The organism is Capnocytophaga sp. oral taxon 332 str. F0381, assembly GCF_000318275.2.
In the GTDB taxonomy this organism is placed as follows: domain Bacteria; phylum Bacteroidota; class Bacteroidia; order Flavobacteriales; family Flavobacteriaceae; genus Capnocytophaga; species Capnocytophaga bilenii.
On the sequence record NZ_KB291294.1, the window covers coordinates 1 to 56,665 of the forward strand.

Below are 56,665 nucleotides of genomic sequence, written 5' to 3' on the forward strand. Positions count from 1 at the left end.
TGTAGGGGCGATTGGCAAATCGCCCTCACGAAACCAAACTTTTCCGACAGGCTCTTAAAATTCAAAATTCAAAATTACTCTCGTTGTCTTACTGCTTCATACAAAAATACAGCACAAGCTACCGAAACATTTAGCGACCCAATTTCGCCTGCCATAGGTAATTTCACTCGGCTATCTACTACTTTTAGTACCCCTCCCGAAATGCCTACATCTTCGGCACCCATTACTATTGCCAAAGGAGTGGTAAAATCTTCGCTATAAAGCAGATTATTAGTCTTTTCTGTAGCAGCTACTACCCTGATGCCGCTACCTTGCAAGTAATACACAGCATCAATCAAGTTGTCTACTTTGCATATAGGCACTCTGAAAACGGCTCCTGCCGAGGTTTTTACCGCATCGGCTGTAACGCTTACACTCCCGCGCTTCGGAATTATAATCCCCGATACCCCTGTACATTCAGCGGTACGTACTATAGCTCCAAAATTTCGCACGTCTTGCAAGTGGTCTAATATCAAGAAAAGAGGCACTTTGCCACTCTCGGTTACTCCAATTACCAATTCTTCAAAATCCTGATATTCTACAGGCGACAAGGTAGCAATTACCCCTTGGTGGTTTTTCTTACTCATTCGGTTCAGCTTTTCTATAGGCACGTATTGTGTAGCTATTTGTGCCCCTTGCAGTGTCGTCAATAGTTCTTTATAAAGTGTCCCTTGCAGTCCTTTCTGCAAAAATACCCTATCAATGGTTTTGCCTGCATTCACGGCTTCTATTACCGCTCGTATGCCATATATTTGCTGTTCTTGTATTTCTTGCATTTCAGTTATTTATTAGTTTTAAAACGTGCCTTCATTTCATTTAGCTTCATCAAAGCCTCAATAGGGGTTAGGGTATTGAGGTCTAAGCCCAACAAATCTGTTTTTAGTTCTTCTAATAGAGGGTCGTTGAGGTCAAAAAAACTAAGCTGCATCTCTTTATTGCTACTTTTCAAAGAAGTTTGCGGTGCTATATTGTGGTTTTCTTCTAGCTTCTGAAGCATTTTGTTAGCTTTCTGTATTACATATTGGGGCATACCTGCCATTTTAGCTACGTGTATCCCAAAACTATGTGCCGAACCTCCAGCAACCAATTTACGCAAAAAAAGCACGCTGTCAGTGGTTTCTTTTACCGATACGTTGTAGTTCTTGATGCGTTCAAAGCTCTCTGTCATTTCATTAAGCTCGTGGTAGTGGGTTGCAAACAGCGTTTTAGCGCGCGAAGGGTGCTGATGCAAGTACTCTGCTATAGCCCACGCTATCGAGATACCGTCATAAGTACTTGTCCCCCTACCAATCTCGTCCAAAAGCACCAAGCTGCGTTCCGATATATTGTTTAGTATCAGTGCCGCTTCGTTCATCTCTACCATAAAAGTAGATTCTCCCAGCGATATATTATCACTTGCCCCCACACGAGTAAAAATCTTATCAATAATCCCTATGTGTGCTGAGGTAGCAGGCACAAAACTACCTATTTGTGCTAATAATACGATGAGTGCTGTTTGCCGCAATATTGCCGATTTACCCGACATATTAGGACCCGTAATCATTATAATTTGTTGCTGCTCACGGTCTAAATACACATCGTTAGCAATATAAGGGGTATCTATAGGTAATTGTTTCTCAATTACAGGGTGTCGCCCTTCCTTGATGTCTATTACATAGTCATCACTCATTTCAGGCTGCTGATAATTGTTTTGTAAAGCAAGTGTTGCAAAGCCCGCAAGGCAATCTATTTGCCCTACCAAGATAGCGTTCTGCTGCACAGGGGCTATATATTCAGCTATATAGTTCAGAAGCTCAGCATAAAGGGCTTGTTCCAATTGCCCTATTTTCTCTTCAGCCCCCAGTATTTTTGCCTCATATTCTTTCAGCTCATTGGTGATATAACGCTCAGCATTCACCAAAGTCTGTTTGCGCACCCAGTCGGCAGGTACTTTGTCTTTATGCGTATTGCGCACTTCAAGATAATAACCAAAAACATTGTTATTGTCTATTTTTAGCGAAGGAATACCCGTGCGTTGGGTTTCTCTTAGCAGTAAATCGTCCAAATACGACTTTCCCGAATGCGATAATCCTCGCAATTCGTCCAATTCTGCCGAATAGCCCGCAGCAATAGCATTACCTTTAGCAATATTCACCGGAGCCTCTTCATTGAGGGTTTCGCGTATGCGTGCACACAGCTGCTGGCAGTCGTGCAATTTGTCGCCCAATAAGCTTAGCGATTCGTTGCCTGAAGTCAAGCATAGTTGTTTTATTTGCGGAATATGTTCCAATGAGCTACACAATTGCACCACCTCTCGCGGATTAATCTTTTGTGTAGCGACTTTTGATATCAGCCGCTCAATATCACCTATGCGCGCTATATGCTCTTTTATGCTTTCTAATTCGGGTAGTTGTTTCAAGAAGTAAGCTACTACCTCGTGTCGTTGTCGTATTTTTTCTATCTTTTTTAGCGGAAGTGCCAGCCATCGCTTCAGGGTACGGCTGCCCATTGGCGAAAGCGTCTTATCAATCACATCCAGCAAACTCACCGATTGTGCCGAACTACCCGTATAAAGCTCTAAATTCCTAATCGTAAATTTATCAAGCCACACATAAGCCTCTTCGGCAATTCGCTGTATACGTGTTATGTGCTGTAACTGGTGATGTTGTGTTTCCGATAGATAGTACAATATAGCCCCCGCGCTAAGCAAAGCATCGGTAAGCTCTTCTACACCAAAGCCCTTCAGAGAGTTTGTTTGAAAATGCTTGGTGAGCAGTTGCTGGGCATAATCTTCTTTAAAAACCCAGTCTTCTAAATAAAAACAATGAAAATCACCGCCAAAAGCTGCTGCAAATTCTTTCTTTTGATGTTTAGCGATAAGCAATTCGCTAGGGTGAAAGTTTTGTAGTAATTTATCTATATAGCTCTTGTCGCCTTGCGATACCAAAAACTCTCCTGTCGATACATCCAAAAAAGCAACCCCATTCACTTGCTTGCCTATCCATACCGAAGCCAAAAAATTATTGCTTTTAGATTGTAGTATGTCATCGTTTAGGGCAACACCAGGGGTAACTAATTCAGTAACACCCCGTTTTACGATTCCTTTCACCGTTTTGGGGTCTTCCAATTGGTCGCATATGGCTACTCTATACCCCGCTTTTACAAGGCGTGGCAAATACGTATTGATAGAGTGATACGGAAAGCCTGCCAACTCCGAGCGCTCCGTGCCGTTATTTCGGTTAGTAAGCACTATATCAAGCACCGCAGCTGCTTTTACCGCATCTTCTCCAAAAGTTTCGTAGAAATCACCAACTCTGAAAAGCAATAACGCATCAGGATATTTGCTCTTTATCTGGTTGTATTGCTTCATTAGCGGGGTTTCTTTTGCCATAATTATTCACTTATAATTGTTATTTCTCCCTTCAATCGCTTGCTTTGCGCTTTTAGTGTTGTTTTGCCTTTCTCCTCACCCGATTGTACTATTACTACCAATTTTCCATTGAAAAGATGCATCTTAGGCAAGTGGAATACATCGGTACAAGTAGGGTCGCCATTAGCTGCTGCGCGATAGCTTCCCACACCTTTTACGCTGAAGGTTACCAAATCATTCACATTGGGGCACAAATTGCCATCCTTGTCCACTGCCTCTACAGTTATGTAAGCAAGGTCTTTTCCATTGGGCGAAAAAGCCGTTTCTTTATGAGTTATAAGGCGTAAAGCGTAAGGCTTGCCTGCGGTGCGTATTTCTTTTTCCGCCACCGCTTTGCCATTGTTGTCATAAGCTACTACTTTCACTACCCCCGCTTCGTATTTAGTGTCCATCCACATCAGTCTGTAACGCTTTTGGCGTTCCAAATCTTCAGGGTTGCCATCTTTTTCCTCCTCTTCTAGTTTGATGCTGAGATCTTTATAGCGTTTCCCTTGGCTTTTCCCATTGATAAAAAGCTCTGCCGAAGGATAATTAGTATAAACGAATATAGGGGTTGTTTCTCCTTCGCGCCCTTCCCAGTTCCAATGCGGAAGAATATGAAGCGTTTCAGCCTCTTTGTTCCAATGCGAGCGGTATAGGTAGAAGCGGTCTTTCGGAAGGCCTGCTAAATCTACAGCACCAAAATAAGAACTATGCGAAGGCCATTCCACATAGTAGGGCGTAGGTTCTCCTAAATAGTCAAACCCTGTCCAAATAAATTCACCTATCATATAAGGCAAATCTTCTTGGTGTATCCAGTCGTCTTCTGGTAAATTCGACCATCCACAGTGCTCTACATCGTATGATGATGATTGCATATCAGCATACTTTGCCATCGATTTTCGTACCACAGGAAATTTGTATACCCCACGCGAACTCACCGTTGAAGCCGTTTCGCTACCCAAAAACAAACGCTGTGGCAACTTTTTATAGGCTTCTCGGTATTTAAACGGACGGTAGTTGAACCCCGCCAACTGCATTGTCGCTGCCATATTGTTGCGCAAAATGTCTTGCGGTCTGTCCATACCATTACTCACGGGGCGTGTGGGGTCAAGTTTTTGTACGATACTTTGTAAGTAGTAGGCTACTTGCGAACCGCTTTCAGCACTTTGTTCTTCTACCTCGTTGCCTATAAACCACATCAGTACGCTTGGGTTGTTGCGATAGTGTTTTACAAGGTTAGTGAGGTCTTTTTCAGCCCATTCTTTGAAGTATAGGTGATAGCCGTTTTCTACCTTCGCAATTGCCCATTCGTCAAAACTTTCCACTGCCAATAGCATTCCCAATTCATCTGCAGCACGCACATATTCAGGAGCAGGCATATTGTGCGATGTGCGAATTGCATTAGCACCCATATCCTGCATTGTTCGTATTTGGCGGCGAATAGCGCTCTCATTCACAGCTGCCCCAAGAGCCCCTAAATCGTGATGCATACATACCCCTTGTATTTTTATTTTTCGCCCGTTGAGGTACAATCCATCGTTGGGCTTAAGTTCTATAGTGCGAACCCCAAAAGTGGTACTTACCTCATCTTTTAGCTGTCCATTTTCATACAATTTGGTAACAGCTTTGTAAAGATTAGGCTTGCCAATATCCCACAAAAGAGGTTTGTCAATATATAGTTCTGTAGTAATTTTGTCAGTAGTATAGGCTGTCGCTTGGTTGCTGCTGTGGGCTACTTTTTCGCCCCATTGGTTAAAGATAGTAGTTTCTGCCGCAATAGCTTCTTTTTTAGCAGCTACAAACTCTGTGTTTACCACTACTTTCGCAAAGTTGTTAGTTACCTCAGGAGTAGTAATTTGTATGCCCCAAATCGGGATATGAGTCTTGTTTTTAGTGATGATATGCACATTGCGATACAAACCTGCCCCAGGGTACCAACGCGACATTTGCGTAAGGTTGTTAAGGCGTACCGCAAGTGTATTGTTTTTAGCTTTTACATAAGGGGTAATATTCAAGAAAAAAGTGTTGTATCCATTGTGCCATTCGCCCGCTTTTTGCCCGTTTATGTACACTTCGGGGTTGCTCATTGCCCCATCGAATTGCACGAAAACCTCTTTTTCGTTAGTAAGAGTCGAAACATCAAAAGTTGTGCGGTACCAGCCCACGCCCACAAAAGGAAGCCCACCCGTACGTCCTGTGTGTTCAATAGCCGCTTTTTGTCCATCTTGTTTAATAGCAGTGCGCTGAATGTCGTTTTCCATATCAAACGGACCATAGATAGCCCAATCGTGCGGCACTGTAACACTTTGCCAATGACCATCGTTATAAGTAGATTCCGAAAACTCAGGATTATCCTCTCTGCTAAATTTCCATCCTTTTTCAAGGGTCTGTTCCTGAGTCCAGCTGTTTATAGTAGCTAAGCTTATCAGTAGTAAAAGGTTGATTTTATTCATTTCTAAATGTTTAATTTACAATAGTTTTAGGTAAGCCTACCTTTTCTAATTTTTCATTTACACGCGCTAATTTTTTAGTAAAAATAGGTGCATTTAGATATTTGTCTAGAGAGGTATCTACCTCTAAGACTGTATAATGAGATGTTTTTCTCAAAGGTTTTTTCACCATAGGGTGATTGTTTATTTGTTTTTCTTTTGTGCTCATGGTCTTTATTTTCTTTTTATCGCAAAGCCTTCATAATTAACTTTAGGGCGAAATTCCTCCCATTCTCCATTCAAAAGGCATAACAAGTGAAAATCTCTTATAACAATATCAAAATATTTTACAATTTTCATTTGGTATAACCTTGTTCTGGAAGGGGTACTCCCTTCAGCGTATATCCACACATTAGGGAAAAGTTCTGTGAAATCATAAATAACAGAAACAACAGTATTTAATACCTTTTCTGTATCTCCATTATTAGAAACTACTTGATCATCTAATTCTCCGGTGATAGGATTTTCATCTACAAGTCCTAAGTTATAAAAATTGTTTATATTAGTTTCTTGAAAAGAGATGATTTTGATAATCTTCCCTTTGCTTCCTTCACTAATAAAATTATAGATAAGAGCTGTTTCACCAATTTTCACTTCATATTTTGGTAGATTACTCATAATAAAAAAGGTTGTTTAATTTTCTTCAAATTCCCTCTGCAAAGGTACAAAAATAATTCTAATCACAAACTTTTGTCCCACAATTGCCCCACTCAACTCAAAACCGATGTATTTTTAAGGAGCTGTTGTATAGTTTCTTTCAAAAAAGGATAGATACTATTGGCTAAATTATGTACTTCAGTGGTATAAAGTATAGGCTGTCCTTTATTGTCTTTGGCATAGTGCTTCAAGCTATTATCTATGGCTGTTTCTATATGTATAGGATCTTTGCGTGCATCAAAACCTCCTTTTACTTTACCGTTTAAAAACGCTTTAAAAGTTGGGTAAGCCTTTACTTCTTTCTCTTCCGGTTTTTCATCTATAAAGTGGTAATACAACCAAACTTCAAAAGAGGGGGTTGCTTTGGCTTACTTCCCAACTATTTTTATCTGTTTTTTTCTGTGTGCAAAAATCTTTTAGCTGAGTTATTTTGTTGTTCTCATTCCAGCGGTCGGTATCAATTACAAACCATACTTCATCGCGATAGTCGGCACTTAAAGAATTTTTTTGAAAAAAGATTCCTGCTTGTTCTTTGAGCTTCAATGGGTCTGATTTACCATCTTCATTCCCAATGGGGATAATGTCAATATTAGACGAAATGCCAGTGAAGTAATTAAAATAGCTTACTTCTCTATCGCCTTCGCAAAAGATGTACACTTTTTTAGCTTCGCGAGTAGGGGCTTTCCGCTCATATTTATTATTTCTATTTAGGTATGGTTTCATCGGTATGCCAATTAAGTTCTTTTAAGTTTGATAAAAAAGGAATACCTCCATAACGCCCATTGAGGTAGTCATTTTCAACAGTAGCGGTATTGCTGATATTGAAATCGCTGAGTGAATACATTTGGGTTGCTCCTCCCATATCTTTTTGGGTAAACCAAATTTCGTCAGGGCGCAATATCTCTTGGTCTAACAAACACGATTCGTGAGTGGTAAAAATAAGTTGCCCCTTAGCGGTAGGGTCTGATGATATTTTTTTAATAAGCTCTTTTATCATCATCGGGTGAATGCTGCGCTCTATTTCATCTACTATATACACTTGTTCATTATTGATGACATCACTGATAAGAGGCGCATATTCTAATAGGCGCTTAGTGCCGTCTGATTCCAATCTGAAAGGAAACTGCCCTTTGTAACCATTTCTGCCTAGGTGTTCTGTAAATAAGCGTTTAGTGTAAAGATGGTTGTCTTCACCCAAAACAATACCTACTTCTTCTCTTGTATAATTATCATAAAAAGCAGCTCCTTCATTACCTTCTCTTTTTATTTTATCAATAAGTTCTTTTTTGTTTTCTTCGCTCAGATTAGGAAAAGTTTTTTCTATTCTATCGGTTTTTATATGAAATTTTTCAATACCAGTACTTAAATTAGGTATGAATGTATTGATAAAATCACGTATTTCACTATTTATGTTGAAGAGATGTATCATTCCGTTCACTTTGAAGGAAGAAGAAAGAACTATAAGAGTTTCAGAAAACCAGCTAAACACATTATCTATATCAGCATATTCGTTGGGGTACTTCTGTGCGAGGAACGTAAGTAATAATTCTTCTTTGCTTAATAATTTTTCACTGAGCAATTCCAAAAACATACGTTCTTTTTCGTCCTTTACATTACCTCCTATAAAAGGTATTTGTTGCGTTTCACCTGCTAAACTACGTTCAAATACTACACGATCTTCACCTTCTTTAAACGTTTCTATCAGTGCCTCATTGAGTATTTGATTGTGTTCAAAAGTAAGGGTATAATAGTACATTTTACTATTGGTTAGCAATTCTATTCCCAATGAAATAGGCTCAGTTAATGCTGTCTTACTAAGTTTGAACTTATAATCATTAGCGTTGTCTATAATTTTTCCTCTTTTTATCGTTTCTTTTAGCAAACCGATAGCTTTTACAAAGTTAGATTTTCCAGAGGCATTAGCTCCATAAATAGCAGTCATACGCAGAAAATCTACCCCATTAGCGTGTTTTTTGTGGTGAGGCAATAGTTCTGAATCGTTAGTCAGAAGGTTAAACTCTGTCTCTTCTTCAAACGAATATAAGTTCTTTATTTGAAATCGTATAAGCATATTCTTTACTTTTTATTCTTTGCTACACCCTTCAGTTTCTTAAAAAAAGCCTCTTCTCTTTCAGCTATGTTGTACAATTGCGCAGAGAGTGTGCTGTACACATCCGCTTGAGTGCTTCGGTTTTTATACAATCTTGCAATATTTACTGCAAAATCGCGCCACGCATCACCTATATTTGTAATTTCTTCAGAAAGAGCTATTAAGGCATCGTTTTTCAAAAGTTTACCCGCTTCTTGCAAAAAAGCTCCGTAAATAAACCTAAAGCCTCCCCCGCCAGTGCCTATCTCTTCTTGCATACGTATTAGCTGTGCAAGGTAGTAGTTTGTAGTTTTAGCGCCCAGCTTTCTATGCCATTTTAGTATATCTTTGCTCAGTTTCTTAATGCCCGCAACGCCCACTATAGGCATAGGGGCAAGCATAGTTTTGCAGGTCTGCCCAATACCTTTCCATATTGCTTTTTCTAGCGAAAGCTCTTTAGGCAGCTCAGTAGGGTAGTACAGATGTCCTTTCGGGGCAAGTACCCCACTAGCAAAGCGCACTTTGGTAAGCTCTTGTGCGGTAAGCCTATGCACCGATGGCATCACAGGGTCGCTTACCAAATAGCTGTCGCCTTCTTTGCCATATACCACTATATTATGAGCGTTGAAGTGAAAACGATACTCATCAGGAAAATAAGGCAGGTTGAATACCCCTACTTGCAAACCTGTCGGAATACCTTTCTCAAGATTCGCATCAAGTACTTGTGCCGCCTTTTCGGGCGAAGAAAATTTTTGTCGTTTTACTTTAAACCCCAAGCGTTTAGCTACTTTACTAAAAATATGACCTGGCATAGTGCGGTAGCTAATAGCAGGAGCTTGGTTTACCTTTAGCCACGGAAAGTAAAAAAACAACAAACCAGAGCCTATGCCAAACACCATTGGCTCACTTAGCTCTATTCCGTTGAAACGCAATAAATTGCAAGCCACACCATTTTCACAGTGTGCCGATTGCTTATGTTCAAATTCTATAATCATTTCTAATCTTTTAGCAGCCAATTCTCTTCTATTTCCCAGTTGGCTCGCAGTTCCATTTCTTTGCCCAAAAACCATACGCGTTCAGGCTGTAGATGTTTTAGGAAATTGCCCGTATCCCACTTGCCATTGTCATTGCGGTCTTCTATAAGCCGAAGTTGGTATTTGGCAGGGGTAATGTATTGTAGTATGTACAGGTCTTGAGGCTTTTCAAAGCGGTAGGTTTCTTTCACCTCCTTGCCTTTGCTGTCCGTCAGCTGTAGTATTATAGGGAACTGCAATGCTACCCCCTCGCCTTTGATAGCCAATTTTAGTACCGATAGTTCTTCTAAGGGTTTTGTGCTGATAGCCACCTTCAGGCTGTCGTTGCTATGCCCAAAGAAATCAACCATAGCTTTGGGCAGTAGTTGAATGTTGAATCGTTCGCCGTTTTTCTTGTCAAATTTTAAGTAATATATGAGCTTGTCGGCACTCAGCTCTCCTTTAAAATCTATTTTCTTAGCCAATGAATCTTTCCCCTGAGTGATTTTTATTTTAGAAGCATCTACCTTTGCCAAAGGAATATTGCTTTTAAAACCAAAGTCCTTGTTCATAGGCAAGTCTGCTGAAAAAAGTTTCTCTATTCGCAAGCTGTCCGGTTTTATATCTTTGCTTTCGCGTAGTCGCACCCTGAAAGTATCCACCTTTTGCTGATGTGCTACAGCAATTACCAACGAATCTTTCTGCTTCGGAGAATACCAAATGTTCAGCGTATCTTTTTTGGGGTCTTTAGCAACTACATATTTAAAGTCATCGCCTACGCCTATAGGTTTCACCGTAAGGCTATGGGTAGCCCCTTCGTAACCCAAACTAATGCGGTTAGTAGCAGCCTGCCAAGGTCGGCTCGCTTTGTAAGGCAATACTTCTTTGAACAATCGCAACTTAGGATAAACCCCCTGCGACTGCCCTTTTAGGTCGTGCACGCTAATAGGCGCTTCCAGAAAACCAATCTTGTCGCTTTTAGGGTTGAATAAGTAATTGTTATCCTTGTCTTTTAGCGCAATAAGTTTGTATTTGCCCTCTTTTAGATATTCAAAAGCAAATGAATTAAGGCTGTCTAATGTATTGGTTACGTATAGCGGCTTTTGCTTGTATACTATCGAGTCGTTGTATTGTTCGTTGTAGGGGTACAGCATTACCGTTACAAAGTTATCGGTTGTAGGCTCAAAAGCGTCTGCTACATCACCCTCATACCACAGCGTATCAATCGTTTGCCCTGTCGAAAATACATATTTAAAATCTCTATAAGGGTTATTCTCGTTGTAATCTTGTATGCTATTGCCAAAGTTTAGCACATAGGTAGTATTCGCTTGCAAGGTATCTGTAATTCTTATTTCCAACCATTTAGAAGCCGAATTAGGCAATATCGTAGGGAAATTATTCATCGGCGGAGAGATGATAAGTTGCTTGCGAAGGTCTTTCGTAACCACAAATTCATCAAAGCGTAGCCGTATTTTCTTCCCTACAAAGTTTGTAGTTCCCGATGGCGGTGTAGCCAATAGTAACTCTGGCGGTGTTTCGTCTTTCGGACCTCCCGTAGGGGTGCCTCGCCGTGCGCACTGCCATAAGCCCAACGCTATAAGTACTATTGTCGTAAAATATAAGTATTTCCTCATTAGTTATTTGCGTTAGTAGTTAGTTTTAATCGTTCCAGCTCCCTCTTCACCTCACTATGTGTTACCGTTTTATCTTTGAAATAAGCCGTAAGCACTTTCTTCTCTTCCTCATTTGCTTGTAGCTGATTCAGTATATTGTTCAGATGCATCTTCATATGCCCTTTCTGAATGCCTAAACCTATCAGCGAACTCACTGCCGAATAGTTCTGTGCCAGCCCTACACTTGCTACTATCCCCATCAGTTGCCGTGCCGTAGGTTTTTCCAAAATTTCTAACGCTGTTTTCACCAAAGGGTGCAAGTTGGTAAGCCCACCTACCGTCCCCAGTGCCAACGGCAACTCCAAAGCAAAATGAAATACACCCTCTTCTATCCAAGCCTCCGACAAACTCCTATAGCTACCCGTACGAGCCGCATAAGCGTGAGCACCAGCCTCTATTGCTCTAAAGTCATTACCCGTAGCCAATACCACAGCATCCACGCCGTTCATTATTCCCTTGTTGTGAGTCGTAGCACGATACACATCAGCATTGGCAATAGCAAGCGCTTGTACAAATTTGTTAGCAGCTGCTTCTCCCTCTAAGTGCGCTATTTTTAGCTCACCTACAGGGCAATGCACCTCTGCACGCACCACACAATTAGGCACGTAGTTAGAAAGTATCGACATCACAATCTCGTATTGCCCCTGCATAGAAGCCTCTTTTTCAGCCTCCTCTCTAAAGGTCTCTGCAAACGATTCCAAACAACTGTTGATGAAGTTAGCCCCCATAGCATCAAGAGTCTCAAAAGTAGCCGATAGCTGGTAGTAATGCGCCAAAGCCTCCGTTTTATCTACCAATACAAGCGAGCGAACGCCCCCACCACGTTTTTCCATATTAGCCGTAATAGGGGCAGCTCGTTGCAACATTATAGGGGTAGTTCTATCTACAAAAGCCTGCAATGCTTCCTTTTCTCCATAGAAAAAGAAATGCACCTGCCCCGTTTTTTCAGTGGCTACTACCCGCGTGTGAAAGCCTCCCTTGCCTTGCCAGTATTTTGCAGCCTTGCTTGCCGCAGCTACTACCGAACTTTCCTCTATTGCCATAGGTACTGTATACGTTTTCCCGTCAATAAGAAAGTTAGGAGCTACAGCAAAAGGCAAGTAGTAGTTAGTTACTGTGTTTTCTATAAACTCATCGTGTAGCTTTTGCAGTTCACTATCAGTGTTGTGATACCTTTCAAATAAGGCAGCGGCATCACTCACATCACCAAAATAAGTGCGGCATAACCACGCTATCTTTTCCTGCTTACTAAGTTTTGAAAAACCCTCTATTTGCTTCATTTTCAGTTGTATGTTGTTAGTGTTAGTGTTAGTTCTTAGTTTTTAGTATAGGCAATGTGTAATAAGCACCTATAGCAATTCTGTTCAGCTGCTCATTTTTGCGGTGCAAAGCCTCGTAATACGATATAGTATTACCCACATAAGCCACATAAAAACGCAAATCCTGCCCCTGTAGTGGTGCGTATTGCACAGCCCCAAAATATATCCAGTTAGCGCGCAATTGCTCACTTAGCTGCTGAGTGCTACCCGCAAGCTCTACACCCACTTTGGCAGACAAGCTCCAGCGGTCAGTAAGCTGATAATCATAGCGCGACACTGCACGTTTATAAACAGCATCACCCTCCATCGTAGGGGTACCCACTCCTGCCAAAAGTTTAGATACCGTAGTGCCGTAATCTGCTGCCATATGCGAATAACTCAAATCCAAATACACGCTGTGTTTGCCACTCTTGTAGCTGTTGCCCAATGCTACCGAATGCGTTAGCTTGTCAGCAGCATACTGCGATACATTGTACGAATAGCGCAATTTGAACTTCCCAAAATCAGCATACCAATACAAATAAGCTCCTATAGGCGTTTTAGAAGCCTTAAAGTTTCCTGCCGAAAGTCCATTAGCCTTCAAGTGTTCAGCAAAAGTATTGTTAAAAGTATTGTGCAATTGCACACCCACACGCTGTTTGTCATCAACTTTATAGCCTAAGTTCAACCCCGACAAAAACACATTGTTGTAAACTCCATTCAAGTAATCACTAAAAATATATTCATACAACGGATTGATTTCCTTTTCAAACGAACCAAAAGCAGCAAGTTGTTTCCCTAATGTTACATCCCATTGCCTAGCCCCACCAAAACGATAAGTAATAAAAGCATAGTCCAAAGCACTAGCCCCACCATCTTGGCTGTTAGCCGTAAAAGGACGACTAGGGCGAAAACGCAAGCGGTAAAACAAATCCTTATTGAAATCACCCTGAAAGTTCAAGCGCGCATTGTCAATCACAAAGCGAGTGTTGTTGCGAGCATCATTGTCATAACTATCTGCCACCATACCTCCTCTAAAGAAAAGGTCAATATTTAGCTTTTCAGCAAACGAAGGTACCGCAGGTTTCGCTTCAGCAACTACCTTTATTTCTGTAGGTGTTACCCCCTGTGGGAGCGAATCAGTTACCTGAGCCTTAAGCCCTCCAAAAACACCCAAAACCATTACTGTAAAAAACATTTTTTTCATTGAATTACTTTTTATTTTAATTGATTGTTATATTATTTTAATTGCACATTTTTTTTCGTTTAATTCCGCAAAGATATAAAACTTTTTTGTATATTTGCTGCAAGAAATAAAAAAATAACCCTTCCCCCAATTTCTCCCAACCAATCGCCAAAAGAAAAGCTGGCTATAGCTGACTATCAGCGAAGGTTGAGCGAAGGAAAGTCAGCGAGCTGGCGCAGCCGAGTATGTGACGAAGGTTAAGCGAACGTTGAGCGAACGTTGAGCGAAGGAAAGACAGCGAACTAACACAGCCCCCAACTAACGACTAAAGACTAACGACTAAAAGATATACTATGAGAAAATTTGCAGTCATTACAGGTGGTTCAAGAGGAATAGGGCGCGCCATCTGCGAAAAATTAGCCCACGACACCGATTATCACCTCCTGATTACTTATCAGTCCAATGAAGTCGCAGCACGCGAAACCTTAGACCATATCAAAAAATTAGGACGCGATGGTAATATCGTCAAATTCGATGTCTCAAATCATCAAAGTACCGTAGAGGCACTCACACAGTGGCAAAATGATAATAAAGATGCCGTTGTAGAAGTAATTGTAAATAATGCTGGCATCAATCGTGATGGACTATTTATGTGGATGCCCCCAGAAGATTGGAAAAAAGTTATAGATACCAGCCTCGGCGGATTCTACAACGTTACTAATTTCTTTATACAACGTATGTTGCGCCACCGCTACGGGCGTATTATCAATATTGCTTCTGTTTCAGGAGTAAAAGGAACAGCAGGGCAAACCAACTATTCTGCAGCCAAAGGAGCTATTATTGCTGCTACTAAAGCTCTCGCTCAAGAAGTTGCCAAACGGCACATCACCGTAAACGCCATAGCACCAGGATTCATTCGCACCGATATGACCTCTTCTCTCAACGAACCCGACTTGGTAAAACTCATACCCGTAGGGCGTTTTGGCGAAGCCGAAGAAGTCGCCGACCTCGTTTCTTTCCTCGTGTCTAAAAAAGCAAGCTATATTACAGGAGAAGTTATCAATATCAACGGAGGTATTTATAGCTGACGCACTATTATTGCCGAATTAGTACCCCCAAAGCCAAACGAATTACTCAAAAAAGTATCGATACGCTGCGGGGTCGTTTCGGCTATAATGCGCAACCTACCACTATCAGCATCAGCAGTCTCAAAATTCAGGTTAGGTGCTATAAAACTATGTTGCATCATTATTACTGAATATACAATCTCACTGGCACCAGCCATCCAGCATTCGTGCCCAGTGAGTCCTTTAGTAGAACTTATAGGAGTATTTCCCCCAAAAAGCTGATAAATAGCCTTGGCTTCATTGGCATCACCTATAGGGGTAGAAGTAGCGTGCGCATTGATGTAATCTATGTCTGTAGCCCGCAAACCAGCATTCTGCAAAGCACGTTCCATAGCTCGTGCAGGCCCCTCTACATTTGGGGTAGAGATATGCCCCCCATTAGACGAAAAGCCATAGCCCACTACTTCAGCAATAGGCGTGGCACCACGCTGCATAGCGTGTTCATAATTTTCCAAAACCAAAGTAGCTGCCCCGCCACTGGGCACCAACCCATCACGAGCAGCATCAAACGGACGCGAAGCTCGTGTAGGATCATCTTCCCGCATCGAGAATACCCCCAACCCATCAAAGCTGCCCATACTATACTTGTTGATTTCTTGTGCACCACCACATACAATGCAGTCTTGCAAACCACTTTGTATCAATAAGTAAGCCAATCCTACAGCGTGCGAACCACTTGCACAAGCCGCACTGATACTCATATTGATACCTCGCAAACCATACAAAGTAGAAAGATTCATTGTAACGGTAGAGTTCATTGTTTTGAACACTGCCCCCGAGCCTACTAAAGTAGTATCGCGTTTTTCTCTAATTTTGTCGTTTGTTTCTATTACTGAACCTGCTACGCTATCGTTGCCATACAATATACCCACTTCATTTTCGCGTAGATAGTTAGGAGTGATAGCAGCTTGTGCTAAGGCTTCTGAGGTAGCCATATAAGCAAATTCGCTTTCCTGCCCCATCGATATGCGCTCGCGCCTCCCTAATAGCTGCTTGAGGTCGGGGTTGGGTACATAGCCAGTGAGTGCCGAGCGATAACCGTATTCTTTGCGCTCGGGTAGTAGTACAATCCCCGATTTACCTTCGTACAACGATTGTCGCACCGCCTCTATATTTGTTCCTATACACGAGTATATCCCCATTCCCGTAATAACTACTCTACGATGATTCATAAACTAAAAAAGTAATTCAAAATTAGAAAAAAGACTGTCCAAGAGTCGTAACTCTCAGGACAGTCTCCCACTTAAAATTTATCTCTGAGCACAAACTCCTTAATCGGCTAAAATAATAGCTTTGTTGTGGTTGAACTCAATGGTGCCGCCTACAATAGCTATATTTTTAGTTTCTTTGCCATTTACTAGTACTATTTCGCCTTCAGTGAGTAGGGAAATAATAGAGGCGTGGTGTTCTAAAACTTGGAACTTACCCTTAGCGCCTGGCAAGGTAATGGCAGTGGCTTCGCCTTTGTACAACAACCTCTCTGGGGTCAAAATTTCTACTGTCATAATAGGTTATTTAATAGTTATGAAGCCTCAGCAAGCATTTTTTCACCCGCTTCTATCACTTCTTCAATAGTACCTTTTAGGTTGAAAGCAGCCTCAGGTAGGTGGTCAAGCTCACCGTCTAATATCATATTAAAGCCTTTGATAGTATCTTTAATATCCACATAAGCACCAGGTAGCCCAGTAAATTGTTCAGCTACGTGGAAAGGTTGCGATAAGAAACGTTGTACGCGGCGTGCTCTTGCTACAGCTATCTTGTCTTCTTCCGACAGCTCTTCCATACCCAATATAGCGATAATATCTTGCAATTGTTTGTAATGTTGCAATAGTTCTTTTACGCGTTGTGCACACTCATAGTGTTCTTTACCTAATATTTCGGGGGTAAGGATACGCGAGGTAGAGTCAAGCGGGTCTACAGCAGGGTAGATACCTAGTTCGGCAATTTTACGCGAAAGTACCGTAGTTGCATCTAAGTGCGCAAAGGTAGTAGCAGGCGCAGGGTCGGTAAGGTCGTCCGCAGGTACGTATACCGCTTGTACTGAGGTAATAGAACCGTGTTTAGTAGAGGTGATACGCTCTTGCATAGCCCCCATTTCGGTAGCCAATGTAGGTTGGTAACCTACGGCAGAAGGCATACGCCCTAACAAAGCCGACACTTCAGAACCCGCTTGGGTAAAGCGGAAAATGTTATCGACGAAGAAAAGCACATCTTTACCTTGTCCTTCGCCAGCACCATCGCGGAAGTATTCGGCTATGGTGAGCCCTGATAGAGCCACACGAGCACGTGCTCCTGGCGGTTCATTCATTTGCCCGAATACGAAAGTAGCTTTAGATTCTTTCATAGCGTCTTTGTCTACTTTGCTCAAGTCCCATCCACCAGCTTCCATAGATTCCATAAAAGCATCGCCGTATTTAATAATGCCCGATTCGAGCATTTCGCGCAATAGGTCATTTCCTTCGCGGGTACGTTCGCCTACTCCTGCAAATACAGATAGCCCTCCGTGTCCTTTAGCGATGTTGTTGATAAGCTCTTGAATAAGTACTGTTTTTCCTACTCCAGCACCTCCAAAAAGTCCAATTTTACCACCTTTGGCATAAGGTTCTATTAGGTCAATTACTTTGATACCTGTAAAAAGTACCTCAGTAGAAGTAGATAAGTCTTCAAACTTAGGTGAAGGGCGGTGTATAGGGAGTCCGTTATCACCGTCTTTAGGTAGGTTGCCCAGCCCGTCTACGCCGTCACCCATTACGTTGAATAATCTTCCGTATATATTATGCCCTACAGGCATTTTTATAGGGCTACCCGTAGCGATTACTTCGGTATCGCGGCTTAGCCCTTCGGTAGAATCCATTGATATGGCGCGTACTACATCTTCGCCTATGTGAGATTGTACTTCTAATATCAGTTTAGTACCATCGGGTTTTACTACTTCCAATGAGTCGTAAATGCGAGGTAGCTCATTATCAGAGCCAAATTCTACATCCACTACAGGCCCAATTACCTGTGATACTTTACCTTTTTGAGACATCTTGTTATATTTTATTTATTAAATTTACTACTAAATATGTTTTGTTTTTCTATTTTGTTTTTTGTAGATTTCCTTTTGGTTGGAAAGTGTGATTATTTTTGTGCAAATGTAGAAACTTTTAGTAATAAAAACAAAAAAAAGAGTTACTTTTTTCTTAAAAAAATAACTCTTTTTGTATACCTTATTGATTTTCAGTATTAAAGATCAGCCCACCATCCGTCTTTTATTTCCTGAACGGTCCAATTTTTACCTTTTAGTTTACTAATAGCTTGGCTTGTAACAACGTTGTTATCACCAACGTTAAGCTTGATTATGATAGTTCCTCTTTCTCCTGCAGGAATTGTACGAAGGCTTTCTACCAATTCATTAATAGCCGCTTCCGAAAGTTTATTGTTAAACACCATTATTTGACCAATACTATTATTGTTTTCAAATTTTATCCTAGTAATCTCGTTTTTAACATTTTCAGGATCATCTAATGAGCTTACCAAGAAAGCTGTTATTTTACCATAGATTGTGAACTCTTGTGAAGCAATAGTATACTGTTTTTGAGCTTGTGATATTCTCAAATCGCCTCTGTCAAACCTTCCGTTATTGTTAAAATCAAAAAATGCTTCGTCTATGTCAGCAGCTTCAATATCAAAGTGCAAAGAGCTACCTACAGGCTTATCGGTTTTAACAAGAATACGAGGTAAGTTGGCAGCACCATTGTCGTTTTGAGCTTCTTCTTCAGTAAAGTCAGAGATTCTATTGCCTCCTTCGTGTTGTTTTACACCCCATTTTTGTGCTTTAGCTGCTTTTAGCACTTCGGCATTAGACTGGTTGTGCTCTTCAGTACCAATACTCTTGTCTTTCACTATGATAATGTGTGAAGCTTCGGTAGCACTTTTGCTGGGTAGGCTTTTTACCAAGGACAACAAATTAGCAGCTGTTAGCTCATTATGGCTTACGTCTAAAGTATTTAGAGAGGTATTGCCAGCTACATAACCTTGAATGATTTTGTTATTCGCTACGTTTATTTTACGTACCTTTCCGTACACTACCCATACTTTGTTAGTAACTTTGAAAGTTACAGGAGCACTAAAGTTGCTTACTTTTGCGTCAACACCATTATCAAAAACACCATTGTTGTTGGTATCAATCCACACTTCTGTGCTTGAGTATAAAGGGTCTATTTTTATACTTAGTGGAGTGTTGGCATCATTCTGTGTTTGAAACACCATATAAGGAGCTTCTACATTCACATTAGGCTTTATACCCCATTGGTTTACACCTGCGGGTGTTTGCACATTGACAGTAGTAGTACTTTGTTGTTCTTCAGTACCTTTTTTTGAGCAAGCTATAATAGATGCTCCCACTAATAGGGAATAAATCCCAGCTTTTAACAGGTTTTTCTTTTGCATAGTTAGAAATATTATTACAATTCGGGGCAAAAATATAAAGATTTTTTGAAAAAAGCAAATAAAAATGTATTTTTTTTGAATTATATGTAAAAATATTTTTATATTTAATGATTTTAACTATTTTGAACTAAGTAATACTGAAGAAAAATAATTACAATAGGTTACTTTGTTGTATTTATAATTAATGCATTAAATTGTTAGTTTTTTATTGTTAATAATAGTTATTCTTAGTATTTATATATAATTATTAGTCATTAGTGAAAGAAAAAAGAGACTACCTTTTTCGGTAATCTCCTTTTGATAAATCGCTATAAAACTTATCAGATTGCTTTATAAACTAAAATCGCTTTATTTATATACTTAGTCGTTTTTTTATTGGTTACCAGCGGTAGTTTGCATAATAGTACCATCGGCTTTTTGTTTGAATACTTTCCATTTCTTTTCGCTGCGGAGCTTTGTTACTTGAGCATCGCTAATTTCGTTTTGCTCATTAGCTGCTTCAGAGAATACAAGAATCAAACCTTCTGTATTTACTTTCAGTCCGTTGATTAGCTGAGTATATGCAGCTGAGCTGATACGATTTAAGCTACAAGCTACAAGTTTCATATTAGGATTAGAACGGAAATCAAGTGCTGTGAGCCTATTATTACTTACTTGTACCTCTTCTAATTGAGTTAAGCGACTGAAATCTAAACTTGTAAGCTGGTTAGACCCTGCATCAAAATCTTTTACTTTAGTATTCTTACTAATATCTAATGTGGTAAGTGAATTAACTCCTACATACAAAAGTACAAGCTCTGTATTTTTGGTAACATCAAGTGTTCTGATTTTGTTTCTTGTACAAGCAAACTGTTGTAAGGCTACGTTCTTTGTAACATCAAGGCTCGTAAGCTGATTGCCTGCACACGCGAAAACTTCAAGAGCTACGTTTTTACTAACATCAAGACTTGTAAATTTATTACTATTTAACGACAATGTTTTTAGTTTTACATTGTTGTTTAGGTTGATGTTTGTTAAAGGAGTTTTGCTAATTACTAATTTTTCTAAGGCAGTATTTTGCGACACATTTAGTGATGGCAACACCACGCTTTGCAAGAGCAGTTCTCGCAAATCAGTCTGGCGACTAAGGTCTAAACCTGTAAGCGTAAGGGTTTTGGTACCTGCCAAGGCAAGAGCTTTTACCAGCGTATTCCCAGAGAGATCTACCCCTTTTATTTTTTCGTCCATTATAGCAAAACGAATTACCTTACCACATACGGCAAAATCTCTTCCTTTTAGTTCGTACTCGGTATAAGAAGCTCCTTTTGTGTAATCTCTTTCAAATTTAGTTACAAGGTCATCAGTATCTTCATCATAAGTACCATTGTTATTCCAGTCTATAAACACATCGGAGCGTTCCGTTTCACGAGCGTAAATTAACAATTTTACTTTTTCACCAGGTCCCTTTTCGGTATTTACCACAATTTTATGGGTTGCAGCACCAATGGTTTTCTTTACAGGTGGTACTTTGGGCTCTGCGGGGCGTGCCTCAGGGGTAGGTCTAAAAGCTTCATTATCTTTAGAGCACGACACGCTTAGCGTTCCTGCTACAAGGAGTGTTGCCAATGGCAATATCCCTTTTTGGAGAAGTTTCTTCAGATTCATCGTTCAATTTGTTTTTAGTTTTATACTTCAGTTAAGCTATTATTCGCCGCAAAGGTAAAAAACAATTTTATTAATAACAAACTTTTTTAATTATATTTTTCTGAATATTTTTTCATTAACCTTTCTTTAACAATATAAAATTTCTTATTTTATTGAATATTTTTCATTAAATATATTCTTTTTGTTGATAATGTAATAGTATTTCATTATAATTGTTGATTTTTTTAAAATAATATTTTTTTTTGTGTTTTACTGATATTTGTGATATATGTAATTGCATTATTAACAAAAAAAGATGTTTTTTGTTGTTTTATATATAATTTTTTTTTGGGTGATAAGATTGCTCTGAAAACAAAAAACTTTAGCAAAGTTTCAATACTTTGCTAAAGTGTGTGGTGCTTTTGCCTAACTTATACTATTAAGGTGTAACAGTTACTGTGTGAAGTAAATCAGCTTGCGCCTGTAAATGCTCAGTAGTTTTGATTTGCTGATAAACCCGTAGTACTCGCCATTTTTCACCACAGGTAGATTCCAAGCTCCCGTTTGCTGAAACTTATCCATTACAGAGCTCATTTTGTCCTCACCCATCGTAATTACGGCTGGTGGCAACTGCATTAGCTGCGTGGCATCTATCTTGTCGTATTGTTCAGTATCAAACATTAGCTGGCGTATATCGTCCAATAACAATATTCCCTTCAGTGTATTGTGTTCTCTATCGAGTACAGGGTATATATTTCTGTTGGAATAGCGCACTACATCATACACTATTTCCCTGAGTTTCATATCGGTATATACGGGAGTAAAGTTGTGCTCTACTACCTGCTCAAAGTTCATTAAGGTAAGTATTGATTGGTCTTTGTTTTGCGAGATGAGTTCGCCTTTGCGCCCTAATTCCATCGTATAAATAGAGTATTTATTGAAGGATTTGGCTACCAAGAACGACACTGCTGCTGTGAGCATTGCGGGTACTAATAGCGAATAACCACCTGTTACTTCAGCAATCAAGAAGACTGCTGTAAGTGGTGCGTGTAGTACTCCTGTCATCAGAGCGGTCATTCCCACCATCGTAAAGTTGGGCAATTCAGCCTTATAGCCCAGTACGGGGAATTGGTTGATAATCCGTGCCAAGCAGTTACCCATTACCCCTCCCATAAACAGCATAGGCGAAAAAATACCTCCCACTCCTCCTGCACCAAAGGTAAGCGAAGTGGCTATTACCTTAGCAAAAGTAAGCCCTGCAAGTAGTAATATGATAATCCAAGCGTTCGTTAAATCCCAATTAAAAATATTAGAGCTTAAGGACAATTCAGGATGTCCTTCTTTTAGATGGTTGATAGTTTCGTGTCCTTCACCATATAATGGTGGCATTATAAAGATAAGCAACCCCAATAGTGCGCCTCCAATTATAATCCGTAGGTAAGGTGAAGCCAATTTTTTGAAATAGGCGTTGAGCTTTTCATATACATAAGTAAAGTAAGCCGACATCAGTCCGCCCACAACTCCTAATAGTATATAAAACGGAATGCCTTGTAGCGAAAAGCCCTGTGTGATTTGTATCGGGATAAGGGCTTCATTACCAAAGAAAAAGTAAGAAGTAAACACCCCGCTAAGCGAAGCGATAAATAGCGGTATGAGTGAAGAGAGCGTAAGATCGAGACCGAAGACTTCTATGGCAAACAATATTGCCGCAATGGGCACTTTGAAAATAGAAGCCAATGCCGCTGCGCAAGCACACGCTAGCAATAGCATACGGTTGGTTTGGTTGATATGAAAAAAAGTACAGATATTGGAACTTATCCCAGCCCCCGTAACCACCATAGGCCCCTCTAAACCTACCGACCCCCCAAACCCAATAGTAATAGGTGCTACTAACAAACTACCATATGCCTGAAAGCGCTTCATCACTCCTTTTTGGTGCGCTACAGCATATAGTATCGAAGGAATCCCGTGGTTCACATCATTGCGTACTACGTATTTCTTCACCAAATACACCACCCCAAAACCTATAGTAGGCAGTATAAAGTAAAAGCCATAAGTAATGGTTTGTGCCAATTGCCCGTCTAGCAGCCATTGCACCAAGTGTGTAAAGCTACGCATAGCCAATGCTGCCAAGCCTGTAACAATACCTATTACCCCGCTCAGTATCAGTATAAAATGCCGCTCACTGATGTGCTTTACACGCCATATCAGCAAGTCTCTTACAAAGTTTTTCTGTTCTACCCCCATAATTCAAAAAAATAACATATAAAAACTTTGCCAAAGGTCGTGAGACGATAGTCTGTAGAGCTTTGGCAAAGTTTTTTAATAGCCAATGTGGCTTGTGCCTAACGACTACCCATTAGCTTACAACGGCTTTACTAATTCTAAAAACCACGCTTTTACTTCACCTTCCAATAGTGGTGCCAATTTTTCTTCGCAAGTTTTGTGGTAATTGTTGAGCCATTCTCTTTCCACATCTGTAAGCAATGATACATTGATAGCTGAACGCATAAAAGGACAAAGAGTAAGCGTTTCGAAGTCGTAGAAAGTACCAAATTCATTTTGGGCAACTTCGCGTACTGCTATTAAGTTCTCGTGCCTAATACCATATTGGTTTTCAAGGTAAAAACCAGGCTCATCAGAGCATACCATACCTGCCAAAAGCACCTGTGGGTTCATATCTTTACGAATGTTTTGAGGTCCTTCGTGCACATTCATAAAGCTACCTACCCCGTGCCCTGTGCCGTGTCCGTAATCTTTATGGCGTTTCCAAAGAGCCATACGAGCATAAGCGTCTAATTGTACCCCACGTGTGCCTTTAGGGAATTGTACCATTGCCAGCTGTATCATACCTTTTAGTACTAAGGTAGCATCGTCAATAAATTGTTGAGAAACTTTTCCTAAAGGTATTGTACGTGTAATATCGGTAGTACCTTCAAGATATTGTCCTCCTGAATCTACCAAAATACTACCTTCAGCTTTCAGCTCACTACTGCCTTGTTCGGGTGCTGAATAATGCACTATGGCGCCATTGCCCTGATAGCCAATAATACTACCAAAACTTTCACCTACAAAGTTAGCCCCTTCGGCACGGAAATCGCGTAATTTGAGCCCTACACTATATTCGGTCATAGGTTCTTTGCCTACATTGTGCGTTAGCCAATACAAGAATTTTACCATAGCCACCCCATCGCGTACCATTACTGTGCGGAAACCTTCCAGCTCGGTAGCATTTTTTACGGCTTTCATCAGGTTGCCTGGTGTGGGCAGTTGTACTAATGTATTGTGAGTCCCTATTGTATCAAAAATAGCTTGATTGCTATTGGGTGACAACAATATAGTTTGTCCTTTTACCCCAGCTAAGTAAGTAAAGAAACTATCGTAAGGAGCTATTTTCACGTTTGCTGCTTTTAGGTGAGCTTCCACTTCGGGAGTAACCTTTTGAGTATCTACGAACAAGGTAGCATCTTTGTCAGTTAAAGCAATATAGCCTAAAAATACAGGGTTGAATTTCACATCGCTACCGCGCAAGTTCAGTGTCCAAGCCACATCGTCAAGCGCTGTGATGAGGTGCAAGCCCGCTTTGTGTTGAGCCATAGCTTTACGTATAGCTGCTAATTTATCGGCAACTGTTTGTCCAGCCCATTTATCGGGGTGTATGAAGATAGTGTGCAGCGGGTCTTTTTCGCGGTTTTTCCAAACAACATCAATTAGAGGCTGATGTTGTAGCTGTATTTTTTTTGTTTTGAGTGTATTTTGTAGTTTTTCAAAAGCGAGGTGTGAAGTAGCCAAAGCATTAAGAGCTACAATGCTACCTTCGGGGAGCTCCTGTAGTAGCCAGTCGGCATAGTCGGGGGTACCTTCTACGCCCTCTTTGAAAAGTGTAATGCCAGAGTCTTTAAGTTCAATAGCTGCTTGTACAAAATAGCGGGAGTCAGTCCATACTCCTGCTTTATTTAGCGTAACTACTACAAAACCAGCTGAACCTGTAAATCCTGATAGCCAAGCACGTTCCAGCCATTCTTTAGGCAGGTACTCACTCAAGTGAGGGTCGGCACTGAATACGATAAAAGCGTCAATTTGGTGCGCTTTCATTTCCTTACGCAAAAGCGATAGTTTTTCTACTGTTTTCATTATTAATTGTTAATTATGGGTTATTTGTTGTTTGTATTTCTCTTTCCTACTTTAAGTCCTGCGCTTGCTGAAATGGCTACGTGTATACTTCGTGCCTCTCTAAAATCTAAATATTTCATACTTCTTTTTGAAGCCATAGGGGTGAGGTTTACAGAGAGTCTACCGTCAATCATAAATACTACACGGGGCAAATCCCACAAGATACCTCCTCCTACATTGAGGTCTAATACAGCTCTGTTAAAATGTTCTGTAACATCAAAATTTTTATCTTCTTCTTTATCATACAATATAGCTTCTCCCAAAAACTTAGGGGCTATGCCCAGCTGCCCAAAGCCTCTAAATTTATTGGTACCTTCGCATTGCAACAGCAAAGGCATATTTAGATACTTAAACAGATACAGATGGCGTTCGCTGGGAAACCAATTAGCCTCACGCGGACTAAAACTTACGCTTTCGGTGCGGAATAAGGTTTCGCCGTGAAATGTAAAATGCCGTGAAAAAGGCACTCTCACAAAAGCACCTCCTTGTAAAACGCCTAAGTAGGCAAAGGTTTCTATATCATAAGGTACTGTAGCTTTGGGTACTGTAATTATACTTGTGCTGCTAAGGGGGTTACTCAGTTTTACTCCTATTGTTACCTGAGCCCAGCTGTGTAGCCCAACCCATAAACATAGTATTGTAAAGAATCCTTTCATAATTATACGTTTTATGAAAATTACTCTGCAAAGATACAAAATAATTTTGAATTATGGATTGTGAATTGTGAAATTCTTGAGATGAATTGTTTGCTTATCTTTCCCTTACCTTCCCCTTACCTTCGTCACATACTCGGCTATGCCAGCTCGCCGACTTTCCTTCGCTCAAGGTATGAGGTGGTAGTTAATCATTATTTTTGTATCTTTGCGCCAAAATTAATAATAAGATGATAAAAAGAATCATATTACCCTTATGGTGTTTGTTGGTAGCCTGCACCAGTAAGCAAGAAAAGGAAATTGCGCAAATACCTATGCACTTCAGTGTCATACGGTTAGACTCTCTTTTTGTAAAAACACCCGATGACCAGTTCGCTAAACTGTGTGAGCAGTATCCTTATTTTTTTACCTCGACCATATCTACTGAGGAATGGTTGCAAATACGTAACGGACTTATTTTTCCTGAACAGCCATCTTTTAAACTTTATTATTCTGATATTTATTCTGAAATTCAAAAAAATTTAGGTGACTTTTCTGCTCAAAAGAAAGAACTTAAAAATCTCTTTCAGCATCTGAAATACTACTTTCCTAAGTTTGAACCGCCACGTGTGGTAACTTTCATTAGCAGGGTAGATTACGAATCGAGGGTTATTTATGCCGATAGTCTCTTGCTTATTGGTAGCGATAACTATTTAGGTGAAAAACACCCTTATTACACTGATATGCAGCAATACATCAGTACGGAACTTGACAAAAAATACCTTGCTGTAGATGTTGCCGATGCTTTTGCTAACAAACTTGTGCCTCGTGGTGCTCACCTCACTTTCTTGGACAATATGATTTACGAAGGCAAAAAACTCTATTTAGCCCATAAACTACTTCCCAAAAAAGACCTTGCTGCTCTCTTGCGTTACAGCGATGAAAAATACCAATGGGCTGAAGATAACGAGCCTGAAATATGGCGTTATTTTATAGAAAAACAACTGCTTTACCAAACGGATAAAAAGTTGCTTTTGCGATTTATTTACCCTGCTCCTTTTTCTAAATTCTACTTGGAGCTGGACAGCCAATCGCCTGGGCAAATAGGCAAATTTATAGGTTTGCGGATAGTGCAAGCTTATGCCGAACGCAACCCCGATACGCCTCTTGTGAAGCTGCTCACTCTTAGCAGCGAAGAACTTTTTAATAAATCTCTCTATAAACCTAAAAAATAACACGTTATGAAAATACTTACCCCCCTACAGCTTAAGCAAGCCGATACGCTTACCTCGCAAAAACAGCATATCACTTCGTGGCAACTAATGGAACGTGCGGCTTATAAACTGCTTTCTTGGGTTACCCAATACGTTAGTAAATCCGACCCTATTACTATACTTGCAGGTGCAGGTAATAACGGTGGCGATGGACTTGCCCTTGCGCGCTTGCTACGCGAAAACAACTACCAAGTGCAGGTGTACCTCCTTGCCTTTGCGCCTCTTTCGGCTGATTGTAAAATCAATAAAAAAAGACTGGAAGAAACACAGGTATCCTTCACCATCCTTAACCAAGCTCCTACACACCCCATCACTCTTTCGCCTGTAGTTATAGATGCTATCTTTGGCACAGGGCTCAACCGTCCTGCCCCCCAATGGGTACAAACTATTATACAACAAGTTAATAACTCGGGGCGCTTTATTATCAGTGTAGATATGCCATCGGGTCTCCCCACCGATGCGCCACCTTTCCCGAATGCTGCTTTTGTGAAGCCTACCGTAGTGCTTACTTTTCAAACGCCTAAACTGCCTTTTTTTCTGCCGCAGACAGGACAATACATTCACGATTTTGTTATTTTAGACATTGGCTTGGACGCCCAATACCTCACTGAAACAAATACGACTTATACTTACCTCACTAAGGATAGTTTACCACAGAGAAGATGTCGCCCTAAATTTTCACACAAGGGTACTTACGGGCACGCCCTTTTAATAGGTGGTAGCTATGGCAAAATGGGAGCCGTAATACTCAGCGGTACTGCTGTATTGCGTTCGGGGGCGGGTTTGCTAACGGTAGCAGTACCACAATGTGGTTATGAAATTCTGCAAACAGCCCTCCCAGAAGCTATGGTACTCACCAGCCGTCATCCTCATCATTTTACCGGGGTTACGATTCCTTTTACGCCATCGGTTATAGCGGTGGGTGTAGGCTGGGGTACTCACTTGCATACTGCCCACGCTCTTTTTAAGCTATTTGAGGCTTACCCTCAAGTGCCTTTTGTTATTGATGCCGATGCTCTTAATATACTTGCCGCTGACCCCCAGCTGTTATCACAATTGCCACAGGAGGCGATACTCACCCCTCACCCCAAAGAGCTACAACGCCTGATAGGAGATTGGACAGATGATTATCAGAAACTTGCTAAAGCTAAAGCCTTTGCGGCTAAATATGGGGTAGTGCTCGTTATCAAGGGGGCTCATACTATCATTACTGATGGCTCACACTACTGGATTAACAGCACGGGCAATTCGGGAATGGCAACCGCAGGTAGTGGTGATGTGCTTACAGGTATTATTACGGGCTTACGAGCCCAAGGTTACAGTGCCTTGGACGCTGCTTTGCTGGGAGTATATCAGCACGGGGCTAAAGCTGAAGAGGCAGCGCTCAAAAAGGGCTACAATGCACTTATGGCAAGGGATTTGTATTGATGGTGATGCCAAAGAGTGTGGCAGAGGAGGGGATGCAATTATACATCAAATAAATTACGATTTAAAAAGTTAGAAATTTAAAAATCAAAATAAATGGAAAATATTTTAGAAAATATAGCGGTTATTAAAAAACGTATAGCGGCGGCTTGCCAACGTGCTAATCGCAATCCTGAAGAGGTAAAACTGCTTCTTGCGACTAAAACGGTAACACCCGAACGTATCAAAGTAGCACTGAAAGCGGGCAATACGCTCATTGCCGAAAATAAAGTGCAGGAACTCAAAGAAAAATATGAAGCCTTAAAAGATACTCCTCATACGAACCATTTCATTGGACATCTGCAAACTAACAAAATAAAAGAAATACTTCGTTATGAGGTTTCTTGTGTAGAATCTGTGGATAGATTGGATTTGGCGCAGAAATTGCATACTCGGTTAGCAGCTGAAGGGCGTGAAATGGACATCTTTATACAAGTGAACACTTCTGGCGAAGAAAGCAAATTTGGTGCGCACCCCGATGAGGTTCTCACTCTTGTGCAACAAGTAGCCCAGCTGCCTACGCTGCACATCAAAGGGCTGATGACTATTGGGCTTTTTAGTGCCGAAACTGAAAAAGTACGTGTTTGCTTCCAGCTACTTAAACGCTTGCAACAAGATATTTTTGCACTACAACTGCCTAATGTAGCTCCGCACGAACTATCAATGGGAATGAGCAACGACCTTGAAACGGCTATTGAAGAGGGTGCTACTATAGTGCGCGTAGGTACGGCTATCTTTGGACAACGCATTTACCCTGATAGTTATTATTGGTGTGAGTCGCACGGGCAATTTGGGCATTAGTTTTTTTTGGATAGCCTCTTGAGATGTAATAAAAATTATTAAAATCAAAATAAATGAAAATAGAAGATATTAAAGGCGATTTTAGTTATCGCGAAAACAGCATTAAATGGTTTACTTTGGAAAACTACCTTTTGGTAGTGAAAGATGAAGATCACCCTGATAAAATTGTAACGCCCTTGCTATACGTGGATAGAAAGGCGGGCAAAGCCCAAAATATAGACCGCTACGATATGGATAAGGTGCTTGTAAACCTTAATATTAATAAACCTGAATTGGGATTTGACCGTTTTGAAAATCAATACCAAGTCATAAAAATAACCTACGGGAATATTATAGCTAATAATTCTGATGACGAAAATGCTCCTAAATGCAAAACTTTTGCTAACAATCTGAACCCGACTTCTAAAAATGAAATTGTAGAAATTATAGAAGCTGACATCTTGGAGGCTGAAGCTAAAATCCGCATCAAACAGCCTAATCTCAATACGCTCCTTACTGATGTATATGCCAAAGATAGTGCTCCTATATTCGTAGAAACTGAAGGTAAAATTATAGGTCCTTTTCTTATCGTAGGACAAGAAGAAGCGAATTGTTTTTCTATACAAAAATATTTGCGCAAAGATTTTTCTTTTGGTGAATACCGTATTACTAATAATACTTATGTGGAGTTCTTGCATTACAATATCAATCGCAAGTTGCACGTGGTGGGCTTTAATAGGCTTGATTTTATACAAGAAATAGATTTTAAAGATGATAAAGAAATACTAAACGAATTTGTAAGCCGAGTGAGCAATTCTCCTGAATTGTTGAACCCTGAACAGATGCAACAATTTCTCAATTTGATAGACGAGGTACGTAATGCTAAAGAAATAAAAAACTACATAAAAGATAACAAACGCGTATACGATTTATTAGAAAAAGCTAATGAAAAACTTATCGCTGATTATAAACTTAGCAATCTTTTCCCTCAAAAAGTAAATATAGACAAAGCTATAGAGCAATTAGAAGAACAAGAAACGAACCTGAAAAACAATATCGGTAACAAGCAAAAACAATTGGAAAAACTGCAAAATGATATTGTAGAGATGGAGGAACGCGTGGCGAACCTAAAGGAAGAAACCCAAAAGAAAATAGCTGAACAGGAAGAAATTATAGCCCAAGAACTCAAAGACTTACGCGAAAACCGAGAAGCTATTAGGCAACAAGTAAAAGAGGAAATAAAAGAAGAGGAACAAACCCTTGTACAACTACGCCAAGAAAAAGAAGACCTTACAGTAATTGTTAATAGCCTGCAACAACAAAACAAAAAAACGCAAAAAGATAGCTACCAAGAGCTGCTGAATATCATTCGCAACAAAAAATACTTTGATATTTTTAGCGGTAAAGAACTTGCTGACCTACAGGAAGAACAACAACCTACATTTATCAATTTTTCGGTAACTGACCAATACCAAGAATACCAAGAATACCGCGATAAAATAAAAGAAATACTCGGCAAAAACGGGCGTAATTTTGACAGTCATTTTGTGGATAACCTCCTTATAGCGATTCACCAAAATACACTCACTATTCTTGCGGGGTTACCCGGTACGGGCAAAACGAGCCTTGCGCGCTTGCTTACCCAAATATTAGCCCCCAAGGAGCGTGTAACCGAAGTATCGGTAAGCAGAGGCTGGTCGTCCCCAAAAGACCTTATAGGTTTTCAGAACCCACTTACTAATAAGTTCCATTCAGCCCCTACTGGGGTGTATGAGCTCTTGCAACAGCTGAACTACGAGGTAGAAAACAATACCTATCTGGCATCGCCATTGGCATACATCATCTTGGATGAAGCTAACTTGAGCCCTATAGAGCACTATTGGTCTAACTTCTACAATCTTACGGACTCATATGCACAGCAAGACCATTGTCTTTCTATACAATTGGGCAACAACCATACGCTGCAGTATGCTAACAACTTGCGATTTATAGCTACTATCAATTACGACTATACCACTGAAGCCCTCTCGCCCCGTGTGATAGACCGTACTAATATCATACAGCTGCCCGAAATGAATCACTCGGTGAGTTTCATTACCAAAGAAGAAGTAGAAACGCTGAAAATTTCGTTTGAAAAGTGCATTGCTTTTTTCCAGCTGTTGGATTTTCAAACCGCTCCTAACCTTGATATTTCTTTCAGTGATGAAAATACTGAAATATTCCGCGAGATAAAAGAAGTATTTAAAAAGCTACGCCTTCCTATAAGTTATAGGGTAGAGTTGGGGATTAAGCGTTATTGCAATATGTCTAAATACATAGATGACCTAAACGAAAACATATTGCTGGACTATGCTATTGCGCAACGCCTCTTGCCAATGATAAACGTACAAGGCGAGAACCAAAAAGCTCATATAGATAGGCTTTCACGTATTTTTAGTGAGAACAGGCTAAGAGTATCTGAAAAGATATTGGATAAAATTATAGAAATAGGCGAAAATAATGAAATATTAGGAGGTAACTACAGTTACTTCTTAACCTTATCGTATGCTTAGGATTTTTGAAACTCATAATGACGGCAAACGCGAAGTGTTGCCCGAAGAGGGAGTCTTCAACGTTCTTGAATTAGGACTCTACGAACTGCACTACCTGCCCAATGAGATAAAACCCATACAGGCGAGTGTGGAAGGTACCCCTATACCTTCTGCCTACCTACGTATGGAAGACAATACCTTTATATTTGCTGAAAATAGATATTTTGAAGATTTTTTTGGTGGTATAACCCTCCTTATTGATGGGAATACTTTTGCAATAAACGTACGTATAGGGAAATTGAAACTCTCGGAAATAGAAGATCTTTTTGCCTACCTATGGCGCAAAGAAGAGCGATTTTTAGATGCCTTTTACGCCAAGAACAGCAATATAGAAGTACGCCAAAAGCAAAGTGAAATTACCCAAATCACTAATTTTTTCTCCTTTGTAAACACGTTTGTAAGCGTTTTGGAAAAGTTGTTGCCTTATTTTGAAAAACAACCCCACTTTGTACTTCGCAAGAAGAATACAATGCTCCCTTTCAACTCTAATAAAATGAGCCCTAACGCTATACAATGGATACTCAACAACTTGGACGAAATACAATTTGACGAATCTTATAAGGGGCACTACAAGGCTATACAAATAAAAGACCGCTATGGGCTGATAGATAACATCAGTACAGAAGTGGAAACCAAAGATTTCAATACCTATGAAAACCAAGTGATAATGGGTGCTTTTTTTATCATCATCAAAAGGCTAAAGGCACTAAAGAGAGATATAGAAATAAAATCTAATATCAGGAATACGAGTTTTGATGCTGATAAATACGTGGACTTTAAAGACCTTCGCCGCTTGCCTTTCATCAGATTGCTGGATGAGGCTATGGCGGTGGAACGCAAGGTGCGAGTGCTTGAACGCCGCTATAGCAGTATTTTTGCCAACGTATCGCCCAAGATAGAAAAGCCTGTGCTTACCTCTATCTTCAGCCAGAAGCCCCATTACAAGCGTGCCTATGAGCTCATCAAAAATGTGGGTAATTACAAATCGGTAGCCATAGGACAATCTAAACTGCTAAATATTAGCAAGCTGAGCAAGCTGTACGAGCTTTACAACCTCTTCCAAATAATAGATACTATTAAGGCAAGCCTTAAACTGCCACTTTTTAGAGTTGATAGCGTTTGGAAAAAAGAAGAGCCCGTGATTGAAAAAATGGCTTTTACCAACGATGACTTTGAGGTTAATTTGTATTACGACCACAAGTATTACGGCGAGGGCGTGGGCTATAACGACACCTTATTGAGACGCATAGATAAAGACAAGGACGATTTTTATCAGCCTGATTTTATCATAGAGATTATCAACAAAGAGCAGCACAAGCACAAGTATTACCTTTTTGATGCTAAATACTCTATACTAAAGAATGTGCGAACCATACACTTGCCCAGCTTGGAGAAGAAATATTTGGTACGCACGGGTATTTATGGCAGCAGAAACCGAAAAATAAGCGGATTGTACGCCCTCTTTCCTGATACACAAGGTGAAAAAGTAGTGGAACACCCTTATTACGAACCTAATATAGGGCTTATAGCCTCTAAACCTATGGTGGAAGAAGAGCTTAGGGCGTGTATACACAATATTTTGCGCGAAAACTTGCATTTAGAGTTTGTACAAATGAAGTAATTCCCTCATAATAGCTTACGATGAAGGAATGATAGCTATATGGTATGTACAAAATATATGTGCTTGCAGAAAATTATTTTGTGATATTTGTAACAAACTGTATAAAGCTTCTAAAATGCGATATAAAGGCGATTATTATATAAAGCACTGATAATAAACAAGTTATGATTTTGTTATAAAATAGTATCTGTTATAGAGTCTGAAGGGGTAAATAAATAAAGCTGCATAAGTTTTTTGTAATTCAAAAAAAAGTATTACTTTTGCAGTCTGAAAATCAGCATATAGAACTGCGATAGGGGCAGGGGGATATGCTAAAAAGGCAAGTAAACAAATAAAATTAATATATAGTATTGTAAATTATGCCAACAATTTCACAATTAGTACGAAAAGGAAGAACCAGAATTACCAAGAAGAGTAAATCGGTGGCTTTGGATTCGTGCCCACAACGTAGAGGCGTATGTACTCGTGTATATACCACAACGCCTAAGAAGCCGAACTCTGCAATGCGTAAAGTAGCGCGTGTACGTTTGACTAATGGCAATGAGGTGAACGCATACATCCCTGGTGAAGGACACAACCTCCAAGAGCACTCGATAGTATTGGTACGAGGCGGAAGGGTAAAAGATTTACCAGGTGTTAGATACCACATAGTGCGCGGGGCGCTAGATACTGCGGGAGTAGCAGGACGTACGCAACGCCGCTCTAAATACGGTGCAAAACGCCCTAAACCAGGACAAGCCGCTGCAGCACCAGCTAAAGGTAAGAAAAAGTAATTTAACACACAAAATCTTTTAACTAAAAAGAAATGAGAAAAAGACAGGCTAAAAAGCGCCCACTTTTACCAGATCCGAAGTTTAACGACCAGTTGGTAACGCGTTTTGTGAACAACTTGATGTGGGATGGTAAGAAATCAGTGGCTTTTAAAGTATTCTACGATGCACTTGATATTGTAGAACAAAAGAAAAATAACGATGAAAAATCGGCGTTGGAGGTATGGAAAGATGCGCTAAGCAACGTAATGCCTCACGTGGAAGTACGCTCACGCCGTGTGGGTGGAGCTACTTACCAAATACCTATGCAAATTCGCCCAGACCGCAAAGTGTCTATGGCAATGAAATGGCTCATTGGATATGCACGTAAGCGCAATGAAAAATCTATGGCACAGAAATTGGCTGCTGAGATTATTTCGGCTTCAAAAGAGGAAGGTGCAGCTGTAAAGAAGAAAATGGATACACATCGTATGGCTGAGGCTAACAAAGCCTTCTCACACTTTAGATTTTAATTAAAACAATGAGTAGAGATTTAAAATATACAAGAAACATAGGTATTGCAGCACACATTGATGCTGGTAAAACGACTACTACAGAGCGTATTCTATTTTATACAGGTAAAACGCACAAAATAGGGGAAGTGCACGATGGAGCTTCTACTATGGACTGGATGGAGCAAGAAGCAGAACGCGGTATTACTATCCAATCGGCAGCGACTACTTGTAAATGGAATTTTCCTACCGAAAATGGAAAACCTACAGCTGATGCTAAGGAGTATCACTTCAACATTATAGATACTCCCGGTCACGTGGACTTTACAGTAGAGGTGAACCGCTCACTACGTGTATTGGACGGATTGGTATTCTTGTTTTCGGCAGTTGATGGTGTAGAACCACAATCTGAAACTAACTGGCGTTTGGCAGACAACTACAAAGTGCCTCGTATTGGTTTTGTAAACAAAATGGATAGACAAGGAGCTAACTTCCTAAATGTTTGCAACCAAGTGAAAGATATGCTAAAATCAAACGCGGTGCCTATCGTGTTGCCTATTGGTGATGAAGCAGACTTTAAAGGTGTTGTAGATTTGATTAAAAACCGTGCTATTGTATGGCACGAAGAAAACTCAGGTTCTACTTTTGACGTAGTGGAAATACCTGCAGAAATGAAAGAAGATGTAGCTAAATACCGCGCTCAACTTATTGAAGAGGTTGCTGGTTATGACGAAGGTCTTCTTGAGAAATTTATGGAAGATGAAAACTCTATCACAGAAGAAGAGATACACAAAGCATTGCGTGCTGCTGTAATGGATATGGCAATTATCCCAATGGTGTGTGGTTCATCTTTCAAAAACAAAGGGGTACAATTTATGCTTGATGCTGTATGCCGCTACTTGCCTTCACCACTTGACAAAGAGGCTATTGAAGGTACTAATCCTGATACAGGTGAAGTAGCATTGCGCAAACCAGCAGTAGATGCTCCTTTTGCAGCATTGGCGTTTAAGATTGCTACTGACCCTTATGTAGGACGCTTGGCATTCTTCCGTGCTTACTCAGGACACTTGGATGCGGGTTCTTATGTATTGAACACTCGTTCTGGTAACAAAGAACGTATTTCGCGTATCTACCAAATGCACGCTAACAAGCAAAACCCTATTGAATACATTGAAGCAGGTGATATAGGGGCTGCAGTAGGTTTTAAAGATATCAAAACAGGTGATACACTTTGTGATGAGAAATATCCTATTGTACTTGAAAGTATGGTATTCCCAGATCCTGTGATTGGTATTGCAGTAGAGCCTAAAACAAAAGCAGACGTTGATAAACTAGGTATGGCATTGGCTAAATTGGCTGAAGAAGACCCTACCTTCCAAGTGAAAACAGACCAAGCTTCTGGACAGACTATCATCTCGGGTATGGGTGAGTTGCACTTGGATATCATTGTAGACCGCTTGAAACGTGAGTTTAAGGTGGAAGTAAACCAAGGTCAGCCACAAGTAGAGTACAAAGAGGCGATTACAGGCAAGGCAGATCACCGTGAGGTTTATAAGAAACAAACTGGTGGTCGTGGTAAATTTGCTGACATCGTATTCCGTATGGAGCCAGCTGAGGAAGGCAAAGTGGGATTGGAATTCATCAATGAGATAAAAGGTGGTAACATTCCTAAGGAGTATATTCCTTCAGTAGAAAAAGGTTTCAAAGAGGCTATGAAAAATGGTCCGTTGGCAGGATTTGAGATGGATGCGATGAAGATCGTTCTTATAGATGGTTCATTCCACCCTGTAGACTCTGATTCATTGTCATTTGAGTTGGCTGCTAAATTGGGATACAAAGAGGCAGCACGCGCAGCGAAAGCGGTACTAATGGAGCCTATAATGAAATTGGAAGTAATTACTCCAGAAGAAAATATGGGTGATATAGTGGGTGACTTGAACCGTCGTCGTGGACAAGTGAACAATATGGACGACCGTAATGGAGCTAAAGTTATCAAAGCGTTTGTGCCACTATCAGAAATGTTTGGTTATGTAACAGCGCTTCGTACGCTTTCATCAGGACGTGCAACTTCAACAATGGAGTTTTCACACTATGCAGAGACTCCAAGTAACATTGCAGATGAAGTAATAAAAGCCGCAAGAGGCAATTAAAAAATTGGTAATCAGATGAGCAATCAACAAAAAATAAGAATAAAGTTAAAGTCATACGACCATAACTTGGTAGATAAATCGGCTGAAAAGATTGTAAAAACAGTGAAGGCTGCAGGTGCAGCGGTAGTGGGTCCTATTCCATTGCCTACACACAAAAAAATCTTTACTGTGTTGCGTTCGCCTCACGTAAACAAAAAGGCACGTGAGCAATTTCAGCTAAGTTCGCACAAGCGTTTATTGGAAATCTACGGTGCATCGGCAAAGACAGTAGATGCGCTTATGAAGCTTGAATTGCCAAGTGGTGTAGATATCGTAATCAAAGTGTTGGCTTAACGATACTTAAAATGTCCCGAAACTGCGGGTTAGGGAAAAACGGAAAAAAAATGATTCAGGGTTAAAAAGCCTAAGGCATTTTTTTGACCCTGAACCATTTATAATGATTAATGATTTATTGTGAATTATTAATTGTAACGAGAGAATAATAACTAATTTAATTAATATTTAATTTTATGTCTGGGTTAATTGGAAAGAAAGTAGGAATGACCAGCATTTTTGATGAGAATGGTAAAAATATACCATGTACCATCATAGAGGTAGGTCCTTGCGTAGTTACCCAAGTCAGAACCAAAGAAGTAGATGGCTATGAGGCACTTCAATTGGGTTTCGATGACAAAGCAGATAAGCGTGCGAATCAAGCGGAGCTTGGTCACTTTAAGAAGGCGGGCACGTCTGCGAAGCGAAAACTCGTTGAATTTAAAGGTTTTGACAATAACTACAAGTTGGGTGATGTAATCACTGTGGCTTATTTTGCCGAAGGGGAGTTTGTAGATGTTACAGGTATCTCAAAAGGTAAAGGTTTTCAAGGGGTTGTACGCCGTCACGGTTTTGGAGGGGTAGGACAGACTACTCACGGGCAGCACAATCGACTAAGAGCGCCAGGTTCAGTAGGAGCATCGTCATATCCATCACGTGTATTTAAGGGTATGCGTATGGCTGGAAGAATGGGTGCAGAGAATGTAACAGTGCAAAACTTAAAGGTTTTGAAGGTGGTAGCTGAAAAGAACCTATTGGTAGTAAAAGGATGTATTCCGGGTCACAAAAACGCTTACGTAACTATTCACAAATAATGGAAGTAGCAGTATTAAATAAAGAAGGTAAAGAGACAGGTAGAAAGGTAACGCTTTCGGACGCTGTTTTTGGTATAGAGCCTAATAATCACGTGGTATACTTGGACGTGAAACGTTACTTGGCAAACAAGCGTCAAGGTACTCACAAGGCTAAAGAGAGAAATGAGGTAGCGGGTAGTACTCGTAAAATTAAAAAGCAAAAGGGTACAGGTACAGCTCGTGCAGGTAGTGTAAAATCGCCTGTATTTGTGGGCGGAGGTCGTATATTTGGTCCTCGTCCTAAGGATTACACACAAACGCTTACTAAGAATGTAAAACGTTTGGCACGCCGTTCGGCATTGAGTGCTAAGGTGAAAGACCAAGCGTTGGTAGTAGTAGAGGATTTGAGTTTTGCGGCTCCTAAGACTAAAGATTTTACTGCGGTGGTAAATGCTTTGGGGCTATCAGAAAAAAAATCGTTATTTGTGTTGCCAGAAGTAAATAATAACGTATATTTGTCATCTCGTAACGTAGAGAACTCACAAGTGGTAACTGCTTCGGAATTAAATACTTACCAAGTAGTGAATGCGGCTAAGGTGGTTCTTACAGAGAGTTCGGTGGCAGTATTAGAGTCAATTTTAACAAAATAAGAAGAACAATGGGCGTATTAATAAAACCTGTAAGTACAGAAAAGACGAATAAGGATAGCGAAGAAAGAAGCTGCTATACCTTTGAAGTAGCGAAGAGCGCTAATAAGATACAGATTAAGAACGAGGTTGAAGCTGCTTATGGCGTTAAAGTGAAAGAGGTTCGTACGCTTAACTACGGGCCAAAGCGTACTACGCGTTATACTAAGACGGGCTTGCAAGTGGGCAAGACTAATGCAGTGAAGAAGGCAGTAGTACAGCTTGAAGAAGGGACTATAGATTTTTATAGTAATATATAAAGTGTTTAACAAATAGACGAAGATGTCAGTTAGAAAATTAAAACCGATTACCCCTGGTCAGCGTTTTAGAGTAGTAAACGAATTTGACACCATTACTACTGATAAGCCGGAAAAGAGTTTGCTTGTTCCGTTGAAAAAGACCGGAGGTAGAAACAATCAAGGAAAGATGACCATGCGTTACATAGGTGGTGGTCACAAAAAGAAGTACCGTATTATTGATTTCAAGAGGAATCGATTTGGGGAAGGTGCAAAAGTGGTTTCTATAGAGTATGACCCTAATAGAACTGCATTTATCGCTTTGGTGCAATATAATGATGGTGAGAAGCGTTATATTATCGCTCCTGCTGGATTGAAGGTTGACCAAGTGATTGTTTCGGGGCAAGAGAATGTAGCTCCTGAGATAGGGAATGCGATGCCACTTTCACAAATTCCGCTGGGTACTGTAATTTCTTGTATTGAATTGCGTCCTGGGCAGGGGGCTAATATAGCTCGTTCTGCTGGTACTTTTGCACAATTGATGGCAAAAGATGGGAAGTATGCGACAGTAAAGTTGCCTTCAGGAGAGACGCGTATGATTTTGCTTACGTGTTTAGCAACGATTGGAGCTGTATCGAATTCAGACCACCAATTGGTATTGTCTGGTAAAGCGGGACGTTCTCGCTGGTTAGGTCGCCGTCCTCGTACGCGTGCAGTAGTTATGAACCCTGTTGATCACCCAATGGGTGGTGGTGAAGGTCGTGCTACAGGTGGACACCCACGTTCGCGTAAAGGTATCCCAGCTAAGGGTTACAGGACACGCTCTAAGACGAAGGCAAGTAATAAGTATATTGTAGAACGCAGAAAAAAATAAGAGACTAAGAGATGGCACGTTCATTAAAAAAAGGACCTTACGTTCACTATAGCTTAGAAAAGAAGATTCAACAGAATATAGCGTCTGGTAAAAAGACGGTAATAAAGACGTGGTCACGCGCTTCGATGATTACGCCTGATTTTGTGGGTCAGACTATAGCTGTGCACAATGGTCGTCAGTTTGTTCCTGTATATATTACAGAAAATATGGTGGGACATAAATTAGGAGAATTTTCACCAACGCGTTCTTTTAGGGGACACGCTGGGGCGAAAAATAAAGGTAAAAAATAATAAAGGCTATGGGAGTTAGAAAAAAATTAAGAGCAGACGAGATAAAAGAAGCTAAAAAAGGCTTGGCATTTGCGAAGTTGAATAACTGCCCTACTTCGCCACGCAAGATGCGTTTGGTAGCGGATTTGGTACGTGGTGTACAAGTGGATAAAGCCCTTGCTATTTTGAAATTTAATCAAAAAGAAGCAGCTGCACGTTTGGAAAAGTTGTTGTTATCGGCAATAGCGAACTGGCAAGCTAAGAATGCTGATGGAGATGTAGAATCGGCAGGACTTTTTGTTAAGGAGATAAGAGTGGATGGAGGCGCTATATTGAAGAGATTGCGTCCTGCACCGCAAGGGAGAGCACACAGAATTAGAAAACGTTCTAACCACGTAACAATCGTGTTAGGGGCTAAAAACAATAATACAGAAAGCTAAGATAAACTATGGGACAAAAAACAAATCCAATCGGGAATCGCCTTGGCATTATCAGAGGATGGGAGTCTAGCTGGTATGGTGGCAATGACTACGGAGACAAACTAGCTGAAGACGACAAAATCAGAAAATATGTTCAAACTCGTTTATCAAAAGCTAGTGTAGCTCACGTAATAATAGAACGCACATTCAATCTTGTAACGGTAACTATCACTACGGCACGTCCTGGTATCATTATAGGTAAAGGCGGGCAAGAGGTAGATAAACTGAAAGAAGAGTTGAAGAAAATCACTGGAAAGGATGTTCAGATAAACATTTTTGAAATTAAACGCCCTGAATTGGATGCGGCGTTGGTAGCGGCAAGTATTGCACATCAAATAGAGGGTCGTGTTTCTTACAAACGTGCGATTAAGATGGCGATTGCTTCGGCTATGAGAATGAATGCTGAGGGTATAAAAGTGATGATTTCGGGACGCTTGAATGGTGCTGAAATGGCACGTTCTGAAAGTTTCAAAGAGGGACGTATTCCTCTATCTACTTTCAGGGCTGATATAGACTACGCTATTGGAGAAGCACATACTACCTATGGACGTATGGGTATTAAGGTGTGGATTATGAAGGGCGAAGTTTACGGTAAGAGAGATTTATCACCGCTTGTGGGAATGAGCAAAAAGAATGTAGGTGGTAGTGGTTTCTCGGGTAAGAATAGTGACAAGCCTGCAGGTGGAGCACCCAAGAAGGCGCGTCGTAAAAAGTAATTAATAAAGAGAAAAAGAGATGTTACAACCTAAAAGAACGAAATATCGCAAACAACAGAAAGGTAGAATGAAAGGGGTGGCTCATAGAGGTACTTTGCTTTCAAATGGTATGTTCGGTATCAAATCTTTGGATTCTGCATTTATCACTTCGCGCCAAATAGAGTCGGCTCGTGTGGCTGCGACTCGTTATATGAAACGTGAGGGGCAGTTATGGATAAAGATTTTTCCGGATAAACCTATTACCAAGAAGCCTTTGGAAGTGCGTATGGGTAAAGGGAAAGGAGCTGTAGAATATTGGGCAGCTGTAGTGAAACCAGGTAGAATATTGTTTGAAGTAGGTGGAGTGCCTATGGAGGTAGCTAAGGAAGCGTTGCGCTTGGCTGCACAGAAATTGCCTGTGAGGACGAAGCTTGTAGTAGCGCGTGATTATCAACAAAATTAATTCAAAGAGCGATGAAGCAGTCTGAAATTAGTAAATTGACAGTTGCCGAGCTACAAGATAAGCTTGGTGAGTATAAGAAAACGTATGCTGAACTAAAACTACAGCACGCAATTTCTTCAATAGAGAAACCTATACAGTTACGTACTTTGAGGAGAACGGTAGCGAGATTGTATAGCGAGTTAACTAAAAGAGAATTACAATAATTCTGGAGAGTTACCTTATGGAAAAAAGAAATTTAAGAAAAGAAAGGATAGGAGTTGTTACGAGCAACAAAATGGATAAATCTATCGTTGTATCGGAAGTAAAACGTGTAAAACACCCTATGTATGGTAAATTCGTGTTGCGCACAAAGAAATATGTAGCACACGATGAGAAGAACGATTGCAACATTGGAGATACAGTGCGCATAATGGAAACACGCCCATTGAGCAAGACCAAATGTTGGAGATTAGTAGAAATCATTGAAAGAGCTAAGTAATTATGGTACAACAAGAATCGAGACTAAAAGTAGCTGACAATACTGGGGCAAAAGAGGTTTTAACGATACGAGTACTTGGCGGTACCAAGAGACGTTACGCTTCAGTAGGTGATAAGATTGTGGTAACTGTGAAAGAGGCTACCCCTAACGGTAACGTAAAGAAGGGGCAGGTATCGACCGCAGTGGTAGTAAGGACTAAGAAAGAGGTACGCCGTGCTGATGGTTCTTATATCCGTTTTGATGAGAATGCTTGTGTTCTATTGAATGCGGCAGGAGAGATGAGGGGTACCCGTGTATTTGGGCCTGTAGCAAGGGAGCTTCGCGATAAGCAATTTATGAAGATTGTTTCGTTGGCGCCTGAAGTACTTTAATATTTAAATTGCAAAGTTGATGAAAGTAAAAATTAAAAAAGGTGATACCGTAAGAGTTATTGCTGGAGACGAAAAAGGTAAAGAAGGCAAGGTGTTACGTGTGGATCGTGAGAAAAACAGAGCGATTGTTGAGGGACTTAATTTGGCGAGCAAACACACGAAACCTAGTGCTCAAAACCCTCAAGGAGGCATAGTGAAAAAAGAGGCATCTATTCACGTATCGAACCTTGCGCTTATAGACCCTAAGACGAAAAAAGCGACTCGTGTGGGTTATGAACTAAGAGAAGGTAAGAAAGTGAGAGTTTCTAAAAAATCTAATGTAGTAATATAATATGGCTTACGTACCTAGATTAAAACAAGAATACAAAGAGCGCATAGTGGCGGCTCTAAAGGAAGAATTTGGCTACAAGAATGTAATGCAGGTTCCAAAGCTTGAAAAAATAGTGGTGAGCCGTGGAGTGGGTTCGGCAGTGGCTGATAAGAAGCAAATAGATTATGCTATTGATGAGCTTACGAAGATTACAGGACAGAAAGCGATAGCTACTTACTCTAAGAAGGACGTTGCGTCTTTCAAATTGCGTAAGGGAATGGCTATTGGAGCTAAGGTTACATTGCGCGGGGAGCGTATGTATGAGTTTTTGGATCGTTTGATTACAGCGGCATTACCACGAGTAAGGGATTTTCAAGGGGTAAAGGCTGATGGTTTTGACGGTCGTGGAAACTATAATTTGGGTGTTACGGAACAGATTATTTTTCCTGAAATAGATATTGACAAGATCAATAGGATAGCGGGTATGGATATTACGTTTGTAACATCGGCGCATACTGACAAGGAAGCGAAATCATTATTGAGCGAATTAGGATTACCTTTTAAAAAGAACTAAGTATATGGCTAAAGAATCAATGAAAGCCCGCGAGGTGAAAAGACAAAGATTGGTGGCAAAATATGCTGCGAAACGCAAAGCATTGAAAGAGGCTGGGGATTATGAAGCACTACAAAAGCTTCCTAAAAATGCTTCGCCTGTACGCTTGCACAACCGTTGCAAACTTACAGGGCGTCCTAAAGGGTATATGCGTACTTTTGGAATTTCACGTGTATTATTCCGCGAAATGGCAAACAAGGGATTAATTCCTGGAGTAAAGAAAGCAAGTTGGTAATTAATTAAAAGGACAGAATTATGTATACAGATCCTATCGCAGATTATTTAACAAGAATTAGAAATGCTAATAGCGCTGGTCATAGAATAGTGGAGATTCCTGCATCGAAATTGAAGAAGGAAATTACAAAGATTCTTTTTGACCAAGGGTATATACTTAGCTATAAATTTGATGATGAGAGTACTGTGCAAGGTACCATCAAAATAGCTTTGAAATACGATAAGGTTACTAAAGAACCAGTTATTAGGCATATAGAAAGAGCGAGCCGTCCAGGACTTAGAAAGTATGCTGGGGCTGATAATCTTCCACGTGTATTGAATGGCTTGGGTATTGCTATTATCTCGACATCACAAGGCGTGATGACAGGTAAAAAGGCTCGTGAGCTAAACATAGGAGGGGAAGTAATTTGTTACGTTTACTAATCAATTAAAAAGACAAAAAAGGATGTCAAGAATAGGTAAAGCACCCATCAATATTCCTGCAGGAGTTACTGTTACCATAAAGGATAACGTAGTAACTGTAAAAGGGAAATTAGGCGAATTGACCCAAGAGGTTAAAGACATTGCTGTAAAGCAAGAGGATGGACATTTAGTGTTTGAAACTACGGCTGATACGAAAGACCAGAATGCGAAACACGGTTTATACCGTGCTTTGGTGAACAATATGGTGATAGGAGTATCGGTAGGGTTCACTAAAGAATTAGAATTAGTGGGGGTAGGTTACCGTGCAACAAATCAAGGGCAAAAGCTAGACTTAGCTCTTGGTTTTTCGCACAATATTTTGTTGGAGTTGCCAAGCGAGGTGAAGCTTGAGACTGTGAACGAAAAAGGTAAGAACCCAATAATAAAGTTGACTTCTCACGACAAACAACTTTTAGGACAGGTAGCTGCTAAGATACGTAGTTTCCGTAAACCAGAGCCTTACAAAGGTAAAGGGGTTAAGTTTGTGGGAGAAGTGTTGAGAAGAAAAGCAGGTAAATCAGCTTAATAGATAGAATTATGGCATTAACAAAAATAGAAAGAAGGCATCGTATTAAGAGCAGAATCAGGAAGATAGTAAAGGGTTCTGCGGAGCAACCACGATTGGCTGTTTTTAGGAGCAATAATGAGATTTATGTGCAACTCATAGATGATACTAAAGGGCATACACTTTTATCGGCTTCATCACGTGATAAGGAAATAAGTGCTGCAAAGGGTACTAAGACTGAGAAGGCTGCTTTGGTGGGCAAGGCTATTGCTGAAAAGGCTTTGAAACAAGGTATTGAAAAGGTATCTTTTGACCGAGGTGGTTATTTGTATCACGGGCGTGTAAAATCGTTGGCAGATGGTGCGAGAGAAGGCGGACTTAAATTCTAATTAATTATGTATCAGAAGTATAGAAATGTAGAATATGTAAAGCCAAGTGGATTGGAATTGAAGGATCGCTTGGTAGGCGTGCAACGAGTTACTAAGGTAACAAAAGGAGGGCGTGCATTTGGTTTTTCGGCTATAGTGGTAGTGGGAGACGAGAATGGCGTTGTAGGGCACGGCTTAGGGAAATCTAAAGAGGTTTCGGAAGCTATTGCGAAAGCGGTAGAGGATGCAAAGAAGAATTTGGTGCGTATTCCTTTGAATGGTACTACTTTGCCTCACGAACAAAAAGGTAAATTTGGTGGTGCGCGTGTATTTTTACAGCCTGCTACTGAGGGTACTGGAGTAATTGCTGGTGGTGCGGTACGTGCGGTATTGGAATCGGTAGGGATTCATAACGTGCTTTCTAAATCACAAGGTTCGTCTAACCCTCACAATGTGGTAAAGGCTACGTTTGATGCTTTGTTGCAGCTTCGCAGTGCGAAGACTATTGCGGCACAACGTGGTATTACATTGGAAAAATTGTTTAAAGGTTAATAGTGAAGGAACTATGGGAAAATTGAGAGTAACACAGGTGAAGAGTAGCATTAAGCGACCTAAGAACCAAAAACTTACGCTTGAGGCTTTGGGACTTACACGTATAGGTGTGAGTGTAGAGCACGATGCTACGCCCAGCATTGTTGGGATGATTAATAAGGTAAAACACTTAATTTCTGTAGAGGAAGTTAAATAATTATTTTGTGCAAAATTATGAGTTTAAGTAATTTACAACCCGCATTGGGTTCAACACACAAAGATGGGAAGCGCGTGGGTCGTGGACAGGGTTCTGGAAAAGGAGGAACTTCTACACGTGGTCACAAAGGAGCGAAATCACGTTCGGGCTATGCTCGCAAGGTAGGTTTTGAGGGTGGCCAAATGCCTTTGCAAAGACGCGTACCAAAGTTTGGTTTTAAGAACTTTAATCGTAAGGAATACGTGGGTATCAACCTTTCTAAATTGCAAGAATTGGTGGATGCAGGACGTGTGAAAGATGAGGTGAGTTTGGAAACCTTAGTTCAGTTACACCTTGTAAAAAGTACTGATAATGTAAAGATATTGGGTGGAGGAGAACTAAAAGCGAAACTAAAAGTATCGGTTCATAAATTTACTGCTAAAGCTAAGGCTGCGATAGAGGCAGCTGGAGGTGAGGCTGTAGGTTTGTAATACTAAAATTTATTTATGAAGAAGTTTATCGAGAACTTGACCAATATTTGGAAGATAGAGGAGCTTAAGAATAGGATTATACTTACTTTGGGAGTATTGTTGGTATATCGTTTTGGGGCTCATATTGTATTGCCAGGTATTGATTCAGCACAACTACACGAGCTTGCGAGTAGGACTTCTGGAGGTGGCTTGTTGGATATATTGAATGCATTTACCGGTGGGGCGTTTTCCAATGCTTCTATATTTGCATTGGGGATTATGCCTTACATATCGGCTTCGATTGTTGTACAGCTGATGGGTATTGCGATTCCTTATTTACAAAAGTTACAAAAAGAGGGTGAAAGTGGGCGTAGGAAGATAAACCAAATCACACGTTGGCTAACGATAGCTATTTGTCTTGTACAGGCGCCTGTTTATTTGTATGGTATTAACCGTCTTGGTGTACCTGACAGCGCGTTTGTATTGGGCAAGGGCTTGGGCTTTATAGTTCCTGCGGTAATTATTTTGGTTACTGGTACTATTTTTGCGATGTGGCTGGGCGAAAAGATCACTGATAAGGGTATTGGTAATGGTATTTCGTTATTGATTATGGTGGGTATCATAGCTCGTTTTCCTCGTGCTTTTGCGGCGGAGGTTGCGTCTCGCTTGACGGCGAGTAACGGTGGGCTGATGCTTATACTGATAGAGGTGATTTTGTGGTTTGTAATTGTATTGTTGTGTATTTACCTTATAAAGGCGGTGCGCCAAATTCCTGTACAGTATGCTCGTAGGACTGCTGATGGTGGTGTGGCAACTGAGAAGAATGTATTTGGAGCGCGCCAATATATACCTTTGCGATTGAACGCTGCGGGTGTGATGCCTATTATTTTTGCTCAGGCATTGATGTTTGTACCTGCAACGGTGGCTGGTTTATCACAGTCGGAATTTGCAAAGAATGTTCAGGCTGCATTTTCGGACATCTTTGGTTTTTGGTATAATTTATTGTTTGCGGCTATGATTATACTTTTTACGTATTTTTATACTGCAATTACAGTGCCTACTAATAAGATGGCTGATGATTTGAAGCGTAGTGGAGGTTTTATACCTGGGATACGCCCTGGTAAGGAAACGGGTGATTATTTGGATAAGATAATGTCGTTGATTACTTTACCTGGTGCTATATTTATAGCTTTGGTGGCTATCTTTCCATCTATGCTTAAGATTATAGGTATGCAGGATCAATGGGCGTTATTTTATGGTGGTACTTCACTATTGATTTTGGTGGGTGTTGCTATTGATACTATGCAGCAAGTGAATTCGTACTTGTTAAATCGTCATTATGATGGACTGATGAAGACGGGTAAAAATAGAAAAGCATCTTAATTGTATATGGCTAAACAGGCAGCAATAGAACAAGACGGTACGATAGTGGAATCGTTATCAAATGCGATGTTCAGGGTAGAATTGGACAATGGGCACGTGGTGATAGCGCATATATCGGGTAAAATGCGGATGCATTACATTAAGCTTTTACCGGGTGATAAGGTGAAGCTTGAGATGAGTCCGTATGATTTGAGCAAGGCTCGTATTACCTACCGGTATTAGGTGTTTTTTGAACATTTTTTTTCTGGTTGCTAATTTTTCAACGTTTAGGGTTGAAGAATTAGCAATCATAAAAAAGTACTGATACATAGTATCTTAGGTGATAATAATGACGCAAAAATGGGGGTGTTGTTGCAATGATTTGTAATATTTTTGGCATAATAATGGTGCTAATATAAAAAAAAGTTGTAGCTTTGCACACTCATTTCCAATTTTATATAAATAAAAAGAATGAAAGTAAGAGCATCAATTAAAAAGAGGAGTTCCGAGTGCATTATAGTGCGCAGAAAGGGACGGTTGTATGTAATCAACAAAAAGAATCCTAAATTTAAACAAAGACAAGGATAATTATGGCACGAATTGCAGGTATTGATTTACCAAAGAACAAGAGAGGGGTTATTGGTTTAACTTACATCTTTGGTATCGGAAAAAGTAGAGCTAAAGAGATATTAGATAGAGCTCAGGTGAATGAAGACACAAAGGTAAGCGAATGGAATGATGATGAGATCAGCCGTATTCGCGAGGTGGTTGCGTCTTATAAGATTGAGGGTGAACTACGTTCAGAGATTCAGTTGAACATTAAGCGTTTGATGGATATTGGATGTTATCGTGGTATTCGCCATCGTAATGGTTTGCCATTGCGTGGGCAAAAGACGAAGAATAACTCTCGTACAAGGAAAGGTAAAAGAAAAACTGTTGCTAACAAGAAGAAGGCGACTAAATAATAATTAGTTAAAAGTATGGCAAAACAGAATGCAAAAAATGCAAAGGTCTCTAAGAAGAGGAAAGTTGTAGTAGAGTCGGTAGGTGAGGCACATATCTCGGCTACTTTCAACAACATAATCATTTCTCTTACGAATAAGAAAGGGGACGTGATTGCGTGGTCATCGGCTGGGAAGATGAATTTTAGGGGTTCTAAGAAGAATACTCCTTATGCTGCCCAAGTGGCTGCAGAAGATGCTGCAAAGGTGGCTTTTGACGCTGGACTAAAGAAGGTGAAAGTGTATGTAAAGGGTCCTGGAAATGGTAGGGAATCGGCAATACGTACAATTCACAATGCGGGTATTGAGGTAACTGAGATTATTGATGTTACTCCGCTACCACACAATGGATGTCGTCCTCCTAAAAAACGTAGAGTTTAATAAAGTAGAGTACTAACAAGTAAAAGAGGGGTTAAATTATTATCGAAGGAATGCCTTAATTCATAATTACCTTTCACATAAACTAATAAAAATGGCAAGATATACAGGACCAAAAACTAAAATAGCTCGTAAATTTGGTGAAGCTATTTTCGGGGATGATAAATCGTTTGAGAAGAAGAATTATCCTCCTGGACAACACGGTATTGCACGCCGTAGAGCGAAACGCTCGGAATATGCTATTCAGCTACAAGAGAAACAAAAGGCTAAATATACTTATGGTATATTGGAAAAGCAATTTCATAATTTGTATGAAAAGGCAAAAAGGAGTAAACACATTACAGGTGAGGTGCTTCTTCAATTGTGTGAATCACGTTTGGACAATGTAGTGTATCGTATGGGTATTGCGCCTACACGTAGTGCTGCACGCCAATTGGTATCGCATCGTCACATTACTGTAAATGGTGAAATCGTAAATATTCCATCGTATACATTGCGTCCTGGTGATGTAGTGGGTGTGCGTGAGAAATCGAAATCACTAAGTGTTATAGAGAATTCATTGGCTGCAAATAGCAGTGTATATGAATGGCTTACTTGGAATCCTGAGAAGTTGGAGGGTACTTTTGTAGCAGTGCCTCAACGTATTCAGATTCCTGAGAATATTAAAGAACAGTTAATCGTAGAGTTGTACTCTAAATAATAAATAAAAAAGACAGCAGTCATAATATGGCATTATTTAACTTTCAAAAACCAGATAAAGTTATAATGATTGAATCATCTGATTTCGAGGGGCGATTTGAGTTTCGCCCTTTGGAACCAGGTTATGGTTTAACCGTTGGTAACGCATTGCGCAGGGTGTTGCTTTCTTCGTTAGAAGGTTTTGCTATTACTTCTGTGAAATTTGATAAGGTAGAACACGAGTTTTCTACGATACCAGGTGTAAGGGAGGATGTTACAGAAATCATTCTGAACTTAAAACAGGTGCGTTTCAAACACCAAGTGGAGGATATAGAAGAGGAAACGGCTACTATCAATGTTTCTGGTAAAAAGCAATTGACTGCCGGTGATTTTCAAAAGGTGCTCTCTAATTTTCAGGTGTTGAACCCTGAATTGCTTATATGCAATATGGAGACTACCGCTTCTTTTACGATAACTATTACCATAGAAAAAGGACGTGGTTATGTATCGGCTGAGGAGAATGTGAAACATAACGCACCGATAGGGACTATCGCTACGGATTCGATATTTACACCTATAAAGAATGTTAAGTATTCTATTGAGAATTACCGTGTTGAACAAAAAACTGACTACGAAAAATTAGTTTTTGATATTAAAACGGACGGGTCTATACACCCAAAATTAGCCCTTACAGAGGCTGCTAAAATACTGATACATCACTTTATGCTGTTTTCGGACGAGCGTATTACGCTTGAAGCTGATGAGGTGGCACAAACGGATGCTTATGATGAGGAATCATTGCATATGCGCCAGATGCTTAAAACAAAGCTTGTGGATATGGATTTATCGGTTAGGGCGCTTAACTGCTTAAAGGCGGCTGATGTAGAGACATTAGGAGAATTGGTGTCGTTTAACAAAGCTGACTTGATGAAGTTCAGAAACTTTGGTAAGAAATCGCTTATAGAGCTTGATGAGCTTGTGGCGAATAAGGGGCTTGTTTTTGGTATGGATATATCAAAATACAAATTAGATAAGGATTAACTTGCTTTCTGGCATTATTTAATTAGAAACAATGAGACACGGAAATAAAATAAATCATTTAGGAAGAAAAACTGCTCATAGAAATTCGATGCTTGCTAATATGGCTTCATCTTTGATTGAGCACAAACGTATCAATACGACTTTGGCTAAAGCTAAGGTTCTTAAATTGTTTGTAGAACCTTTGGTAACAAAATCTAAAGAAGATACTACGCACAATCGCCGTATTGTATTTAGCAAATTGCGCAACAAATATGCTGTTACTGAGCTTTTCAAGGAAGTAGCTACTAAAGTGGGCGACCGTCCTGGAGGATATACTCGTATTATTAAATTGGGTAATCGTTTGGGCGATAATGCTGAAATGGCGATGATAGAGTTTGTAGATTATAATACTACTTATAATGCTGCAAAAGTAGCTAAAAAACGTACTACTCGCCGTGGTAAGAAGAAAGCTGCTACTGAGCAACAAGCTGCTGCTGAAGCTCCAGCTGCTGAATAAATAATAAATAAAGAAATAAAAAAGCTGCCTTAATGGGCAGCTTTTTTGTTGATTAGATATTTATATTATGAGTATCTAAAATATTTTTTTATCTTTATCCTATTATCATTCCTGCAATAGTAGCTGACATTAGTGAAGCTAACGAGCCTCCTAAAACTGCTTTTAAACCGAATTCTGACAGGGTTTTGCGCTGGTTTGGTGCAAGTGCTCCTATACCGCCTATTTGTATGCCTATTGAGGCAAAATTAGCAAATCCGCAGAGCATATAAGTGGCAATGATGACAGACTTGTTGTACATCAAATGGGGGGCGCTCGCTATATCTTTTAGAATACTTAACTGTGTATAAGCTACAAATTCTGATGAGGCAAGCTTAATACCTAATAGTTGCCCCATTAGCATCACATCTTCTTTTGCAATGCCTATCAGCCACATTACAGGTGAAAAGATAGTTCCTAATATCATTTCGAGTGAAAGTCCCGAATAAACAGTGTTTTCAGCAATAATTTGGTTTAGTGAAGGTATATTGTCTGTACCCAAACCTCCTATCCAATTGAGTATGTAGTTGAGCATTGCTATAAAAGCTACAAAAACTAAGAGCATTGCTCCTACATTGGCTGCTAATTTTAATCCATCTGTGGTACCGTTGGCAATAGCATCTAATACATTAGAGCCTACATTTTCCATAGATACGTGTGAATCATTAGAAAATTTTTCTGTTTGTGGGTATAGTATCTTAGAGATTACGATTGCACCAGGGGCTGCCATTACCGAAGCAGCCAATAAATGCCTTGCAAACATCAATCGCATAACAGGGTCATTACCCCCTAAATACTGTATATACGATGCCATTACGCCTCCCGCTACGGTTGCCATACCTCCTATCATAACCAATAAAATTTCAGAACGGGTCATTTTAGAAAGATAGGCTTTTATCATTAGGGGTGCTTCTGTTTGTCCTAAAAAGATATTCCCTGTTACCGACAAGCTCTCTGCACCAGAAATATTCAGTAGCTTAGAAAGAACCAAAGCCATACCACGTACTACCACTTGTATTATTCCTAAATAGAATAACAATGAGGTAAGTGCCGAGAAAAACACAATCGTGGGCAGCACTTGAAACACAAATATATACCCCACACTCTCCGTATTTACTAAGTTACCTAATAGAAAATCACTTCCTGCGCGGGTGAAATCCAAGATTAGTACAAAGATACCTCCCACAAAATCAAATATTTGCTGAACAAAGCTTACTTTTAAGATTCCAATGGCGATACCTATTTGCAGTAAGAGCCCTATGCCTACGGTTCGCCAATTGATAGCACGCCTATTGCTACTGAAGATAAAGGCTATTAATAAGAGACTTACCATTCCAATCACCCCACGTAAGAGACCTTCGGCAGTGAGTCCTTCACTTTTTACTATTTGTAAAGTATCTGTTGTAGTAGGGGTTGCCGCAGTGTTTTGCGCAAAGCTTGCTAAGGTAGCCAAGCTACTTAGTAAAGTAAATAGTATTCTTTTTTTCATTCTTTTTTGTTTTTAACTCATTCAAAGGAACCGTCCCTACGTATAATTTCATCACGTATCAGGGCAGCTTCGTCATAATCTTCCTTCGTTATGCACTCATTTAGTAGGTTTTTTAATTCTTCCAATGAAAAATTACTATAACGGTTATGAGTGTTTTCTTCTTCTATATGATTATTAGGTACATCAGTACCTTGTTTTTTTTCTTCGTTAGTAAGTGGAATGTCAATTCCTGCTTTTTCTATAATTTCTCTATAAGTATAAATTGGAGCTTTGAAGCGTAGCGCTAAGGCGATAGCATCACTAGTACGAGCCTCAATAGTATATTCTTTTTTGCCCTGTACGCACAACATATTCGAGTAGAATATACCTTCTTCTAAGCGGTAAATCACTACTCGTTTCATCTTGATATTAAAAGTATCGGCGAATATCTTAAATAGGTCGTGAGTGAGTGGGCGAGGGGGGATAATATTCTTTTCCAGCTCTAATGCTATAGATTGTGCCTCAAAAGCCCCCACTACAATAGGCAGTTTTAGGTCGGATTCTAATTCGTGCATTATCAGCACAAAAGCATCGTTCTGCGACTGGTTATACGATATTCGTTTGATAAATAAGCGTACTAACTCCATAACTGTTTGGCTTATAAGATGCTATAATATTTTTTTGAGGGCAGCAAAGGTACAACTTTTTTCCAAACCTACAAAAGTTTTTTTAAAATTATTACAAATTCACTCCCCTTGCCTTCCTCACTACTAAAACTAATTTGCCCGTTGTACGACAATACAATGTTTTTTACCATTGCCAGTCCCAGCCCGCTACCACTGCTTTTAGTAGTAAATTTAGGCTCAAATATCTTATCGCGATCCCGCTCGGCAATCCCCGTTCCATTATCCCTTACCTTTATTGTAATGTGCTGTTTGTCAGCAGTTAAAAACACCTCTATTTCAGGGCTTGTTACATTTTCGGTAGCCTGCAACGCATTCTTTACGAGGTTGGTAATCACACGCCCCAGCTGGTCTTTGTCAAATACCGATATTATTTCATCAGCAGAACAAACAAACCTAATATAAGGACTATTGAAAATGTCTAAAGTACGTTTTACAACTGTTACAAAGTCAAGCCGTTCATCATTTTTAGGAGGCATATTAGTAAGTGCCGAAAACGCAGTAGAGATATTGCTCAGTATATCAATCTGTTGAATGAGCGATTCGCAAAATTCATTAGTATCTTCTATCGTTTGTGCTTCGCGGTTAGCTTTTCGCTGATAACTTTGCACCGATAGCCTCATCGGCGTAAGAGGATTTTTAATTTCGTGCGCTACCTGTTTCGCCATATCGCGCCACGCCTGTTCCCGTTCCGATTGTGCCAATAGTGCCTTGCTATTCTCAATCTCGTCTATCATACCATTATAAGCAATTACCAGCTCACTTATTTCCGTAGGTGCCGATTTTAGTTTTATCTTCTCATTTCCTGATAAGCGCGTCTTTTGCAGCCTGCTTTCTATCGTTTTGAGCGATTTGGTAATGTATTTAGAAATGATATAAGCCACCCACAACGCCACTACCAACAACGATACATATACAATCCCCAATTTGTAAAGTGACCCCTCCAAAGCACGTTCGTTGAAAGTGTCATTCTCAAAATAAGGAATATTGAGTATGGCAATAGGCTTAAATTGCAGGTCGGTGATATAACTATAAGAGGTTTGGTAGCCACGTCCCGCAAATTCGTGTTGTTCTACAATTCGCTTATCAACGGTAGATGACAGTTGCTGAAGCACATAAGGCGAAATAAAAAAAGCATCTTGGTCAGGTGATAGCGAAGCTTTCGAGCTCTTTAGCAAAAGCCCGTCAAGGTCATAAAGTGCAAAATTCAGGTTCTGAATGTTGGCAATAGTATAAATATCCTCTCTGAATATCAGCGGAATATAATGAGTTTCAACAGGGAAAGTAGTTTGCGAAAACACGTATTTGATTTGCATCTTTATTTGGTTTTCCTTATCTATCAAGCGCTCATCGTGATATTCTAATGCCTGATTGCGGTATTGCTTTATAAGCACAAATGCCAATATAGCAAATGATACCACCACCAATAAGGTCATACTCAAAAAAATCTGAAATCGCAGCGAGTTTTTCTTAAACATACTTCTTACGGAAACCCACTATTGTTTTAGTCCCACAACAAAAGCAGCAGGATACGTTTTTTTTATTTCTAATAAATTCTTCTCAGCCTCTAAGCGCGTGCGGAAGCTCCCCAAACGCACTTTGTAATTTGGCGACTCAAATACTAAGGATACAGGCTGATTCTTTTGCGAGTTTTTAAGCTCCAGAAGCACACGGTTCGCATCGTTGATGTTCCCATTGTACACCTGCACTTGGTAAGCACTCTCATTGCGAGCCACTTCTTTTTTCAGTTCCATAAGCTCAGCTATACTTGCTGGCTGGTTGATAGTTACTTGTCCGTAACAAGCCACACTACCCACCGTCAGGAAAGCACTAAAGGCAATGAATGTTATAAGGTTTCTTTTCATAATAAATTGTTTAAGTATTATAGTTTGTTTTTCTGTTTCAGATGCCAATAACCCTTGTTTAGCCCGAAGCCTATGGCAAAGAGTGTGATAAAAAATACAAAAGTAGCACCCAGCACTTTCAGGTTTAGCGGTTCGCTTTGGGGTACGTAGATGATTTGTCCATTGGCAGTACTGATAAGCCCCAGTAGCGTGATGAGCAAGCTAATAAGAAAATGCAGTTCCAGCCTGAGGTCTTTTTCGGGCAACAAATTCTTTATTCCCAAGGCACCCCCTACAATCACGGCAAAGGCTATCCCGCCTACACCCAAAGCAATTTGAGCAAACGATACCCCCGAAAAGTAAAATATCGCCTGAGTGAGTGCGTAAAACAAAGCAGGAAACAACAATAAGTTAGGATACCACTGCAATATGTTGTGCCATTTGCTTTCTTTACCCTTAAAAACACATTGCAGTGCTACAAAGCAAAACGCCATACACACCCCCGTCTCTACCGTGAGCAACACCGTGATATTACTCAGCACATTAGGGTTGTTTAGCAAGCCCTCTAAAGTTACTTGCGACTGTTCCGAAGCATAATCCGTACACAACCACACAAATAAGAACGTAATAGCCCCAAAGATAGCAGCCTGCCACGTTTTCCAAAAACTCAGTTTCAAGAGAGTGTTAAGCACTATAAAAGCCGTGAGTAATGATATAATCATAATGTTTCGTCTTTTTTACGCTCTATATATACCGCATCTTCACCAGCGTTTTCTTGCCAGTGTACTACCACCCGCTCTTCGTTGATAGCATCTACTTGCTTCCCTGTATAGTCGGGTTGTATGGGCAAGTGCCTGCTAAAGCGTCTGTCAATTAGTACCAATAAAGCCACTTCCGAAGGTCGCCCAAATGATTGTAGTGCCGTGAGGGCAGCCCTGATGCTGCGCCCTGTGTATAGCACATCATCTATAAACACCACACGTTTGTTTTCTACTATAAAATCAATGGCAGTAGAGTTCGCCTCTAACGGACGCGCATTACGCCTAAAATCATCACGGAAAAACGTAATATCCAGTAACCCAAAAGGAATATTCTTAATACCGTAGTGCGTAGTGAGTAGTGCCAATAGTCGCTTAGCCAAATAAGTACCACGAGGCTGAATCCCGATAAATACCGTATCGCAAAAATCATTGTGATTTTCTATCAGCTCGCAAGCCAAACGGTGTAACATCACCTCAATCTCCTTTTCCGTTAGAATTTGTTTTTTATACATAGCTCATTATTGTTAGAAACTAAGTGTACTTAAATTCTTTTTAGCATCGGCATTCCCTTCATTTGCTGCCTTTTCAAAATACACTTTAGCATTA

The 56,665-nt window shown here is 40.2% G+C and carries 64 protein-coding genes and 1 pseudogene (1 of these 65 cut by a window edge); 38 read left to right on the forward strand and 27 right to left on the reverse strand.

The features are described from left to right. Positions 1–74: 74 nt before the first annotated feature. The 12 genes and pseudogenes from rlmB to HMPREF9075_RS04565 all read right to left on the reverse strand — a co-directional run bounded on the left by rlmB (position 75) and on the right by HMPREF9075_RS04565 (position 13,856). Positions 75–815, reverse strand: a complete 741-nt coding sequence (gene rlmB, locus HMPREF9075_RS04515) for a 23S rRNA (guanosine(2251)-2'-O)-methyltransferase RlmB (protein WP_009415315.1) — start codon at positions 813–815, stop codon at positions 75–77. A gap of 5 nt (positions 816–820) precedes the next feature. Beyond that, positions 821–3,409, reverse strand: a complete 2,589-nt coding sequence (gene mutS / locus HMPREF9075_RS04520) for a DNA mismatch repair protein MutS (protein ID WP_009415316.1) — start codon at positions 3,407–3,409, stop codon at positions 821–823. Between the two features lie 2 nt (positions 3,410–3,411). Continuing rightward, positions 3,412–5,883, reverse strand: coding sequence for a DUF4982 domain-containing protein (locus tag HMPREF9075_RS04525; RefSeq protein WP_009415317.1), 2,472 nt, complete (start codon positions 5,881–5,883; stop codon positions 3,412–3,414). A 10-nt stretch (positions 5,884–5,893) separates the two neighbouring features. Then, complete coding sequence (locus tag HMPREF9075_RS04530; protein ID WP_009390311.1) at positions 5,894–6,088, reverse strand: hypothetical protein; 195 nt, start codon at positions 6,086–6,088, stop codon at positions 5,894–5,896. Between the two features lie 5 nt (positions 6,089–6,093). Further along, entirely contained in the window at positions 6,094–6,537 is a 444-nt protein-coding gene (locus HMPREF9075_RS04535) for a hypothetical protein (RefSeq protein ID WP_009415318.1), read from the reverse strand. Positions 6,538–6,629: 92 nt separating this feature from the next. Then, complete coding sequence (locus HMPREF9075_RS13805) at positions 6,630–6,914, reverse strand: hypothetical protein (RefSeq protein ID WP_009415319.1); 285 nt, start codon at positions 6,912–6,914, stop codon at positions 6,630–6,632. A 7-nt stretch (positions 6,915–6,921) separates the two neighbouring features. Further along, positions 6,922–7,299: an RloB family protein gene (locus HMPREF9075_RS13810; RefSeq protein ID WP_009415320.1), complete on the reverse strand. Its 378-nt coding sequence runs from the start codon at positions 7,297–7,299 to the stop codon at positions 6,922–6,924. Continuing rightward, positions 7,280–8,647, reverse strand: coding sequence for an ATP/GTP-binding protein (locus HMPREF9075_RS04545; RefSeq protein WP_009415321.1), 1,368 nt, complete (start codon positions 8,645–8,647; stop codon positions 7,280–7,282). The genes HMPREF9075_RS13810 and HMPREF9075_RS04545 overlap by 20 nt, the downstream gene beginning before the upstream one ends. A 5-nt stretch (positions 8,648–8,652) precedes the next feature. After that, positions 8,653–9,660 (reverse strand): BtrH N-terminal domain-containing protein, encoded by a 1,008-nt coding sequence (locus HMPREF9075_RS04550; RefSeq protein ID WP_034556872.1) that lies wholly within the window; start codon positions 9,658–9,660, stop codon positions 8,653–8,655. Positions 9,661–9,662: 2 nt separating this feature from the next. Then, on the reverse strand, positions 9,663–11,312 hold the full coding sequence (locus HMPREF9075_RS04555) for an Ig-like domain-containing protein (protein ID WP_009415323.1): 1,650 nt from the start codon (positions 11,310–11,312) through the stop codon (positions 9,663–9,665). Then, positions 11,312–12,649, reverse strand: a pseudogene (locus HMPREF9075_RS04560) (hydroxymethylglutaryl-CoA reductase, degradative); the annotation flags it as partial. The pseudogene HMPREF9075_RS04560 and the gene HMPREF9075_RS04555, both read right to left, overlap by 1 nt. Positions 12,650–12,659: 10 nt before the next feature. Beyond that, the gene (locus HMPREF9075_RS04565; protein WP_009415325.1) at positions 12,660–13,856 is read right to left on the reverse strand and encodes a porin; all 1,197 of its coding nucleotides are present in this window, start codon (positions 13,854–13,856) and stop codon (positions 12,660–12,662) included. Positions 13,857–14,188: 332 nt separating this feature from the next. Here HMPREF9075_RS04565 and fabG point away from each other — a divergent pair, with 332 nt between their 5' ends. Next, the gene (fabG, locus tag HMPREF9075_RS04570; protein WP_009415326.1) at positions 14,189–14,923 is read left to right on the forward strand and encodes a 3-oxoacyl-ACP reductase FabG; all 735 of its coding nucleotides are present in this window, start codon (positions 14,189–14,191) and stop codon (positions 14,921–14,923) included. On the opposite strand, the gene HMPREF9075_RS04575 is transcribed toward fabG, so the two are convergent. The 8 genes from HMPREF9075_RS04575 to HMPREF9075_RS04610 form a co-directional block, all read right to left on the reverse strand. Then, a complete protein-coding gene (locus HMPREF9075_RS04575; RefSeq protein WP_009415327.1) occupies positions 14,914–16,134 on the reverse strand; it encodes a beta-ketoacyl synthase in 1,221 nt (406 codons plus the stop codon). The genes fabG and HMPREF9075_RS04575 overlap by 10 nt on opposite strands. Positions 16,135–16,233: 99 nt before the next feature. Beyond that, positions 16,234–16,467, reverse strand: a complete 234-nt coding sequence (locus tag HMPREF9075_RS04580; protein ID WP_009415328.1) for a F0F1 ATP synthase subunit epsilon — start codon at positions 16,465–16,467, stop codon at positions 16,234–16,236. 17 nt (positions 16,468–16,484) lie between these two features. Continuing rightward, a complete protein-coding gene (gene atpD / locus HMPREF9075_RS04585; RefSeq protein ID WP_009415329.1) occupies positions 16,485–17,993 on the reverse strand; it encodes a F0F1 ATP synthase subunit beta in 1,509 nt (502 codons plus the stop codon). A 197-nt stretch (positions 17,994–18,190) separates the two neighbouring features. Then, positions 18,191–19,396 carry a hypothetical protein gene (locus tag HMPREF9075_RS04590; RefSeq protein ID WP_009415331.1) on the reverse strand — a complete coding sequence of 402 codons (1,206 nt, stop codon included), beginning with the start codon at positions 19,394–19,396 and terminating at the stop codon, positions 18,191–18,193. A 372-nt stretch (positions 19,397–19,768) separates the two neighbouring features. Next, complete coding sequence (locus tag HMPREF9075_RS04595; RefSeq protein ID WP_009415332.1) at positions 19,769–21,040, reverse strand: leucine-rich repeat domain-containing protein; 1,272 nt, start codon at positions 21,038–21,040, stop codon at positions 19,769–19,771. Between the two features lie 432 nt (positions 21,041–21,472). Continuing rightward, a complete protein-coding gene (locus HMPREF9075_RS04600; RefSeq protein ID WP_009415334.1) occupies positions 21,473–23,266 on the reverse strand; it encodes a chloride channel protein in 1,794 nt (597 codons plus the stop codon). Between the two features lie 117 nt (positions 23,267–23,383). Then, positions 23,384–25,153, reverse strand: coding sequence for an aminopeptidase P family protein (locus HMPREF9075_RS04605; protein WP_009415335.1), 1,770 nt, complete (start codon positions 25,151–25,153; stop codon positions 23,384–23,386). A gap of 20 nt (positions 25,154–25,173) precedes the next feature. Beyond that, positions 25,174–25,848, reverse strand: a complete 675-nt coding sequence (locus HMPREF9075_RS04610) for an outer membrane beta-barrel protein (RefSeq protein ID WP_009415336.1) — start codon at positions 25,846–25,848, stop codon at positions 25,174–25,176. A 227-nt stretch (positions 25,849–26,075) separates the two neighbouring features. Here HMPREF9075_RS04610 and HMPREF9075_RS04615 point away from each other — a divergent pair, with 227 nt between their 5' ends. From HMPREF9075_RS04615 to rplQ, 37 genes are all read left to right on the forward strand, one after another. After that, on the forward strand, positions 26,076–27,059 hold the full coding sequence (locus HMPREF9075_RS04615) for a gliding motility-associated lipoprotein GldB (RefSeq protein WP_009415337.1): 984 nt from the start codon (positions 26,076–26,078) through the stop codon (positions 27,057–27,059). 6 nt (positions 27,060–27,065) lie between these two features. Beyond that, positions 27,066–28,526, forward strand: coding sequence for a bifunctional ADP-dependent NAD(P)H-hydrate dehydratase/NAD(P)H-hydrate epimerase (locus tag HMPREF9075_RS04620; protein WP_009415338.1), 1,461 nt, complete (start codon positions 27,066–27,068; stop codon positions 28,524–28,526). Positions 28,527–28,619: 93 nt separating this feature from the next. Further along, a complete protein-coding gene (locus tag HMPREF9075_RS04625; RefSeq protein WP_009415339.1) occupies positions 28,620–29,363 on the forward strand; it encodes a YggS family pyridoxal phosphate-dependent enzyme in 744 nt (247 codons plus the stop codon). 53 nt (positions 29,364–29,416) lie between these two features. Continuing rightward, positions 29,417–31,894, forward strand: coding sequence for a hypothetical protein (locus HMPREF9075_RS04630; RefSeq protein ID WP_009415340.1), 2,478 nt, complete (start codon positions 29,417–29,419; stop codon positions 31,892–31,894). After that, positions 31,887–33,554, forward strand: a complete 1,668-nt coding sequence (locus tag HMPREF9075_RS04635) for a nuclease domain-containing protein (RefSeq protein ID WP_009415341.1) — start codon at positions 31,887–31,889, stop codon at positions 33,552–33,554. Before HMPREF9075_RS04630 ends, HMPREF9075_RS04635 begins: the two co-directional genes overlap by 8 nt. Positions 33,555–33,913: 359 nt before the next feature. Beyond that, the gene (rpsL, locus tag HMPREF9075_RS04640; RefSeq protein ID WP_002679283.1) at positions 33,914–34,327 is read left to right on the forward strand and encodes a 30S ribosomal protein S12; all 414 of its coding nucleotides are present in this window, start codon (positions 33,914–33,916) and stop codon (positions 34,325–34,327) included. A gap of 32 nt (positions 34,328–34,359) precedes the next feature. Beyond that, complete coding sequence (rpsG, locus tag HMPREF9075_RS04645; protein ID WP_009415342.1) at positions 34,360–34,836, forward strand: 30S ribosomal protein S7; 477 nt, start codon at positions 34,360–34,362, stop codon at positions 34,834–34,836. Between the two features lie 8 nt (positions 34,837–34,844). Then, a complete protein-coding gene (fusA, locus tag HMPREF9075_RS04650; RefSeq protein ID WP_009415343.1) occupies positions 34,845–36,965 on the forward strand; it encodes an elongation factor G in 2,121 nt (706 codons plus the stop codon). A gap of 15 nt (positions 36,966–36,980) precedes the next feature. Continuing rightward, entirely contained in the window at positions 36,981–37,298 is a 318-nt protein-coding gene (gene rpsJ, locus HMPREF9075_RS04655) for a 30S ribosomal protein S10 (RefSeq protein WP_009415344.1), read from the forward strand. Between the two features lie 176 nt (positions 37,299–37,474). Beyond that, the gene (rplC, locus tag HMPREF9075_RS04660) at positions 37,475–38,092 is read left to right on the forward strand and encodes a 50S ribosomal protein L3 (RefSeq protein WP_009415345.1); all 618 of its coding nucleotides are present in this window, start codon (positions 37,475–37,477) and stop codon (positions 38,090–38,092) included. Next, a complete protein-coding gene (rplD, locus tag HMPREF9075_RS04665; protein WP_009415346.1) occupies positions 38,092–38,721 on the forward strand; it encodes a 50S ribosomal protein L4 in 630 nt (209 codons plus the stop codon). Before rplC ends, rplD begins: the two co-directional genes overlap by 1 nt. A gap of 8 nt (positions 38,722–38,729) precedes the next feature. Beyond that, positions 38,730–39,017, forward strand: coding sequence for a 50S ribosomal protein L23 (rplW, locus tag HMPREF9075_RS04670; protein ID WP_009415347.1), 288 nt, complete (start codon positions 38,730–38,732; stop codon positions 39,015–39,017). Positions 39,018–39,039: 22 nt separating this feature from the next. Next, the gene (gene rplB / locus HMPREF9075_RS04675) at positions 39,040–39,867 is read left to right on the forward strand and encodes a 50S ribosomal protein L2 (protein ID WP_009415348.1); all 828 of its coding nucleotides are present in this window, start codon (positions 39,040–39,042) and stop codon (positions 39,865–39,867) included. A gap of 11 nt (positions 39,868–39,878) precedes the next feature. Continuing rightward, entirely contained in the window at positions 39,879–40,157 is a 279-nt protein-coding gene (gene rpsS, locus HMPREF9075_RS04680; RefSeq protein ID WP_009415349.1) for a 30S ribosomal protein S19, read from the forward strand. An 8-nt stretch (positions 40,158–40,165) separates the two neighbouring features. After that, a complete protein-coding gene (rplV, locus tag HMPREF9075_RS04685) occupies positions 40,166–40,576 on the forward strand; it encodes a 50S ribosomal protein L22 (RefSeq protein ID WP_009415350.1) in 411 nt (136 codons plus the stop codon). A gap of 8 nt (positions 40,577–40,584) precedes the next feature. Continuing rightward, positions 40,585–41,331 (forward strand): 30S ribosomal protein S3, encoded by a 747-nt coding sequence (gene rpsC, locus HMPREF9075_RS04690; protein ID WP_009415351.1) that lies wholly within the window; start codon positions 40,585–40,587, stop codon positions 41,329–41,331. A gap of 19 nt (positions 41,332–41,350) precedes the next feature. After that, positions 41,351–41,773 (forward strand): 50S ribosomal protein L16, encoded by a 423-nt coding sequence (gene rplP, locus HMPREF9075_RS04695; protein WP_009415352.1) that lies wholly within the window; start codon positions 41,351–41,353, stop codon positions 41,771–41,773. Between the two features lie 11 nt (positions 41,774–41,784). Beyond that, positions 41,785–41,976 (forward strand): 50S ribosomal protein L29, encoded by a 192-nt coding sequence (gene rpmC, locus HMPREF9075_RS04700; protein WP_009415353.1) that lies wholly within the window; start codon positions 41,785–41,787, stop codon positions 41,974–41,976. A 17-nt stretch (positions 41,977–41,993) separates the two neighbouring features. Then, positions 41,994–42,251: a 30S ribosomal protein S17 gene (gene rpsQ, locus HMPREF9075_RS04705; protein ID WP_002675041.1), complete on the forward strand. Its 258-nt coding sequence runs from the start codon at positions 41,994–41,996 to the stop codon at positions 42,249–42,251. A gap of 2 nt (positions 42,252–42,253) precedes the next feature. Continuing rightward, positions 42,254–42,622, forward strand: a complete 369-nt coding sequence (rplN, locus tag HMPREF9075_RS04710; RefSeq protein ID WP_002675043.1) for a 50S ribosomal protein L14 — start codon at positions 42,254–42,256, stop codon at positions 42,620–42,622. 19 nt (positions 42,623–42,641) lie between these two features. Next, a complete protein-coding gene (rplX, locus tag HMPREF9075_RS04715) occupies positions 42,642–42,953 on the forward strand; it encodes a 50S ribosomal protein L24 (RefSeq protein ID WP_009415354.1) in 312 nt (103 codons plus the stop codon). Between the two features lies 1 nt (position 42,954). Further along, a complete protein-coding gene (gene rplE, locus HMPREF9075_RS04720; RefSeq protein WP_009415355.1) occupies positions 42,955–43,506 on the forward strand; it encodes a 50S ribosomal protein L5 in 552 nt (183 codons plus the stop codon). Positions 43,507–43,510: 4 nt separating this feature from the next. Continuing rightward, a complete protein-coding gene (gene rpsN, locus HMPREF9075_RS04725) occupies positions 43,511–43,780 on the forward strand; it encodes a 30S ribosomal protein S14 (protein WP_009415356.1) in 270 nt (89 codons plus the stop codon). A gap of 20 nt (positions 43,781–43,800) precedes the next feature. Beyond that, positions 43,801–44,202, forward strand: coding sequence for a 30S ribosomal protein S8 (gene rpsH, locus HMPREF9075_RS04730; protein ID WP_009415357.1), 402 nt, complete (start codon positions 43,801–43,803; stop codon positions 44,200–44,202). A gap of 22 nt (positions 44,203–44,224) precedes the next feature. Next, positions 44,225–44,767: a 50S ribosomal protein L6 gene (gene rplF / locus HMPREF9075_RS04735; RefSeq protein ID WP_009415358.1), complete on the forward strand. Its 543-nt coding sequence runs from the start codon at positions 44,225–44,227 to the stop codon at positions 44,765–44,767. 11 nt (positions 44,768–44,778) lie between these two features. Then, positions 44,779–45,135, forward strand: a complete 357-nt coding sequence (gene rplR, locus HMPREF9075_RS04740; RefSeq protein WP_009415359.1) for a 50S ribosomal protein L18 — start codon at positions 44,779–44,781, stop codon at positions 45,133–45,135. 6 nt (positions 45,136–45,141) lie between these two features. Next, the gene (gene rpsE / locus HMPREF9075_RS04745; protein ID WP_009415360.1) at positions 45,142–45,666 is read left to right on the forward strand and encodes a 30S ribosomal protein S5; all 525 of its coding nucleotides are present in this window, start codon (positions 45,142–45,144) and stop codon (positions 45,664–45,666) included. Positions 45,667–45,679: 13 nt separating this feature from the next. After that, positions 45,680–45,862: a 50S ribosomal protein L30 gene (gene rpmD, locus HMPREF9075_RS04750; protein ID WP_009415361.1), complete on the forward strand. Its 183-nt coding sequence runs from the start codon at positions 45,680–45,682 to the stop codon at positions 45,860–45,862. A 17-nt stretch (positions 45,863–45,879) separates the two neighbouring features. Further along, entirely contained in the window at positions 45,880–46,332 is a 453-nt protein-coding gene (rplO, locus tag HMPREF9075_RS04755; RefSeq protein WP_009415362.1) for a 50S ribosomal protein L15, read from the forward strand. 15 nt (positions 46,333–46,347) lie between these two features. Continuing rightward, positions 46,348–47,694, forward strand: a complete 1,347-nt coding sequence (gene secY / locus HMPREF9075_RS04760) for a preprotein translocase subunit SecY (RefSeq protein ID WP_009415363.1) — start codon at positions 46,348–46,350, stop codon at positions 47,692–47,694. 6 nt (positions 47,695–47,700) lie between these two features. Continuing rightward, entirely contained in the window at positions 47,701–47,916 is a 216-nt protein-coding gene (gene infA / locus HMPREF9075_RS04765) for a translation initiation factor IF-1 (protein ID WP_009415364.1), read from the forward strand. Between the two features lie 228 nt (positions 47,917–48,144). Beyond that, positions 48,145–48,261 (forward strand): type B 50S ribosomal protein L36, encoded by a 117-nt coding sequence (gene ykgO, locus HMPREF9075_RS12675; RefSeq protein WP_002676536.1) that lies wholly within the window; start codon positions 48,145–48,147, stop codon positions 48,259–48,261. Positions 48,262–48,263: 2 nt separating this feature from the next. Continuing rightward, positions 48,264–48,638 (forward strand): 30S ribosomal protein S13, encoded by a 375-nt coding sequence (gene rpsM, locus HMPREF9075_RS04770; RefSeq protein ID WP_009415365.1) that lies wholly within the window; start codon positions 48,264–48,266, stop codon positions 48,636–48,638. A gap of 15 nt (positions 48,639–48,653) precedes the next feature. Further along, entirely contained in the window at positions 48,654–49,055 is a 402-nt protein-coding gene (gene rpsK, locus HMPREF9075_RS04775) for a 30S ribosomal protein S11 (RefSeq protein WP_009415366.1), read from the forward strand. A 91-nt stretch (positions 49,056–49,146) separates the two neighbouring features. Next, entirely contained in the window at positions 49,147–49,752 is a 606-nt protein-coding gene (gene rpsD / locus HMPREF9075_RS04780; protein WP_009415367.1) for a 30S ribosomal protein S4, read from the forward strand. 26 nt (positions 49,753–49,778) lie between these two features. Then, positions 49,779–50,771, forward strand: a complete 993-nt coding sequence (locus tag HMPREF9075_RS04785) for a DNA-directed RNA polymerase subunit alpha (protein WP_009415368.1) — start codon at positions 49,779–49,781, stop codon at positions 50,769–50,771. Between the two features lie 31 nt (positions 50,772–50,802). Beyond that, entirely contained in the window at positions 50,803–51,267 is a 465-nt protein-coding gene (rplQ, locus tag HMPREF9075_RS04790; protein WP_009415369.1) for a 50S ribosomal protein L17, read from the forward strand. A 94-nt stretch (positions 51,268–51,361) separates the two neighbouring features. On the opposite strand, the gene HMPREF9075_RS04795 is transcribed toward rplQ, so the two are convergent. The 7 genes from HMPREF9075_RS04795 to HMPREF9075_RS04825 form a co-directional block, all read right to left on the reverse strand. Continuing rightward, complete coding sequence (locus HMPREF9075_RS04795) at positions 51,362–52,792, reverse strand: NupC/NupG family nucleoside CNT transporter (protein WP_009415370.1); 1,431 nt, start codon at positions 52,790–52,792, stop codon at positions 51,362–51,364. Positions 52,793–52,809: 17 nt separating this feature from the next. Beyond that, complete coding sequence (locus HMPREF9075_RS04800) at positions 52,810–53,418, reverse strand: bifunctional nuclease family protein (RefSeq protein ID WP_009415371.1); 609 nt, start codon at positions 53,416–53,418, stop codon at positions 52,810–52,812. A 68-nt stretch (positions 53,419–53,486) separates the two neighbouring features. Beyond that, on the reverse strand, positions 53,487–54,932 hold the full coding sequence (locus HMPREF9075_RS04805) for a PAS domain-containing sensor histidine kinase (RefSeq protein ID WP_009415372.1): 1,446 nt from the start codon (positions 54,930–54,932) through the stop codon (positions 53,487–53,489). Between the two features lie 18 nt (positions 54,933–54,950). Further along, positions 54,951–55,319, reverse strand: coding sequence for an SPOR domain-containing protein (locus HMPREF9075_RS04810; RefSeq protein WP_034556876.1), 369 nt, complete (start codon positions 55,317–55,319; stop codon positions 54,951–54,953). Between the two features lie 17 nt (positions 55,320–55,336). Next, a complete protein-coding gene (locus tag HMPREF9075_RS04815) occupies positions 55,337–56,020 on the reverse strand; it encodes a hypothetical protein (protein ID WP_009415374.1) in 684 nt (227 codons plus the stop codon). Then, entirely contained in the window at positions 56,017–56,571 is a 555-nt protein-coding gene (pyrR, locus tag HMPREF9075_RS04820; RefSeq protein ID WP_009415375.1) for a bifunctional pyr operon transcriptional regulator/uracil phosphoribosyltransferase PyrR, read from the reverse strand. Before pyrR ends, HMPREF9075_RS04815 begins: the two co-directional genes overlap by 4 nt. Positions 56,572–56,583: 12 nt before the next feature. Next, positions 56,584–56,665, reverse strand: the 3' portion of a protein-coding gene (locus tag HMPREF9075_RS04825) for an O-antigen ligase family protein (RefSeq protein ID WP_009415376.1). The gene runs 2,459 nt beyond the window's last position; the window shows 82 of its 2,541 coding nt (coding positions 2,460–2,541); its start codon lies off the right edge, out of view — the gene reads right to left on this strand; the stop codon is at positions 56,584–56,586.

Bases quoted from the DNA above. Each gene is read 5' to 3' on its own strand.
- rlmB (WP_009415315.1), bottom strand. From the start codon at position 815: ATGCAAGAAATACAAGAACAGCAAATATATGGCATACGAGCGGTAATA.
- mutS (WP_009415316.1), bottom strand. From the start codon at position 3,409: ATGGCAAAAGAAACCCCGCTAATGAAGCAATACAACCAGATAAAGAGC.
- HMPREF9075_RS04525 (WP_009415317.1), bottom strand. From the start codon at position 5,883: ATGAATAAAATCAACCTTTTACTACTGATAAGCTTAGCTACTATAAAC.
- HMPREF9075_RS04530 (WP_009390311.1), bottom strand. From the start codon at position 6,088: ATGAGCACAAAAGAAAAACAAATAAACAATCACCCTATGGTGAAAAAA.
- HMPREF9075_RS04535 (WP_009415318.1), bottom strand. From the start codon at position 6,537: ATGAGTAATCTACCAAAATATGAAGTGAAAATTGGTGAAACAGCTCTT.
- HMPREF9075_RS13810 (WP_009415320.1), bottom strand. From the start codon at position 7,299: ATGAAACCATACCTAAATAGAAATAATAAATATGAGCGGAAAGCCCCT.
- HMPREF9075_RS04545 (WP_009415321.1), bottom strand. From the start codon at position 8,647: ATGCTTATACGATTTCAAATAAAGAACTTATATTCGTTTGAAGAAGAG.
- HMPREF9075_RS04550 (WP_034556872.1), bottom strand. From the start codon at position 9,660: ATGATTATAGAATTTGAACATAAGCAATCGGCACACTGTGAAAATGGT.
- HMPREF9075_RS04555 (WP_009415323.1), bottom strand. From the start codon at position 11,312: ATGAGGAAATACTTATATTTTACGACAATAGTACTTATAGCGTTGGGC.
- HMPREF9075_RS04565 (WP_009415325.1), bottom strand. From the start codon at position 13,856: ATGAAAAAAATGTTTTTTACAGTAATGGTTTTGGGTGTTTTTGGAGGG.
- fabG (WP_009415326.1), top strand. From the start codon at position 14,189: ATGAGAAAATTTGCAGTCATTACAGGTGGTTCAAGAGGAATAGGGCGC.
- HMPREF9075_RS04575 (WP_009415327.1), bottom strand. From the start codon at position 16,134: ATGAATCATCGTAGAGTAGTTATTACGGGAATGGGGATATACTCGTGT.
- HMPREF9075_RS04580 (WP_009415328.1), bottom strand. From the start codon at position 16,467: ATGACAGTAGAAATTTTGACCCCAGAGAGGTTGTTGTACAAAGGCGAA.
- atpD (WP_009415329.1), bottom strand. From the start codon at position 17,993: ATGTCTCAAAAAGGTAAAGTATCACAGGTAATTGGGCCTGTAGTGGAT.
- HMPREF9075_RS04590 (WP_009415331.1), bottom strand. From the start codon at position 19,396: ATGCAAAAGAAAAACCTGTTAAAAGCTGGGATTTATTCCCTATTAGTG.
- HMPREF9075_RS04595 (WP_009415332.1), bottom strand. From the start codon at position 21,040: ATGAATCTGAAGAAACTTCTCCAAAAAGGGATATTGCCATTGGCAACA.
- HMPREF9075_RS04600 (WP_009415334.1), bottom strand. From the start codon at position 23,266: ATGGGGGTAGAACAGAAAAACTTTGTAAGAGACTTGCTGATATGGCGT.
- HMPREF9075_RS04605 (WP_009415335.1), bottom strand. From the start codon at position 25,153: ATGAAAACAGTAGAAAAACTATCGCTTTTGCGTAAGGAAATGAAAGCG.
- HMPREF9075_RS04610 (WP_009415336.1), bottom strand. From the start codon at position 25,848: ATGAAAGGATTCTTTACAATACTATGTTTATGGGTTGGGCTACACAGC.
- HMPREF9075_RS04615 (WP_009415337.1), top strand. From the start codon at position 26,076: ATGATAAAAAGAATCATATTACCCTTATGGTGTTTGTTGGTAGCCTGC.
- HMPREF9075_RS04620 (WP_009415338.1), top strand. From the start codon at position 27,066: ATGAAAATACTTACCCCCCTACAGCTTAAGCAAGCCGATACGCTTACC.
- HMPREF9075_RS04625 (WP_009415339.1), top strand. From the start codon at position 28,620: ATGGAAAATATTTTAGAAAATATAGCGGTTATTAAAAAACGTATAGCG.
- HMPREF9075_RS04630 (WP_009415340.1), top strand. From the start codon at position 29,417: ATGAAAATAGAAGATATTAAAGGCGATTTTAGTTATCGCGAAAACAGC.
- HMPREF9075_RS04635 (WP_009415341.1), top strand. From the start codon at position 31,887: ATGCTTAGGATTTTTGAAACTCATAATGACGGCAAACGCGAAGTGTTG.
- rpsL (WP_002679283.1), top strand. From the start codon at position 33,914: ATGCCAACAATTTCACAATTAGTACGAAAAGGAAGAACCAGAATTACC.
- rpsG (WP_009415342.1), top strand. From the start codon at position 34,360: ATGAGAAAAAGACAGGCTAAAAAGCGCCCACTTTTACCAGATCCGAAG.
- fusA (WP_009415343.1), top strand. From the start codon at position 34,845: ATGAGTAGAGATTTAAAATATACAAGAAACATAGGTATTGCAGCACAC.
- rpsJ (WP_009415344.1), top strand. From the start codon at position 36,981: ATGAGCAATCAACAAAAAATAAGAATAAAGTTAAAGTCATACGACCAT.
- rplC (WP_009415345.1), top strand. From the start codon at position 37,475: ATGTCTGGGTTAATTGGAAAGAAAGTAGGAATGACCAGCATTTTTGAT.
- rplD (WP_009415346.1), top strand. From the start codon at position 38,092: ATGGAAGTAGCAGTATTAAATAAAGAAGGTAAAGAGACAGGTAGAAAG.
- rplW (WP_009415347.1), top strand. From the start codon at position 38,730: ATGGGCGTATTAATAAAACCTGTAAGTACAGAAAAGACGAATAAGGAT.
- rplB (WP_009415348.1), top strand. From the start codon at position 39,040: ATGTCAGTTAGAAAATTAAAACCGATTACCCCTGGTCAGCGTTTTAGA.
- rpsS (WP_009415349.1), top strand. From the start codon at position 39,879: ATGGCACGTTCATTAAAAAAAGGACCTTACGTTCACTATAGCTTAGAA.
- rplV (WP_009415350.1), top strand. From the start codon at position 40,166: ATGGGAGTTAGAAAAAAATTAAGAGCAGACGAGATAAAAGAAGCTAAA.
- rpsC (WP_009415351.1), top strand. From the start codon at position 40,585: ATGGGACAAAAAACAAATCCAATCGGGAATCGCCTTGGCATTATCAGA.
- rplP (WP_009415352.1), top strand. From the start codon at position 41,351: ATGTTACAACCTAAAAGAACGAAATATCGCAAACAACAGAAAGGTAGA.
- rpmC (WP_009415353.1), top strand. From the start codon at position 41,785: ATGAAGCAGTCTGAAATTAGTAAATTGACAGTTGCCGAGCTACAAGAT.
- rpsQ (WP_002675041.1), top strand. From the start codon at position 41,994: ATGGAAAAAAGAAATTTAAGAAAAGAAAGGATAGGAGTTGTTACGAGC.
- rplN (WP_002675043.1), top strand. From the start codon at position 42,254: ATGGTACAACAAGAATCGAGACTAAAAGTAGCTGACAATACTGGGGCA.
- rplX (WP_009415354.1), top strand. From the start codon at position 42,642: ATGAAAGTAAAAATTAAAAAAGGTGATACCGTAAGAGTTATTGCTGGA.
- rplE (WP_009415355.1), top strand. From the start codon at position 42,955: ATGGCTTACGTACCTAGATTAAAACAAGAATACAAAGAGCGCATAGTG.
- rpsN (WP_009415356.1), top strand. From the start codon at position 43,511: ATGGCTAAAGAATCAATGAAAGCCCGCGAGGTGAAAAGACAAAGATTG.
- rpsH (WP_009415357.1), top strand. From the start codon at position 43,801: ATGTATACAGATCCTATCGCAGATTATTTAACAAGAATTAGAAATGCT.
- rplF (WP_009415358.1), top strand. From the start codon at position 44,225: ATGTCAAGAATAGGTAAAGCACCCATCAATATTCCTGCAGGAGTTACT.
- rplR (WP_009415359.1), top strand. From the start codon at position 44,779: ATGGCATTAACAAAAATAGAAAGAAGGCATCGTATTAAGAGCAGAATC.
- rpsE (WP_009415360.1), top strand. From the start codon at position 45,142: ATGTATCAGAAGTATAGAAATGTAGAATATGTAAAGCCAAGTGGATTG.
- rpmD (WP_009415361.1), top strand. From the start codon at position 45,680: ATGGGAAAATTGAGAGTAACACAGGTGAAGAGTAGCATTAAGCGACCT.
- rplO (WP_009415362.1), top strand. From the start codon at position 45,880: ATGAGTTTAAGTAATTTACAACCCGCATTGGGTTCAACACACAAAGAT.
- secY (WP_009415363.1), top strand. From the start codon at position 46,348: ATGAAGAAGTTTATCGAGAACTTGACCAATATTTGGAAGATAGAGGAG.
- infA (WP_009415364.1), top strand. From the start codon at position 47,701: ATGGCTAAACAGGCAGCAATAGAACAAGACGGTACGATAGTGGAATCG.
- ykgO (WP_002676536.1), top strand. From the start codon at position 48,145: ATGAAAGTAAGAGCATCAATTAAAAAGAGGAGTTCCGAGTGCATTATA.
- rpsM (WP_009415365.1), top strand. From the start codon at position 48,264: ATGGCACGAATTGCAGGTATTGATTTACCAAAGAACAAGAGAGGGGTT.
- rpsK (WP_009415366.1), top strand. From the start codon at position 48,654: ATGGCAAAACAGAATGCAAAAAATGCAAAGGTCTCTAAGAAGAGGAAA.
- rpsD (WP_009415367.1), top strand. From the start codon at position 49,147: ATGGCAAGATATACAGGACCAAAAACTAAAATAGCTCGTAAATTTGGT.
- HMPREF9075_RS04785 (WP_009415368.1), top strand. From the start codon at position 49,779: ATGGCATTATTTAACTTTCAAAAACCAGATAAAGTTATAATGATTGAA.
- rplQ (WP_009415369.1), top strand. From the start codon at position 50,803: ATGAGACACGGAAATAAAATAAATCATTTAGGAAGAAAAACTGCTCAT.
- HMPREF9075_RS04795 (WP_009415370.1), bottom strand. From the start codon at position 52,792: ATGAAAAAAAGAATACTATTTACTTTACTAAGTAGCTTGGCTACCTTA.
- HMPREF9075_RS04800 (WP_009415371.1), bottom strand. From the start codon at position 53,418: ATGGAGTTAGTACGCTTATTTATCAAACGAATATCGTATAACCAGTCG.
- HMPREF9075_RS04805 (WP_009415372.1), bottom strand. From the start codon at position 54,932: ATGTTTAAGAAAAACTCGCTGCGATTTCAGATTTTTTTGAGTATGACC.
- HMPREF9075_RS04810 (WP_034556876.1), bottom strand. From the start codon at position 55,319: ATGAAAAGAAACCTTATAACATTCATTGCCTTTAGTGCTTTCCTGACG.
- HMPREF9075_RS04815 (WP_009415374.1), bottom strand. From the start codon at position 56,020: ATGATTATATCATTACTCACGGCTTTTATAGTGCTTAACACTCTCTTG.
- pyrR (WP_009415375.1), bottom strand. From the start codon at position 56,571: ATGTATAAAAAACAAATTCTAACGGAAAAGGAGATTGAGGTGATGTTA.